The organism is Duganella aquatilis (assembly GCF_009674565.1).
Taxonomy (GTDB): Bacteria; Pseudomonadota; Gammaproteobacteria; order Burkholderiales; family Burkholderiaceae_D; genus Rugamonas; species Rugamonas aquatilis.
Genome location: NZ_WKJL01000012.1, coordinates 115,344 through 173,014, shown reverse-complemented (window position 1 = coordinate 173,014; position 57,671 = coordinate 115,344). Strand labels below are relative to the sequence as shown.

General features: G+C 63.0%; 49 protein-coding genes (2 of these 49 cut by a window edge). 31 read left to right on the top strand and 18 right to left on the bottom strand.

Translation table 11 applies throughout. The features are described from left to right. The 5 genes from GJ698_RS17315 to GJ698_RS17295 form a co-directional block, all read left to right on the top strand. Positions 1-986: the 3' portion of a glycoside hydrolase family 5 protein gene (locus GJ698_RS17315; protein WP_154359107.1), read on the top strand. It extends 304 nt beyond the left edge of the window; only the last 986 of its 1,290 coding nucleotides appear in the window; the start codon falls outside the window, past its left edge; it ends in the stop codon at positions 984-986. 7 nt (positions 987-993) lie between these two features. Next, positions 994-2,334: a GH1 family beta-glucosidase gene (locus tag GJ698_RS17310; RefSeq protein ID WP_229260033.1), complete on the top strand. Its 1,341-nt coding sequence runs from the start codon at positions 994-996 to the stop codon at positions 2,332-2,334. Between the two features lie 21 nt (positions 2,335-2,355). Then, positions 2,356-4,881 carry a glycoside hydrolase family 3 protein gene (locus GJ698_RS17305; protein ID WP_154359105.1) on the top strand — a complete coding sequence of 842 codons (2,526 nt, stop codon included), beginning with the start codon at positions 2,356-2,358 and terminating at the stop codon, positions 4,879-4,881. Positions 4,882-4,901: 20 nt separating this feature from the next. Continuing rightward, on the top strand, positions 4,902-6,197 hold the full coding sequence (locus GJ698_RS17300) for a sugar MFS transporter (protein ID WP_154359104.1): 1,296 nt from the start codon (positions 4,902-4,904) through the stop codon (positions 6,195-6,197). 163 nt (positions 6,198-6,360) lie between these two features. Further along, the gene (locus GJ698_RS17295) at positions 6,361-7,929 is read left to right on the top strand and encodes an oleate hydratase (RefSeq protein WP_154359103.1); all 1,569 of its coding nucleotides are present in this window, start codon (positions 6,361-6,363) and stop codon (positions 7,927-7,929) included. A 9-nt stretch (positions 7,930-7,938) separates the two neighbouring features. Here GJ698_RS17295 and GJ698_RS17290 read toward each other — a convergent pair whose 3' ends face one another. The 3 genes from GJ698_RS17290 to GJ698_RS17280 form a co-directional block, all read right to left on the bottom strand. Continuing rightward, positions 7,939-8,211 (bottom strand): hypothetical protein, encoded by a 273-nt coding sequence (locus GJ698_RS17290; RefSeq protein WP_154359102.1) that lies wholly within the window; start codon positions 8,209-8,211, stop codon positions 7,939-7,941. A 115-nt stretch (positions 8,212-8,326) separates the two neighbouring features. Then, positions 8,327-8,794 (bottom strand): cyanophycin metabolism-associated DUF1854 family protein, encoded by a 468-nt coding sequence (locus GJ698_RS17285; protein WP_154359101.1) that lies wholly within the window; start codon positions 8,792-8,794, stop codon positions 8,327-8,329. A 5-nt stretch (positions 8,795-8,799) separates the two neighbouring features. Beyond that, positions 8,800-11,073, bottom strand: coding sequence for a cyanophycin metabolism-associated ABC transporter (locus GJ698_RS17280; RefSeq protein WP_154359100.1), 2,274 nt, complete (start codon positions 11,071-11,073; stop codon positions 8,800-8,802). Positions 11,074-11,278: 205 nt separating this feature from the next. Between GJ698_RS17280 and GJ698_RS17275 the strand changes: the two genes are divergently transcribed. The 4 genes from GJ698_RS17275 (at position 11,279) to GJ698_RS17260 (ending at position 18,877) form a co-directional block, all read left to right on the top strand. Then, positions 11,279-13,453 carry a cyanophycin synthetase gene (locus GJ698_RS17275; protein ID WP_154359099.1) on the top strand — a complete coding sequence of 725 codons (2,175 nt, stop codon included), beginning with the start codon at positions 11,279-11,281 and terminating at the stop codon, positions 13,451-13,453. A 27-nt stretch (positions 13,454-13,480) separates the two neighbouring features. After that, positions 13,481-16,051, top strand: coding sequence for a cyanophycin synthetase (cphA, locus tag GJ698_RS17270; RefSeq protein WP_154359098.1), 2,571 nt, complete (start codon positions 13,481-13,483; stop codon positions 16,049-16,051). Positions 16,052-16,248: 197 nt separating this feature from the next. After that, positions 16,249-17,712, top strand: coding sequence for a catalase (locus GJ698_RS17265; RefSeq protein WP_154359097.1), 1,464 nt, complete (start codon positions 16,249-16,251; stop codon positions 17,710-17,712). Between the two features lie 43 nt (positions 17,713-17,755). Then, positions 17,756-18,877, top strand: coding sequence for a patatin-like phospholipase family protein (locus GJ698_RS17260; RefSeq protein WP_229260032.1), 1,122 nt, complete (start codon positions 17,756-17,758; stop codon positions 18,875-18,877). On the opposite strand, the gene GJ698_RS17255 is transcribed toward GJ698_RS17260, so the two are convergent. Continuing rightward, positions 18,866-20,437, bottom strand: coding sequence for a T6SS phospholipase effector Tle1-like catalytic domain-containing protein (locus GJ698_RS17255; protein ID WP_154359096.1), 1,572 nt, complete (start codon positions 20,435-20,437; stop codon positions 18,866-18,868). The genes GJ698_RS17260 and GJ698_RS17255 overlap by 12 nt on opposite strands. Before the next feature lie 89 nt (positions 20,438-20,526). Here GJ698_RS17255 and scpC point away from each other — a divergent pair, with 89 nt between their 5' ends. From scpC to GJ698_RS17235, 4 genes are read left to right on the top strand one after another with little or no spacing between them, the layout of a single operon-like run. Next, positions 20,527-22,023, top strand: coding sequence for a succinyl-CoA:acetate CoA-transferase ScpC (gene scpC / locus GJ698_RS17250; RefSeq protein ID WP_154359095.1), 1,497 nt, complete (start codon positions 20,527-20,529; stop codon positions 22,021-22,023). A gap of 33 nt (positions 22,024-22,056) precedes the next feature. Continuing rightward, positions 22,057-23,184: a M14 family metallopeptidase gene (locus GJ698_RS17245; RefSeq protein ID WP_154359094.1), complete on the top strand. Its 1,128-nt coding sequence runs from the start codon at positions 22,057-22,059 to the stop codon at positions 23,182-23,184. A gap of 2 nt (positions 23,185-23,186) precedes the next feature. Continuing rightward, positions 23,187-23,651: a CYTH domain-containing protein gene (locus GJ698_RS17240; RefSeq protein ID WP_154359093.1), complete on the top strand. Its 465-nt coding sequence runs from the start codon at positions 23,187-23,189 to the stop codon at positions 23,649-23,651. 28 nt (positions 23,652-23,679) lie between these two features. Continuing rightward, positions 23,680-23,991: a hypothetical protein gene (locus tag GJ698_RS17235; RefSeq protein WP_154359092.1), complete on the top strand. Its 312-nt coding sequence runs from the start codon at positions 23,680-23,682 to the stop codon at positions 23,989-23,991. A gap of 24 nt (positions 23,992-24,015) precedes the next feature. On the opposite strand, the gene GJ698_RS17230 is transcribed toward GJ698_RS17235, so the two are convergent. Together GJ698_RS17230 and GJ698_RS17225 are read right to left on the bottom strand one after the other, a co-directional pair. Beyond that, positions 24,016-25,278 carry a DUF2863 family protein gene (locus tag GJ698_RS17230; RefSeq protein ID WP_154359091.1) on the bottom strand — a complete coding sequence of 421 codons (1,263 nt, stop codon included), beginning with the start codon at positions 25,276-25,278 and terminating at the stop codon, positions 24,016-24,018. A gap of 69 nt (positions 25,279-25,347) precedes the next feature. Further along, the gene (locus GJ698_RS17225) at positions 25,348-26,211 is read right to left on the bottom strand and encodes a LysR family transcriptional regulator (protein ID WP_154359090.1); all 864 of its coding nucleotides are present in this window, start codon (positions 26,209-26,211) and stop codon (positions 25,348-25,350) included. A 101-nt stretch (positions 26,212-26,312) separates the two neighbouring features. On the opposite strand from GJ698_RS17225, the gene GJ698_RS17220 reads away from it, so the two are divergent. Beyond that, the gene (locus tag GJ698_RS17220; RefSeq protein ID WP_166454891.1) at positions 26,313-28,079 is read left to right on the top strand and encodes a M61 family metallopeptidase; all 1,767 of its coding nucleotides are present in this window, start codon (positions 26,313-26,315) and stop codon (positions 28,077-28,079) included. A gap of 45 nt (positions 28,080-28,124) precedes the next feature. On the opposite strand, the gene acnA is transcribed toward GJ698_RS17220, so the two are convergent. From acnA to GJ698_RS17200, 4 genes are all read right to left on the bottom strand, one after another. Beyond that, positions 28,125-30,833 carry an aconitate hydratase AcnA gene (gene acnA / locus GJ698_RS17215; protein ID WP_154359088.1) on the bottom strand — a complete coding sequence of 903 codons (2,709 nt, stop codon included), beginning with the start codon at positions 30,831-30,833 and terminating at the stop codon, positions 28,125-28,127. Between the two features lie 66 nt (positions 30,834-30,899). Further along, complete coding sequence (locus GJ698_RS17210) at positions 30,900-31,412, bottom strand: hypothetical protein (RefSeq protein ID WP_154359087.1); 513 nt, start codon at positions 31,410-31,412, stop codon at positions 30,900-30,902. Then, a complete protein-coding gene (locus tag GJ698_RS17205) occupies positions 31,412-32,416 on the bottom strand; it encodes an HpcH/HpaI aldolase/citrate lyase family protein (protein ID WP_154359086.1) in 1,005 nt (334 codons plus the stop codon). The genes GJ698_RS17210 and GJ698_RS17205 overlap by 1 nt, the downstream gene beginning before the upstream one ends. Positions 32,417-32,515: 99 nt before the next feature. Then, the gene (locus GJ698_RS17200; protein ID WP_154359085.1) at positions 32,516-33,505 is read right to left on the bottom strand and encodes a malate dehydrogenase; all 990 of its coding nucleotides are present in this window, start codon (positions 33,503-33,505) and stop codon (positions 32,516-32,518) included. A 237-nt stretch (positions 33,506-33,742) separates the two neighbouring features. On the opposite strand from GJ698_RS17200, the gene GJ698_RS17195 reads away from it, so the two are divergent. From GJ698_RS17195 to GJ698_RS17160, 8 genes are all read left to right on the top strand, one after another. Further along, positions 33,743-34,540, top strand: a complete 798-nt coding sequence (locus tag GJ698_RS17195; protein WP_154359084.1) for a GntR family transcriptional regulator — start codon at positions 33,743-33,745, stop codon at positions 34,538-34,540. Positions 34,541-34,734: 194 nt separating this feature from the next. After that, positions 34,735-35,157 (top strand): succinate dehydrogenase, cytochrome b556 subunit, encoded by a 423-nt coding sequence (gene sdhC / locus GJ698_RS17190; protein WP_154359083.1) that lies wholly within the window; start codon positions 34,735-34,737, stop codon positions 35,155-35,157. A 1-nt stretch (position 35,158) separates the two neighbouring features. Next, positions 35,159-35,527, top strand: a complete 369-nt coding sequence (sdhD, locus tag GJ698_RS17185) for a succinate dehydrogenase, hydrophobic membrane anchor protein (protein ID WP_154359082.1) — start codon at positions 35,159-35,161, stop codon at positions 35,525-35,527. Between the two features lie 2 nt (positions 35,528-35,529). Continuing rightward, a complete protein-coding gene (gene sdhA, locus GJ698_RS17180; RefSeq protein WP_371865357.1) occupies positions 35,530-37,308 on the top strand; it encodes a succinate dehydrogenase flavoprotein subunit in 1,779 nt (592 codons plus the stop codon). Positions 37,309-37,319: 11 nt separating this feature from the next. Then, on the top strand, positions 37,320-38,030 hold the full coding sequence (locus GJ698_RS17175) for a succinate dehydrogenase iron-sulfur subunit (RefSeq protein WP_154359081.1): 711 nt from the start codon (positions 37,320-37,322) through the stop codon (positions 38,028-38,030). A 56-nt stretch (positions 38,031-38,086) separates the two neighbouring features. Continuing rightward, positions 38,087-38,368 carry an FAD assembly factor SdhE gene (locus GJ698_RS17170; RefSeq protein WP_154359080.1) on the top strand — a complete coding sequence of 94 codons (282 nt, stop codon included), beginning with the start codon at positions 38,087-38,089 and terminating at the stop codon, positions 38,366-38,368. A 51-nt stretch (positions 38,369-38,419) separates the two neighbouring features. Beyond that, entirely contained in the window at positions 38,420-39,721 is a 1,302-nt protein-coding gene (gene gltA / locus GJ698_RS17165; protein ID WP_154359079.1) for a citrate synthase, read from the top strand. 121 nt (positions 39,722-39,842) lie between these two features. Next, positions 39,843-40,169, top strand: a complete 327-nt coding sequence (locus GJ698_RS17160) for a polysaccharide deacetylase family protein (protein WP_154359078.1) — start codon at positions 39,843-39,845, stop codon at positions 40,167-40,169. 491 nt (positions 40,170-40,660) lie between these two features. Here the strand turns inward: GJ698_RS17160 and GJ698_RS17155 are convergent, their stop codons facing one another. From GJ698_RS17155 to GJ698_RS17130, 6 genes are all read right to left on the bottom strand, one after another. Then, positions 40,661-41,173 carry a hypothetical protein gene (locus GJ698_RS17155; RefSeq protein ID WP_154359077.1) on the bottom strand — a complete coding sequence of 171 codons (513 nt, stop codon included), beginning with the start codon at positions 41,171-41,173 and terminating at the stop codon, positions 40,661-40,663. 20 nt (positions 41,174-41,193) lie between these two features. Beyond that, on the bottom strand, positions 41,194-41,529 hold the full coding sequence (locus GJ698_RS17150; RefSeq protein WP_154359076.1) for a PilZ domain-containing protein: 336 nt from the start codon (positions 41,527-41,529) through the stop codon (positions 41,194-41,196). 33 nt (positions 41,530-41,562) lie between these two features. Beyond that, positions 41,563-41,973 carry a hypothetical protein gene (locus tag GJ698_RS17145; protein ID WP_154359075.1) on the bottom strand — a complete coding sequence of 137 codons (411 nt, stop codon included), beginning with the start codon at positions 41,971-41,973 and terminating at the stop codon, positions 41,563-41,565. Positions 41,974-42,018: 45 nt separating this feature from the next. Beyond that, on the bottom strand, positions 42,019-42,399 hold the full coding sequence (locus GJ698_RS17140; protein WP_154359074.1) for a BlaI/MecI/CopY family transcriptional regulator: 381 nt from the start codon (positions 42,397-42,399) through the stop codon (positions 42,019-42,021). Between the two features lie 18 nt (positions 42,400-42,417). After that, positions 42,418-43,704: a leucine-rich repeat-containing protein kinase family protein gene (locus tag GJ698_RS17135; RefSeq protein ID WP_154359073.1), complete on the bottom strand. Its 1,287-nt coding sequence runs from the start codon at positions 43,702-43,704 to the stop codon at positions 42,418-42,420. Positions 43,705-43,778: 74 nt separating this feature from the next. After that, positions 43,779-44,615: an MBL fold metallo-hydrolase gene (locus tag GJ698_RS17130; protein WP_154359072.1), complete on the bottom strand. Its 837-nt coding sequence runs from the start codon at positions 44,613-44,615 to the stop codon at positions 43,779-43,781. 101 nt (positions 44,616-44,716) lie between these two features. Between GJ698_RS17130 and GJ698_RS17125 the strand changes: the two genes are divergently transcribed. The 7 genes from GJ698_RS17125 to GJ698_RS17095 all read left to right on the top strand — a co-directional run bounded on the left by GJ698_RS17125 (position 44,717) and on the right by GJ698_RS17095 (position 53,671). Continuing rightward, a complete protein-coding gene (locus GJ698_RS17125) occupies positions 44,717-45,622 on the top strand; it encodes a LysR family transcriptional regulator (RefSeq protein ID WP_154359071.1) in 906 nt (301 codons plus the stop codon). A 214-nt stretch (positions 45,623-45,836) separates the two neighbouring features. Beyond that, positions 45,837-48,692 carry a 2-oxoglutarate dehydrogenase E1 component gene (locus tag GJ698_RS17120; protein ID WP_154359070.1) on the top strand — a complete coding sequence of 952 codons (2,856 nt, stop codon included), beginning with the start codon at positions 45,837-45,839 and terminating at the stop codon, positions 48,690-48,692. 72 nt (positions 48,693-48,764) lie between these two features. After that, a complete protein-coding gene (odhB, locus tag GJ698_RS17115; RefSeq protein WP_154359069.1) occupies positions 48,765-50,018 on the top strand; it encodes a 2-oxoglutarate dehydrogenase complex dihydrolipoyllysine-residue succinyltransferase in 1,254 nt (417 codons plus the stop codon). A 55-nt stretch (positions 50,019-50,073) separates the two neighbouring features. Further along, a complete protein-coding gene (locus GJ698_RS17110; protein WP_154359068.1) occupies positions 50,074-50,397 on the top strand; it encodes a PspC domain-containing protein in 324 nt (107 codons plus the stop codon). 3 nt (positions 50,398-50,400) lie between these two features. Next, a complete protein-coding gene (gene lpdA, locus GJ698_RS17105; protein ID WP_154359067.1) occupies positions 50,401-51,831 on the top strand; it encodes a dihydrolipoyl dehydrogenase in 1,431 nt (476 codons plus the stop codon). A 69-nt stretch (positions 51,832-51,900) separates the two neighbouring features. After that, positions 51,901-52,998 carry a cell division protein ZapE gene (zapE, locus tag GJ698_RS17100; protein ID WP_154359066.1) on the top strand — a complete coding sequence of 366 codons (1,098 nt, stop codon included), beginning with the start codon at positions 51,901-51,903 and terminating at the stop codon, positions 52,996-52,998. A gap of 16 nt (positions 52,999-53,014) precedes the next feature. After that, positions 53,015-53,671 carry a hypothetical protein gene (locus GJ698_RS17095; protein ID WP_154359065.1) on the top strand — a complete coding sequence of 219 codons (657 nt, stop codon included), beginning with the start codon at positions 53,015-53,017 and terminating at the stop codon, positions 53,669-53,671. On the opposite strand, the gene GJ698_RS17090 is transcribed toward GJ698_RS17095, so the two are convergent. Then, on the bottom strand, positions 53,672-54,475 hold the full coding sequence (locus GJ698_RS17090) for a PP2C family protein-serine/threonine phosphatase (protein ID WP_154359064.1): 804 nt from the start codon (positions 54,473-54,475) through the stop codon (positions 53,672-53,674). 116 nt (positions 54,476-54,591) lie between these two features. Here GJ698_RS17090 and GJ698_RS17085 point away from each other — a divergent pair, with 116 nt between their 5' ends. Next, the gene (locus GJ698_RS17085; RefSeq protein ID WP_008450659.1) at positions 54,592-54,792 is read left to right on the top strand and encodes a YdcH family protein; all 201 of its coding nucleotides are present in this window, start codon (positions 54,592-54,594) and stop codon (positions 54,790-54,792) included. Between the two features lie 28 nt (positions 54,793-54,820). Beyond that, positions 54,821-56,869, top strand: coding sequence for a DNA repair helicase YoaA (gene yoaA / locus GJ698_RS17080; protein WP_371865356.1), 2,049 nt, complete (start codon positions 54,821-54,823; stop codon positions 56,867-56,869). A gap of 77 nt (positions 56,870-56,946) precedes the next feature. On the opposite strand, the gene GJ698_RS17075 is transcribed toward yoaA, so the two are convergent. Further along, a protein-coding gene (locus tag GJ698_RS17075; protein WP_154359063.1) for an NADPH:quinone oxidoreductase family protein crosses the window boundary here: on the bottom strand, positions 56,947-57,671 show its 3' portion. It continues 253 nt past the right edge of the window; 725 of the gene's 978 nt are visible here — the last part of the coding sequence; its start codon lies off the right edge, out of view; it ends in the stop codon at positions 56,947-56,949.

Below are 57,671 nucleotides of genomic sequence, written 5' to 3'. Positions count from 1 at the left end.
TCAAGGAGCGCGACTGGGACATGCTGCCCAAGCTGAATCTGAACCTGGTGCGCCTGCCGTTCATCTACAGCGTGGTGGAGGACGAGAAGAATCCGCGCCACCTGCGCGCCGACGCCTGGAAGTACCTGGACAACGCCGTCGACCAGGCCGAGAAGCGCGGCGTGTATGTGGTCTTCGATCTGCACGGCGCCGTCGGCAGCCAGGGCTGGGAACACCATAGCGGCTGCGCCGGCCGCAACAAATACTGGGACACGCCGGAATACCAGGAGCGCACCATCTGGCTGTGGCAGCAGATCGCCGCGCGCTACAAGGACCGCGGCGCGGTGGCCGGCTACAGCATCCTCAACGAACCATGGGGCACCACGCCGGAGAACCTGGCGCTGGTCATGGCCACGCTGTACAAGGCGATCCGCGAGGTGGACCCGAACCACGTCATCATCCTGCCCGGCCACAGCAAGGGCATCGACGCCTACGGCAAACCGTCCGAGCACGGCATGAGCAACGTCGCCTTCGAGATGCATCCGTATCCGGGCCACTTCGGCTGGGGCAAGCCGGGACTGGCCGTACACAAGGACTGGCTGCAATGCACGGGCAAAGGTGACAACGTTTGCAAATGGAAGACCAAGCTCGATGCGCTCGATACCGCCTTCTTCGTCGGCGAGTTCCAGCCGTGGGCCTTCATGGGCGCCGAGAACGGCGGCCAGGTCACCCGCGTCACCTACGACACCTATGTCGCCAACGGCTGGGCCAGCACCGCCTGGGCCTACAAGCTGGTGACCAACAAGGGCGGTCAGGGCAAGGGCACCTGGGGTCTGGTCACCAACGCGCCCGGCGCCAGGATTCCCAAACTCGATTTCAACCAGGCCTCGCTTGCCGAGATTGAAAACCTTTTCCGCCTGTTTGGCAGCGTGCCGTATCAACCGCAGCAAACCGCCATCAAGTGGATGAACGCTCCTGTTCCACCTACTCCTTTCGCTAAAAAATAATATGACCATGATTAAGCGTACCGACTTCGCCAGCGACTTCCTGTGGGGCGTCTCCACCTCGGCTTACCAGATTGAAGGCGCGGCCGATGCCGATGGCCGCGTGCCATCGATCTGGGACACCTTCAGCGCCACGCCGGGCAAGATCCGCGACGGCTCCACCGGCGCCGTGGCCTGCGACCATTACCACCGCTGGGAAGAGGATCTGGACCTGGCCCAGTCCATGGGCCTCAACTCCTACCGCTTCTCGATCGCGTGGACGCGCATCTTCAACGGCGTGGACGCGGCGCCGAATCCGAAAGGCCTTGAGTTCTACTCGAAACTGGTGGACGGCATGCTGGCGCGCGGCCTGCAACCATGGTGCACGCTGTACCACTGGGACTTGCCGCAGTACCTGGAAGACCAGGGCGGCTGGAACAACCGCGCCACCATCGACGCTTACCTGCAATATGTGGACGTCATCACCAGACTGCTGGGTAGCCGCGTCAAGCACTGGATCACGCACAACGAGCCATGGTGCACGGCCATGCACGGCAACTGGGACGGCATGCACGCACCGGGCAACAAGAGCCTGCCGCTGGCGCTGCAGATCTGCCACAACGTACTGGTGTCGCACGGCCGCGCCGTGCCGCTGATCCGCGCCAATGTGCCGGGCGCGCAGATCGGCATCGCATTGAGCCTGCATCCGATCAAGGCCGGCAGCGACAGCGCGGCCGACCAGGCGGCGGTGTCGCGCCACGACGCGCTGCGCAACCGCTGGTTCCTGGACGTGCTGTATGGCCGCGGCTATCCGGCGGAAGCGCTGGCGCTGGTCGGCAAGGATGCGCCGGTGGTGGAACAGGGCGACATGGAAGCCATCGCCGCGCCGTGCGATTTCCTGGGCGTGAACTACTACTTCCCGGAAGTGGTGGTCGACGCGCCGGACGAGTATCCGCTGCGTACCCGCATCATCCATCCGCAGGACCGCCAGCGCACCGACTTCGGTTGGGAAGTGTCGCCGGAAGGCCTGGTCACGCTGCTGGAACGCGTGGCGCGCGACTATCCGACCGGCGATCTGTACGTGACCGAAAACGGCTCGTCCTACGATGACCACATCGATGCCGACGGCACGGTGACCGACACCGCACGCCGCGACTACCTGATCCGCCACCTGGCCGCGATGCGCGACGCGATTGCCGCCGGCGGCAAGATCAAGGGCTACTTCGCCTGGAGCCTGCTGGATAACTTCGAATGGGCGGAAGGCTATCTGCGCCGTTTCGGCCTGACCTATATCGACTACCCGACGCAGCGCCGCATCGTCAAGCAAAGCGGCCAATGGTACAGCGCCTTCGTGCGCGGCCAGAACTCATAATCACAACGGAGACAATACGTAATGAAGACCACGACCAATCACATCCTGCGCCGTGCCGTGCTGGCCGCCACCTTGGCCTTGGGGGCCAACGTCATCGCCGCCCCGGCCGCCAAGCCGCTGGCCGACTGGCCGCGCATCACCAGCGCCGTCAAGCAGGACAAGGCGATGGAAGCGCGCATCAAGCAGATCGTGGCGGGCATGACGCTGGCGCAGAAGATCGGCCAGATGACGCAACCTGAAATCAAATTCAGCACGCCGGAAGACATCCGCAAATACTACATCGGCTCCGTGCTGAACGGCGGCGGCAGCTGGCCGGAAGGGAACAAGCACGCCAGCGCGGCCGACTGGGTCAAGCTGGCCGACGCCTACTACGACGCCTCGATGAGCACCGACATGAAGGTGCAGATTCCGGTCATCTGGGGCATCGACGCCATGCACGGCAACTCGAATATGTACGGCGCCACGCTGTTCCCGCATAACATCGGCCTCGGCGCCGCCAACGATCCGAAACTGGTCGGCGAGATGGCCAGGTCGGTCGCCAAGGCGGTGCGCGCCACCGGCATCGACTGGGTGTTTGCGCCGACGCTGGCCGTGGTGCGCGATGACCGCTGGGGACGGACCTACGAGAGCTTCTCGGAAGATCCTGCCATCGTCAAATCGTATGCCGGCGTGTACGTCAAGGGCTTGCAGGGCGATCTGAAATCCGACAACACCGTGGTGGCCACCGCCAAGCACTTCGTTGGCGACGGCGGCACGGCGGAAGGCAAGGACCGCGGCGTCAACCAGTCCACCATGTCGGAGATGATCAACATCCACGCGCAGGGCTATTACCCGGCGTTGCAGGCCGGCGTGCAGACCGTGATGGCTTCCTTCAACAGCTGGAACGATGTCAAGGGCGGCAACGACCACGGCAAGATGCATGGCAGCCGTGAACTGCTGACCGTGGCGCTGAAAGAGAAAATGGGCTTCGATGGCCTGGTGGTCAGCGACTGGAACGCGATCACCGAAGTGCCGGGCTGCGCGGAAGACAGCTGCGCCGCTTCGATCAACGCCGGCGTCGACATGGTGATGGTGCCGGAGAAGTGGAAGACCTTCATCGCCAACACCATCGCGCAGGTGGAGAAGGGCGAGATTCCGATGTCGCGCATCGACGATGCCGTGACCCGCATCCTGCGCGTGAAACTGCGTGCCGGGCTGTTCGACAACAAGAAGCCTTCGCAGAACATTTACGCCGGCAAGCAGGAAGTGCTGCAGGACCGCGCGCTGGCGCGCCAGGCGGTGGGCGAGTCGCTGGTGCTGCTGAAGAATAACGGCGGCGTGCTGCCGCTGGCGCGCGGCAAGAAGATCCTGGTGGTCGGCAAGAGCGCCGACAACATGGCCAACCAGTCGGGCGGCTGGTCGCTGACCTGGCAGGGCACCGACAACAAGAACAGCGATTATCCGTACAGCGACACTATCCTGGCCGGCATCAAGGACGCCGCCGGCGATGCCAACGTCACCTTCAGCGAGAACGCGGCCGACGTCGATGTCAGCAAGTTCGATGCGGTGATCGCAGTGATCGGAGAAACGCCGTATGCCGAAGGCGATGGCGACATCGGCCCGGCCGGCACGCTGCGCCTGTCGGGCCGCCATCCGGAAGACCTGGCGGTGTTGCAGGCGGTATCGGGCAAGGGCAAGCCGGTGGTGACGCTGCTGGTGACCGGCCGTCCGCTGTACACCAACGACATCATCAACCTGTCGGACAGCGTGGTGGCCGCGTGGCTGCCGGGCACCGAGGGCAAGGGCGTGTCCGATGTCCTGTTCCGCAAGGCCAACGGCAAGGTGAATGCGGACTTCCGCGGCAAGCTGTCGTTCTCGTGGCCGAAGTCGGTCTGCCAGTCGCCGCTGAACGTGGGCGACGCCAACTACGATCCGCTGTTCAAATACGGCTACGGCCTGAACTACCGCAGCAAGGCCACCGTGCCGGCGCTGGATACCAGCTATCCGGAAGGCGGCTGCGGCAAATCGCTGGCGGTGCCGGTGTACAATCCGACCGACCGTTCGACCTACGGCTTGTACGTTAACAGCGGCGGCCAGCGTGTGGCGCTGGGCGCGGATCTGAACGCCGTGTTCAACCTGCCGACCGTCAAAGTGGAAACCGCGCAGATCAACACCCAGCAGGACGCCAAGCGTCTGACCTGGAGCGGCCCGGCCAAGCTGGAAGCGCAGGCGAAGAAGGCGATCAAGCTGCCGGCCTATGCGAGTACTGACGGCGCGCTGCAATTTGATGCTATCGTGTCGGCTGCGCCGCAGGGCAAAGTCCTGATCGGCATCGAAACGGTGGAACTGGATGCGGCTTCTGTCTTCCAGCAACTGGCGGGCAAGGGCAAGCAGACGGTGAAGATTCCGCTGTCCTGTTTCGCCGCCAAGGGCTTGCCGCTGGCGGTATTCAGCACGCCGTTCAGCGTGGCCGCCGATGCGCCGTTTGCCGCGACGTTCGCCAACATCCAGATCGTTGGCGGCGCCGCCAAGGACAAGGATGCGCTGGCGTGCGGCGACTTCAAATAAAACGAGGAGAAAGTAAAAGTATGGAACACTATTCGCAAACTGCCCCGGCGGCATCCGGGCAGTCGCAGGCGGCGGGAAGTTATACCGGTCCGCTGGTCATCGTCACCATCCTGTTCTTCATGTGGGGTCTGCTGACGTCCCTGAACGACGTGCTGATTCCTCACCTGAAGGCGGTGTACACGCTGACCTATGTGCAGGCGATGCTGGTGCAGTTCTGCTTCTTCGGCGCGTACTTCATCGTGTCGCTGCCGGCGGGTATGCTGATCAGGAAAATCGGCTACCAGAACGGCGCCGTGGCCGGCCTGACGATTGCGGCTGCCGGCTGCGCGCTGTTCTATCCAGCGGCGACCAGCGGCTACACGCTGTTCCTGATCGCCTTCTTCGTGCTGGCGGGCGGCATCACCATCCTGCAGGTGGCGGCCAATCCTTACGTGGCGGTGCTGGGCGATGCGCGCACCGCGTCCAGCCGCCTGACGCTGACGCAGGCCTTCAACTCGCTGGGCACTACCGTGGCGCCGTTCCTGGGCGGGATGCTGATCCTGGCCGGCGGCGTGATGAGCGCGGCAGACCTGGCGCAACTTGGCCCGGACCAGCTGAAAGCCTACAACGCGGCGCAGGCATCGAGCGTGCAGGGGCCTTACCTGGCGCTGGCCGGCGCACTGCTGGTGCTGGCGATCCTGTTCGCGCTGGCGCGTCTGCCGAAGATTGTCGACGCGGAGCCGGAACCTGGCGCCGACGAAGGCGGTCTGCTGGATGTGCTCAAGCACCGTCACCTGGCGCTGGGCGCGGTGGCGATCTTCCTGTACGTGGGCGGTGAAGTCAGCATCGGCAGCTTCCTGATCAACTTCCTCGGCGAACCGCACGTGGCCGGCCTGTCGGCGGCGGATGCGGCGCACTACGTCGGCTACTACTGGTTCGGCGCGATGATCGGCCGCTTCGTTGGCTTCGTCGTGATGCAGAAGGTCAGCCCGGGCAAGGCGCTGGCGTTCAATGCGTCGGTGGTGATCCTGCTGGTGCTGACGGCGATCTTCAGCCATGGCGATGTGGCCAAGTGGTCGATCGTTGCGGTGGGCCTGTTCAACTCCATCATGTTCCCGACCATCTTCTCGATGGCGCTGAACAAACTGGGTCCGCTGACCGGCCAGGGTTCGGGCGTGCTGTGCATGGCGATCGTGGGCGGCGCACTGGTGCCGTTCGCGCAAGGCCTGCTGGCCGATACCATCAGCCTGCAATTGTCGTTCTTCGTGCCGGCCGCGTGCTATGTGTTCATCCTGTACTTTGGCGTGAAGTACGCCAATATGTACACGGTGAAGTAAGCGTCGCCTGCCTCAAAAAAAGCTCCGTTCGCGGAGCTTTTTTTGTTCTGTGGCGTTGCCTTTTAGGTAGGCGCTTCTAATCCCGGCTTTTTTGATTTAACGTACGGAACTGCGGTCCGCGACGGCCTAGACTCTTTGCATACATACCACTGCGAGGAGTCCCATGAATCATCCCATTAAAGCGTATCTGGTCGGCGGCGGCATTGGTTCGTTGGCGGCAGCGGCGTTCATGATCCGCGACGGCGGCGTGGCCGGCAGCGACATCACCATTTTCGAAGCGATGCCGCTGGCCGGCGGCAGTCTCGATGGCGGCGGCAATCCGGACAGCGGCTACACGTTGCGCGGCGGCCGCATGCTCACCACTGACAATTACGAGTGCACCTGGGATCTGTTCCAGAGCATTCCGTCGCTGGAGCATCCTGGCCGCACGGTGTACGACGAGACCATCGCCTTCAATGAGCTGCACAAGTCGCACTCGCGCGCGCGGCTGGTGGACCGCAACCGCTTCAAGGTCGATGTGACGTCGATGGGCTTCTCCATGCAGGATCGCATCGAGCTGGTGAAGCTGGAGGAGGCTGACGAGAAGGACCTCGACGACAGCGCCATCACCGACTGGCTGTCGCCGGAATTCTTCGAGACCAAATTCTGGTATATGTGGGCGACCACGTTTGCATTCCAGCCGTGGCATAGCGCGGTGGAATTCAAACGCTACCTGCGCCGCTTCATGATGGAGTTCTCGCGGATTGAAACCCTGGCCGGCGTCAAGCGCACTGTGTACAACCAGTACGATTCGCTGGTGCGTCCTTTGCAGCACTGGTTGCAGCAGCAGGGGGTAAAGGTGGTCTTCGATTGCAGGGTTGAGGATCTGGCGTTGAGCGAGGATGCCTCCACCGTCACCGCCATCCACTGCGTGCGCGAGGGTGTGGCGCAGGTGATCGCTGTCGGGCCGCAGGATCTGGTGTTCTTCCAGAATGGTTCGATGACCGATGCGTCCAGCTTTGGCAGCATGCACGGCGCGCCGCCCAAGCTGGACAAGCGTGACAGCCAGGGCTGGGCTTTGTGGGAGAAGCTGGCCAAGGGCCGGCCGCAGTTCGGCAATCCGGCGGCGTTCAACAGCAGTATTCCGGAGTCGTGGTGGGAGTCGTTCACCGTGACGCTGAAAGATCCTGCCTTCTTTGATCGCATGGAACGCTTCACCGGCAACGTGGCCGGCACCGGCGGGCTGGTGACGTTCAAGGACTCCAACTGGTTCATGTCGGTGGTGCTGGCGCATCAGCCGCACTTTGCCGGGCAGCCGGAGGGTGTGCAGGTGTTCTGGGGCTATGGCTTGCATCCGGACCGCATCGGCAATTTTGTCGCCAAGCCGATGGCCGAATGCACGGGCGAGGAGATCCTGCGCGAGTTGTGCGGGCATCTGAATTTCGACTACGAGGCAGTCATGTCGAACGCGAATTGCATCCCGTGCCGCATGCCCTACATCACCAGCATGTTCATGCCGCGCCAGCACAGCGACCGCCCGTTGCCGGTGCCGACAGGCTCGCGCAACCTGGCCATGGTCAGCCAGTTTGTCGAAGTGCCGGAGGATGTGGTGTTCACCGTCGAATACTCGGTGCGCGCGGCGCAGATGGCGGTTTACCAGCTGCTGAACGTCCAGCGCGAAGTACCGCCCGTCACCGCGCACGACGAATCGCTGAAAGTGAAGTTCGACGCGCTGCTGAAGGCCTTCAAATAATCACGATAGTCAGGCCAATACGCCCATGAGCTTTTGCATGGGCGTCAGTGGTATCAGCGCTTCCGGCTCGTCGATTTCCAGCATGACATCGTTGTATGCCACAGCTCGCAGTGGTTCGATTTCTTCTGCGTCGCTTTGCCTTGCTTCGTGCAACAAATGCTGGATGGTTTCGGCATCGAGATGATCAGCTTTAGCGATCAGCGCTGCGTATTTCCTTCCGTCGGCCTGAAAAGCTGCGATCCTCTCAGCTGGACGAATGGCAAAGTTCGCGATGCCAAACATCGCGAGAATGAGCGCACGATTCCATCATGCGGGAGCTTTTTGGGCTTGCTTTGCGGTGGATCAGGATGGGGAGGCGGCGCCATCGGCGGGTGGCCGATGGCGCGGCGAGGCGCGCTTACAGGAAGCGGTCGATGATTTTCTTGCTGTGCTTGTCCAGCGCGCGCAGGTCGCGGATCAGGTAGTGGATGCCGTGGATGTCGGAGATCAGCAGCGTGTCGATGGTCAGGCGGCGGATGTCTTCTTCGCCGCGCAGCACGAACTCGGTGTCGCCGCGATCGGTCGCCACGTTCCACGTGCATGGCGTGGCGTAGCTGGTCACGCTGTTGATGCGCGAGATCTCGGGCATGAATTCGCGCCCGCTCAATTCCTCGCTCACCAGCGCGCCGATGGCCGGCGGCAGGTCGGCGATTCGGTCGATCCACGCCACCTCCTTGCCGTCGCCGTTGAGCAGCGAGATGCCGTCCTCCGGCGCCTGCACCGGAAACGCGCGCACCGGCGAAACGCCTTCGTGCACCTCGCCCTCGGTGGTGGTCAGCACCAAACGGCCGAAGGGATTGCGGATCAGTTCAAATGTCGTCGTCATGGGTCTTATTCCTTGCTCGCGCTGTCGTCGAGGTCCGTGTCCACATTGCGGGCCTGCGCCTGGTACAGGCGGTAGTAGGCGCCTTCGCGCGCCATCAGTTCATCGTGCGGACCGTCTTCCACCACCACGCCGCGATCCAGCACCACCAGGCGGTCGGCCTTCTGCAAGGTCGACAGACGGTGGGCGATGGCGATGGTGGTGCGGCCCTGCACCAGGTTGTCCAGCGCGCGCTGAATTTCTTTTTCGGTTTCCGAGTCGACCGAGGCGGTGGCTTCGTCGAGGATCAGGATCTTCGGATCGATCAGCAGCGCGCGCGCAATCGAAATGCGCTGGCGCTCGCCGCCGGACAGGCCCTGGCCGCGCTCACCGACCATCGAGTCGTAACCCTGCGGCAGGCGCAGGATGAATTCGTGCGCGTGCGCGGCGCGCGCGGCGGCGATGATCTGCGCGCGCGTCGCGTCCGGTTTGCCGTAGGCCAGATTCTCGGCAATGGTGCCGAAGAACAGGAACGGTTCCTGCAGCACCAGGCCGATGTTGCGACGATAGTCCGACACCGCGAACGAGCGGATGTCGACGCCATCGAGCATGATCGCGCCTTCCGCCACATCGTAGAAGCGGCAGATCAGGTTGACCAGCGTCGATTTGCCGGAGCCCGAGTGACCCACCAGGCCCACCATCTGCCCGGCCTTGATCTCCAGGTCGATGCCGCGATTGACCGCGCGGTTCCCGTAGCGGAAGCCCACTTCGCGCAAGGTGATATTGCCTTCCACCTTTTCCAGCTTGACCGGGTTGGCCGGCTCCGGCACCGACGACACGTGGTCGAGAATGTCGAAGATACGCTTGGCGGCCGACGCCGATTTCTGCGTCACCGACACGATGCGGCTCATCGAATCCAGGCGGCCGTAGAAGCGGCTGGCGTACGCCACGAACGACGACAGCACACCCACCGTGATATTGCCCTTGGAGACCTGGTAGATGCCGAACACCCAGATCACCAGCAACCCCAGCTCCGTCAGGAACGACACGGTCGGCGAGAACAGCGACCACACTTTATTGAGCTTGTCGTTGACGGCCAGATTGTGCTTGTTGGCGGTGCGGAAGCGGTTGGCCTCGCGCGCTTCCTGCGCAAAGGCCTTCACCACGCGGATGCCGGGAATGGTATCGGCCAGCACGTTGGTCACTTCGCCCCACACGCGGTCGATCTTTTCGAAGCCGGTGCGCAGGCGGTCGCGCACCAGGTGGATCATCCAGGCGATGAACGGCAGCGGCGCCAGCGTGCAGATGGCCAGCCACGGATCGAGGTTGAACAGGATCACGCCGGTCATGATGATCATCAGGCAGTCGGACAGGAAGTCCAGCAGGTGCAGCGACAGGAACACGCAGATGCGGTCGCTCTCGGAACCGATGCGCGACATCAGGTCGCCGGTACGCTTGCCGCTGAAGTATTCCAGCGACAGCTGCAGCAAATGCTCATAGGTGGTGGTGCGCAGGTCGGCGCCGATGCGTTCCGATGCCAGCGCCAGCACATAGGTCTTGCCCCAGCCGAAAATCCAGGCCAGGATCGAGGCGCCCACCAGGCCGGCCATGTACAGCACCACCAGCATCGGATCGACCGCCTTGCCGTTCTGGTACGGGATCAGCACATTGTCCATCAGCGGGATGGTCAGGTAGGGCGGAATCAGGTGGGCGCCGGTGGACAGCAGCATGAAGGTGAAGCCGAGCGCCAGCTGCCATTTGTACGGCTTGGCGAAGCGCCACAGGCGGAACAGCGTCCAGGTCGACGGCGGCGTGTAGACCACCTTGGTGCAGACCGGGCATTCTTCCTGGTCCGGCTCCATCGGCGCCTTGCAGCTGGGGCAGACGTTTTTATCGTCGACCACCACCGGTTCGCCGCTGGCGTGGCTGTCGAGGTGGGCGTCGAACTGCTCGACCAGGCGGATCGCCGCCAGATTCTGGCCCAGCGTGAAGCGCCAGGCGCCCAGGCGGCCTTGCTTATTGATTAACTCCAGGTGGCCGACGCCGGCGTGGTCATGGTGTTTCAGTGTCAGATCGGGCGCGAACGGCCACGATTCCCAGCCTTCCGCGCCCGGCGCGCGCGCCAGCACCCGGCCGGTGGTGACCAGCACTACACCCTTGGAAAAACGAAGTTGCTGATCCAGGTCAACCTCCAAGGCACTTACAACGTTTTCCCCTTGGGAAAGTTGTGCCTGTATCTCAGAACGCCAGCGTTCAGGCAGATCACCCGTACTGGAGTGAGTGGAAAGTTGTTCGGTCGTCATCGTGCGGCGTACTCCGGAGGGGAAAAGGCTGATATTACGGATTATTTACGGTATTCTGTCAGTGATTAAACATTTGACAGAGAACAATAAAATAGAATGTTTTGCGTTGACGGCAAGTATACCGTACAGCAGCAGGGCAAGGGTACAGGGTTTACAATACGGCGCGGGCTGGCTCAGCCGATAACAAAGTTACAAGAATCAATACATGACTAAGAAGAAAGACATTGAAGTTCTCCGCGTCACGCATTTGCGCGGACCCAACATCTGGACCTATCGCCCGGTCATCGAGGCGTGGCTGGATATCGGCGAGCTGGAGAACTTTCCATCGAATTTGTTGCCCGGATTGTATGAGCGCCTGACAGCCATCCTGCCAGGCCTGATCGTGCACCGTTGCGGCGTGGGCGAGCACGGCGGCTTCCTGGAGCGCCTGCGCGACGGCACTTATGCCGGCCACATCCTGGAACACGTGGTCCTGGAACTGCAAAACCTGGCCGGCATGAAAACCGGCTTCGGCAAGACCCGCGAAATCGGCGAGAACACCGGCCTGTACAAGATGGCCTTCCGCACCCGCCAGGAAGAAGTCGGCCGCGCCGCGCTGGCCGCCGGCCGCGACCTGCTGATGGCGATGATCGAAGACCGTCCGTACGACCTGGCCGCCACCGTCGCCAGCCTGACCGACCTGGTCGAGAGCCTGTGCCTGGGCCCGAGCACCGGCAACATCGTCGATGCCGCCGGCGTGCGCAAGATTCCATTCATCCGCCTGACCGACGGCAACCTGGTGCAGCTGGGCCACGGCGCCGCGCAGCGCCGCATCTGGACCGCTGAAACCGAGCACACCTCGGCCATCGCCGAAGGCATCGCCAGCGACAAGGATCTGACCAAGACGCTGATCTCGTCCTGCGGCGTGCCGGTGCCGGAAGGCCAGCTGGTCACCAGCGCCGCCGAGGCATGGGAAGCGGCCGAGGACATCGGCCTGCCGGTCGTGCTGAAACCATACGACGGCAACCATGGCCGCGGCGTCTCGCTCAACCTGTCCACCGAAGCCGATGTCGCCGCCGCGTATGAACTGGCCGCCAAGGAAGGCGACAGCAGCAGCGTGATCGTCGAACGCTTCATCGTCGGCGACGAACACCGCCTGCTGGTGGTGGGCCGCCGCGTGGTGGCTGCCGCCGCCGGCGAATCGCTGTGGGTCACCGGCGACGGCAAATCGACCGTGCTGGAACTCTGCAACACCCAGATCAACACCGATCCGCGCCGTGGCGAGACCGAGGAATTCCCACTGGGCCTGGTCAAGCCGGACGAATCGGGCGAGATCGTGCTGGAACTGAAGCGCCAGAACCTGACCCACGCGTCGGTGCCGGCCGAAGGCCAGAAAGTGCTGATCCAGCCGAACGGCAACGTCGCCATCGACGTCACCGACAAGGTGCACCCGCAGGTGGCCGCGATGGCTGCGCTGGCGGCGCGCGTGGTCGGCCTGGACATCGCCGGCATCGACCTGGTGTGCTCCGACATTTCGCGTCCGCTGGAAGAGCAGGGCGGCGCCATCATCGAAGTCAACGCCAGCCCTGGCTTGCTGGCGCACCTGAAGCCGGCCGTGGGCGAACCGCGCAACGTTGGCGAAGCGATCGTCGACCACCTGTTCGGCGACGCCACCGGCCGCATGCCGATCGTCGGCATCACCGGCAAGCACGGCACGACCATGACCGCGCGCCTGGTGGCCTGGCTGCTGCAAATCAGCGGCAAGAAAACCGGCCTGACCTGCGCCGACGGCCTGTTCGTCAACGGCCGCCTGCTGCCGCGCGACGGTTTCAGCGACTGGGAAACCGGCGAGCGCCTGCTGCTGAACAAAAACGTCGAAGCCGGTGTGTTTGAAAACGACGCGCGCATGATCCTGTCCGAAGGCCTGGCCTACGACAAGTGCACGGTCGGCGTGGTGACCGATGTCAGCGATTTCGCGTCGCTGAGCGAGTTCCACATCGACAGCGACAACAAGCTGTATAACGTGCTGCGCACCCAGGTCGACGTGGTGCTGCCAAGCGGCGCGGCGGTGCTCAACGCCGCCGATCCGCAAGTGGTGGAGATGGCCGACCTGTGCGACGGCGAAGTGATTTTCTATGGCGTGGACGAGCACCTGGCCGCCATCGCCGCGCACCGCCAGGACGGCAAGCGCGTGGTGTTCGAACGCAAGGACGGCGCCCGCAACAACATCGTCATGGCGATCGGCCACGAAGAAGTGGGCACGCTGCCGCTGTCGCCGCTGGTGCCGCCGGAAGCCGTGCTGGCCGCGATTGCCGCCGGCTGGGCGCTGGGCCTGACGCCGGACCTGATCGGCGCCGGCCTGCGTACCTGGGAAGCGTCGCCGAAACGCGTTCACCACTGATACATCATTGAGAGAATAAGAAGAGTTATGGAAGTCATACGCACCCGCGCCCTTCGCGGCCCGAACCTTTGGAGCCACCACACTGCGGTGGAAGTCATCGTCTCGTGCCCGCCGGAAGAGCAATCGATCGCGACGCTGCCGAACTTCGAGCAGCGCCTGCATGCGCGCTTCCCTGCCGTTGGCGCCCTGCATCCCACCGGCACCTCGGACGCCGTGCCGCTGGCGCGCGTGCTGGAAGTGGCGGCACTGAGCCTGCAGGCGCAAGCCGGCTGCCCGGTCACCTTCAGCCGCACCCACGCCACGCTGGAGCAGGGCATCTACCAGACCGTGGTGGAATACACCGAGGAAGCCGTCGGCCGCCGCGCCGTGGAACTGGCCGAAGCGCTGATCGTGTCGGTGCTGGCCGATACCGCCTTCGACCTGGAAGCCGCGCTGACCGAATTGCGCGACCTGGACGAAGACGTGCGCCTGGGCCCAAGCACCGGCGCCATCGTCAACGCCGCCGTGGTGCGCGACATTCCGTTCCGCCGCCTGACCGAAGGCTCGATGGTGATGTTCGGCTGGGGTTCGAAACAGCGCCGCATCCAGGCCGCTGAAATGGACACCACCGGCGCCATCGGCGAGACCATCGCCCAGGACAAGGAACTGACCAAGAAGCTGCTGCACGCCGCCGGCGTGCCGGTGCCTATCGGCCGCTCGGTGGAAGACGAAGCCGACGCCTGGAAGGCCGCGCAGGAAATCGGCCTGCCGGTGGTGGTCAAGCCGAAGGACGGCAACCAGGGCAAGGGCGTCACGGTCAACATCATGACCAAGGAGCACCTGGAAGCGGCCTTCCGCACCGCCAAGGAATTCCGCGACGACGTCATGGTCGAGCGCTACCTGCCGGGCCACGATTACCGCCTGCTCGTCATCGGCAACAAGCTGATTGCAGCCGCGCGCCGCGATCCGCCGCTGGTGATCGGCGACGGCACGCACACCGTGCGTGAACTGGTCGACATCGTCAACGCCGATCCGCGCCGCGGTTCGGGCCATTCGACCTCGCTGACCAAGATCCGTTTCGACGACATCGCCATCGCGCGCCTGGCGCTGCAAGATCTGAACGCGGACTCGGTGCCGGCCAAGGGCCAGCGTGTCATCCTGCGCAACAACGCCAACCTGTCGACCGGCGGCACCGCCACCGACGTCACCGACGACGTGCATCCGGAAGTGGCGGCGCGCGCGGTGGAAGCGGCGCAGATGATCGGCCTCGATCTGTGCGGCGTGGACGTGGTCTGCGACAACGTGCTGGAACCGATTGAGAATCAACGCGGCGGCGTGGTGGAAGTCAACGCCGCGCCGGGCCTGCGCATGCACATCGCGCCTTCGTTCGGCAAAGGCCGCGCGGTGGGCGAGGCCATCGTCAACACCATGTTTGCGCCGGGCGAGAACGGCCGCATTCCGGTGGTGGCGGTGACCGGCACCAACGGCAAGACCACCACCGTGCGCCTGATCGCGCACCTGCTAACCGCCAGCGGCCTGCGCACCGGCATGACCAACACCGACGGCGTCTACATCGAAGGCCGCCAGACCGACAGCGGCGACTGCAGCGGTCCGCGCAGCGCGCGCAACGTGCTGCTGCATCCGGACGTGGACGCGGCGGTGTTCGAGACCGCGCGCGGCGGCATCCTGCGCGAAGGCCTGGCCTTCGACCGCTGCCAGGTGGCGGTGGTGACCAACATCGGCATGGGCGACCACCTGGGCCTGAACTACATCACCACCGTGGAAGACCTGGCGGTGTTGAAGCGCGTGATCGTGCAGAACGTGTCGGAGAGCGGCTTCGCGGTGCTGAACGCGGTCGATCCTATCGTCGCCGGCATGGCGGCCAATTGCCGCGGCAAGGTGATCTTCTTCGGCGCCGACCGCTCGCATCCTGTCATCGCCACGCACCTGGCGCAGGGCTGCCGCACCGTGTACGTGGAAGATGGCCATATCGTCGCGGCCGAAGGCCGTGAGCAGAACCGCATTCCGCTGTCGGCCGTGCCGATCACCCGCAACGGCGCCATCGGCTTCCAGGTTGAGAACGTGATGGCGTCGGTGGCGGCGGCGTGGGGCGTGGGCATCAGCTGGGACGCGATCCGCCTGGGCCTGAAAACCTTCGCCAACGATTCCGACAATGCGCCGGGCCGCTTCAACGTGTTCGACTACAAGGGCGCGACGCTGATCGCCGACTACGGCCATAATCCGGACGCCATCCTGGCGCTGGTGAAGGCGGTGGAAACCATGCCGGCCAAGCGCCGCGTGGTGGTGATCTCGGGCGCCGGCGACCGCCGCGACCAGGACATCACGCAGCAGACCGAAATCCTCGGCCGCGCGTTTGACGATGTGCTGTTGTACGAGGATGCCTGCCAGCGTGGCCGCGTGGATGGTGAAGTGGTGGCGTTGCTGCGCTCCGGCTTGTCCGGCGCGCCGCGTACTTCGCATATCGAAGAAATCTACGGCGAGTTCAAGGCCATCGATACCGCCCTGGCGCGTTTGCAGGAAGGCGATCTTTGCCTGATCCTGATCGATCAGGTGGAAGACGCGCTGGCGCACATCGCCAAGCGCATCAAGGAAGCCTGAACCCGCACACCGCTGCGGCCAGGGTCTGTCCCCGCATGGGGACAGACCCTTTCGTTTTGGGGGAAGGGATGCTTGGCGAATCACCGGCCTTACCCCGTATTGCGAATATCTATCGAAGCTATAGATATTTATAGTTTTTATTTATGGATCGTCGTGGTTAGAATAGCTTCACGCTATCAACAACGAGGAGCCATAGTATGAGCCAGCCACCTATCACCACCGCGTCCGGCATTCCAGTCGCCGACAACCAGAACTCCGTCACCGCCGGCCCACGCGGCCCGGTGCTGCTGCAGGACTTCCACCTGATCGAGAAGCTGCAGCACTTTAACCGCGAACGTATCCCTGAGCGCGTGGTGCACGCCAAAGGCTCGGGCGCATATGGCACTTTCACCGTTACCCACGACATCACCCAATTCACCAAGGCCAAGCTGTTCAGCGAAGTCGGCAAGCAGACCGAGACCTTCCTGCGCTTCTCCACCGTCGGCGGCGAAAAGGGCAGCGCCGACACCGAACGCGATCCACGCGGCTTCGCCGTGCGCTTCTACACCGAAGAGGGCAACTGGGACCTGGTCGGCAACAACACGCCGGTGTTCTTCCTCAAGGACGGCATCAAGTTCCCGGACTTCATCCACACGCAGAAGCGCGACCCGCAGACCAACCTGAAATCGCCGACCATGATGTTCGACTTCTGGAGCAAGACGCCGGAAAGCCTGCACCAGGTCACCACGCTGTTCTCCAGCCGCGGCACGCCGGACGGCTACCGCCACATGCACGGCTTCGGCAGCCACACCTACAGCCTGATTAACGTCGACGGCGAACGTGTCTACGTCAAGTGGCACTTCCTGACGCAGCAGGGCATCAAGAACCTGTCCGCCGACGAAGCCGTGCGCATCGCCGGCACCGATCCGGACTACTCGCAGCGCGACCTGTTCAACGCCATCGCCAGCGGCGACTTCCCGCGCTGGGACGTCAAGGTGCAAGTCGCCACCGAGGCCGAGCTGGCCGCATGGGAAGCGCGCACCGGCTGGAATCCGTTCGATCTGACCAAGGTCTGGCCGCACAAGGACTTCCCGTTCCTGCCGGTGGGCGTGCTGGAGCTGAACCGCAATCCGGTCAACTACCACGCGGAAGTGGAGCAGGCGGCGCTGTCGCCATCGCACGTGGTGCCGGGCCTGGGCTACTCGCCGGACAAGATGCTGCAGGCGCGCCTGTTCGCCTACCACGACGCGCAGCTGTACCGCGTCGGCACCAACCACCAGCACCTGCCGGTGAACGCGCCGCGCTGCCCGTTCCACAACCAGCAGCGCGACGGTGGCATGGCGATCGCCAACGGCGGCGCGGCGCAGAACTACCAGCCGGTCGACGCCAGCGGCAGCAATCCGCAGGGCCTGGGCAATGGCGAACCGGCGCTGGCGCTGCAAGGCGCGGCGGCCCGCTACGATGCGCGCGGCACCGAGGATGACTACACCCAGGCAGGTGATCTGTTCCGCCTGATGCCGGCCGATGAGCAGCAAAACCTGTTCAACAACCTTGCCGGTCCCTTGAGCCAGGTCAGCGCCGAGATCATCGCGCGCCAGCTGGGCCACTTCGACCAGGCCGATCCGGCCTACGGCGCAGGCGTGCGCGCGGCATTGAAGGCACGCGGCGTGAACCTGGCGTAAATCGCTTACAATCTCCATGTTGCAGTGCATCGTGGAGATCGTTTTGAAGCGTAAGCCCGATAGTTTGCCTTCCTCCGCCTTGCCGGGCCAGGTTGTCCTGGTCCTGCAGGGCGGCGGCGCCTTGGGCGCCTACCAGCTCGGCGTGTACCAGGCCATGCACGAAGCCGGCATCGAACCGGATTGGGTGATCGGCACTTCCATCGGCGCCATCAACGGCGCCATCATCGCCGGCAATCCGCCGGAGCAGCGGCTGGACCGGCTGCGCGAATTCTGGCACCGCATGGAGCGCAATTCCTTCGGTTTTTCCACCATGCCGCGCGCCATCGCCAACGCCATCACGGTGGGGCAGGGCATTCCCGCCTTTTTCGAACCGAACCTGTCTTCGTGGTGGAACCCGGAGGCGCGGGTGGGCGTCGAGCATGCCTCCTTTTACCAGACCACGCCCTTGCGCAGCACGCTGGAGGCGCTGGTCGATTTCGACTATCTCAATCGCAAGCAGATGCGGCTGACCGTCGGCGCGGTGAATGCGCGCAGCGGCGCGATGCGTTACTTCGACAGCCGCGATGAGCAACTGTGCGTCGAGCACGTGATGGCGTCCGGTGCGCTGCCGCCGGCCTTTCCCGCCGTGCGCATCGACGGCCAGCCTTACTGGGACGGCGGCATTTATTCCAACACGCCGATCGAAGCGGTGCTCGACGACGAGCCGCGCCGCAGTTCGGTGATCTTCTCGGTGCAGGTGTGGAACCCGGACGGCAGCGAGCCGGAAAGCGTGCTCGATGTGCTGGACAAGCACAAGGAGATCCAGTACGCCAGCCGCGCCAGCAACATCGAGCAGCAGCGCCGGCTGCACCGGCTGCGCCACGTGATCCGCGAGATGAGCAAGCACCTGTCGGCGAAGGAAGCCGCCTTGCCCGAGGTACGCGAACTGGCCTCGTGGGGCTGCGGCACCGACATGCACGTGGTGTCGCTGCGCGCGCCGCGCATCGGCAACGAGGACCATACCAAGGACATCGACTTCAGCGCGGCCGGCATCCGCGCCCGCTGGCAGGCCGGCTATGACGATACGCAGCGCTTCATCGCGCTGCGTCCGTGGGACGCGCCGATCGATCCCATCGAGGGCATCGCGATCCACGAGCTGCCCGCCGATGCGGCGTCAAATCCCTGACTCGTCCAGCTCCCTGACCTTGAAGGTGCCGGCCTCAATGATGAAGGAGCGCATTTTGCCCCGCAGTTCGCCATTGGCGTTGACGCCGCAGCTGCGTTCGTGAGACGTCTGCCTTGCGCCCGCGCGGTGTTGCGGGAACGATGCCACGATGACGTCGTTGACGAAGACGATGGTCTCCTCTTCATCCTCGTGCGTCAGGAAGCTGTACGACAGGACTGCCGCCTGGTTTTCCGGCAACCGGTCCCAGATCTGGCTGTTCAGCAGCAGGGTGCTGCCCCCTTCCTGGTAGGGCGGCAGGAAGTTATAGCGCAGCAGGCGCACACCGTCCTTGTCGCTGAAGCTGAACGACGCGCTGTCGATATATTCCCGCTGGTTCCAGTCCAGCACTGACAGCTTGCCGCCTTCGCGTCGCACCACCAGGTTCAGCGGCACCAGCTGCTGCGAATAGCTTTGCATATTGACGCCGCGCTCGGCGTTGGCGAGCGACATCGCGATGAGCCTGCTGTCGATTTCACCGCTGCGTTCCATGGACGGATTGGGATACTGCTTGCTAATCATTTGCCGTTCCGTGAAGCCGCTGGAATTGGGGGGCGCGACACCGGTAACCCGCTCCAGCAAGCCGCGCGAGTCATGCTTCCCCGCGAGCAAGGCTTCGTCGGTGCCGTCCCAGCAATTCTGGCGTATCAGTCCCATTTGATACAGCAGCTGCTCGGTGAGCTGTTGATACAGCATGCCGATCCCCTTGCCATACGCGCGCCCGACATCGGAATGCGAGCCTGGCAGCACAATCCGGTTGACGCGCGGTGGCGCGATGGGGCCGCCAAGGTGATACACGCGGGTCGTGATGTCGGGCTCTTCGTCGATGACCGGTTTGAACAGATAGCGCGACTCGTCGCGCGCGACGAAGTGCACCATGTAATCCACCGAGGTGGGCAGGGTGAGATCCAGCTTGTCGAGCTGGCCGGTCGAAACGGTGTCAAAAAGAATCGCGTAGAAATAGACCTTATGCCGCAGTTGCGCGTCCTGGTCGGCCGCCGCCGTGAGCAGGTTCATGAAGTGCCGGGCGATTGCCGCGCCACGGCTGAAGCCCGTCACGACAATGCGGATTTCTCCGTCGGGATGCAAGGACATCCATTGCCGGGACTGGGCCAGGGCCTGTTCGCTGGCCAGCTGCGCAATGTCGGCGCTGCTATAACCGAACATGCCATCGAGCAGATTGCGGTAATGCGGATTCTGCATTCCCGGCCCCGGAAAATATTGTCCGCCCAGCCTGGTCATCATGTCGGCAACGATGGTCGGCTTTTCATCGGAGGGAATTCTTTCCCGGTCGTTCATGGTGCCATCAAAGCCGATGATCAATTGATGCACCGGACGGCCGTCGACAGGATGGCGGATGAACGGCACGTCGGATTGAACCGTTGCAAAGGCGTGCTGGATCAGTTCCCTGTCGTTGGCGCTGATGGGGACTGCCTTGCTGCCGGAGACCAGCGCGCAGCCGTTCAGCAAGGCTGTCAGCAACAGTAGGGAAAAACATTTGTAGAGTATTTCAATTTTTATCATGAGAAAAACGAATGGAAAATGGGAATTTAATTCATAGGATGACAGTTTTTCTGATTCTATACTGAAACAAAAGAATGAGGAGAACGACCATGTATGAAGACCGCATCCGCCGTCCGGCACTGATGAACAAGCTGATGAGCGCCGACCAGGCCGCCCTGTTATTCAAGGACGGCATGACTGTCGGCATGAGCGGCTTTACCCGCGCCGGCGACGCCAAGGCGCTGCCCGCCGCGCTGGTGGAACGCGCGCGCCAGGGCACGCCGCTGCAACTGACCCTGCTGACCGGCGCCTCGCTCGGCAACGAGAGCGACGGCCTGATGGCCAACGCCGGCGTGGTGGCGCGCCGCATGCCGTTCCAGGCCGACGCCGCGCTGCGCCGCAAGATCAATTCCGGCGAGGTGATGTTCATCGACCAGCATTTGTCGGAGACCGCCGAGCAGCTGCGCTCCGGCGACCTGAAGGCGGTCGATATCGCCGTGATCGAGGCGGTGGCGATTACCGCAGATGGCGGCATCATTCCCACCATGTCGGTCGGGAACAGCGCCAGTTTCGTGCAGCAGGCCCACAAGGTGATCGTCGAGATCAACCTCAGCGCGCCGCTGGCGCTGGAAGGCTTCCACGATATCTATGTGCCGGCCGCGCGCCCGCATCGCGAGCCGATTCCCCTGCTGACGCCAGCGCAGCGCATCGGCCAGCCGACCATCCGCCTGCACCCGGACCGCATCGCCGCCATCGTCATCACCGACAGCCCGGACAGCCCGTCCAACGCGCTGCCGCCGGACGACGAGACCGACGCCATCGCGCGCCACGTCATCACCTTCCTCGAAGGCGAGGTGAAAGCAGGGCGCATGGATACCTCGCTGCTGCCGCTGCAGGCCGGCATCGGCACCATCGCCAACGCGGTGCTGCATGGGCTGGTCGATTCGCCGTTCCGCAACATGACCATGTTCTCCGAGGTGCTGCAGGACAGCGCGATCGAGCTGCTCGATTCCGGCCACCTGGCGATGGCGTCGGCGTCGTCGATCACGCTGTCGGCGGCCATGCACCAGAAATTCCTCGACAATATCGAGCAGTACCGCGAACGCATCGTGCTGCGGCCGCAGGAGATCAGCAACCATCCGGAGATCGTGCGCCGCCTCGGCATCATCGCGCTGAACACGGCGCTGGAGTTCGACATCTACGGCAACGTCAATTCGACCCACGTCGGCGGCACGCACATGATGAACGGCATCGGCGGCTCGGGCGACTTCGCGCGCAACGGCCAGCTGTCGGTCTTCGTCAGCAAGTCGGTGGCCAAGGACGGCGCGATTTCCAGCGTGGTGCCGTTTGCGGCCCACGTCGACCACACCGAGCACGACGTCGATGTGCTGGTGACGGAATGGGGCCTGGCCGACCTGCGGGGCCTGGCGCCGCGCGAACGCGCGCCGCGCATCATCGAGAACTGCGCCCACCCGGACTACCGTCCGCAGCTGCGCGCCTATTTCGAGGAAGCGCTGCTCGGTGGCGGCCAGACCCCGCATGTTCTGGAGAAGGCCTTGTCTTGGCACGCCCGCTATAAACGCGAAGGGAGCATGCTGGTAAAATAATGGGCATTCGCGTTCACTTAGTATTGGATCAACATGACCATTAAAATCAGCCAGAACTTCGATTCGGGCGCCATTGAAGTGCTGCGCGCCGACAGCGCCGCCACCATCGAACTGAATCTGCGCAAGGATTCGCACGCCGACATTCATCAATGGTTCCACTTCCGCGTGCAGGGCGCGCGCGGCCAGAAGCTGACCATGCGCTTCCTGAACGCCGGCCAGGCCACCTACGCCAAGGGTTACGAGAACTACCAGGCGGTGGCCAGCTACGACAGCGAAAACTGGTTCCGCGTGCCGACCCGTTTCGATGGCGCGGTCATGACCATCGACCATACGCCGGACACCGACAGCATCTACTACGCTTACTTCGAGCCGTATTCGTTCGAGCGCCATCTGCGCCTGCTGGGCGAAGTGGGCGAGCATCCGCTGGCCCGCGTGCATGACCTGGGCAGCACGGTCGATGGCCGCGACATGAACGTGGTCGTCATCGGCAAGCCGGAAGCGGAAAAGAAAATCTGGTTCATCGCGCGCCAGCACCCGGGCGAGTCGATGGCCGAGTGGTTCATCGAAGGCCTGATCGATTCGCTGCTGGACGACGCCAATCCGATCGCCCGCAAGCTGCTGCAGCGCTGCGTGTTCTACATCGTGCCGAACATGAATCCGGACGGTTCGGTGCGCGGCAACCTGCGCACCAACGCGGCCGGCGCCAACCTGAATCGCGAGTGGATGACGCCTTCGGTCGAACGCAGCCCGGAAGTGCTGTATGTGAAGCAGAAGATGCACGAAACCGGCATCGACATGTTCTTCGACATTCACGGCGACGAGGCGCTGCCGTACAACTTCGTGGCCGGTAACGAGATGCTGGAGAACTTCAGCGACGAGCGCCGCGCCAAGCAGCAGGCCTTCATCGACCGCTACAAGAATGCCTCGCCGGACTTCCAGGACAAGGTAGGCTATGCGGCCAGCAAGTACAAGGAAGACATGCTGACGCTGGCCTCCAAGTACGTCGGCCACCACTTCGGCTGCCTGGCGCTGACGCTGGAAATGCCGTTCAAGGACAATGCCGATCTGCCTGATCCGCACGTGGGCTGGAACGGTGCGCGCAGCGCTGCCTTGGGCGCGGCGATCCTGCAGCCTATCCTGCTGTCGCTGAACGATTACTGATCATGGGCGTTGAGATCGAGCGCAAGTTCCTGCTGCGCGGCGATGGCTGGATGAGCCTTGGCGAGCCGGTGTTTTTTCGCCAGGGTTATCTGTCGTCGCACAAGGAGCGTGTGGTGCGTGTGCGCATCGAGGGCGAGCGGGCGGTGATGACGATCAAGGGTGCCAACAAAGGCGCCACGCGTGGCGAATGGGAGTACGAGATTCCTGTCGCCGACGCGGTGCAGCTGCTCGATGGTTTGTGCGAGCAGCCGCTGATCGAGAAGTATCGCCGCCGCATTACTTTTGCCGGCAATGTGTGGGAAGTGGATGAGTTCCTCGGCGCGAACGCCGGGCTGGTGGTGGCGGAGATTGAATTGCAGTCGGAAGACCAGCAGTTCGACAAGCCGGACTGGATCGGCGAGGAAGTCACCGACGATCTGCGCTACCTCAACTCGAACTTGATTAAAAAGCCGTTCTCCACTTGGTAGGCCGTTCGTTTTGTCCTAAGCTACAGGGATGGACAGCGAGGTTTCAGCGCTCAAGGCGCATATAGACGCGATCGTGCCGGCGCTAGCGACGAAGGCCGACATTGAGATTCTGCGTGCCGAAATGCACAAAATGTCGGCGGAGGGTTATCGCTGGATGGTGGCGTCGATGATCGGCATGTTTCTCGGCTTTGGCGGGCTGTACTTTGCGGCAAACAATGCAACAAGGCCGCAACAGCCGTCGGCCCCGGTTGTCGTGCAAGCACCGCAGACGCAGCCCATACAGCCGGCGCAAACCACACAGCCGATCGTGATTTATCTGACGCCGCCGGCGTCCAAATAAAAAGCCCCGCGAGGGGCTTTTGTTTTAATGGAAGTGCTCGGTGCCGCTTGGTGCGTCCTCGGGCATTTCGGCGTGGGCCAGCTCGCCCTGCGGATCGGCGAAAAGCGGCGCGCCACAGTCGTCGCAGAACTCGACCACGTAACGCTCGTTGTGCTTCTTGATCTGCGTGACGCCCGCCTGGTTCAGGTGCGAGATGATGTCTTCCACCGGCGTCATCGGCTTCTGCTGCAGGTTGCCTGCGCTTGGCCCTTCCGGCGGCGTGCCTTCCTCATCTTCCTGGCCGTACAGCGGCCACACTACACCGTAGATCACATCCGACGACGAACGCTGCGTGAAGGCGACGCGGTACTCGTCCACCTGGCCGTCGGCGTTCTCCTCGCCGAAGCCGGCGATCACCGCGCGCAGTTCCGACGCTTCCACATCCAGTGTGTGCGTCAGATAGTGCACGGCGGCGCGGATCGACACCGGGCGTATCAGCTTGTCCGCCTCGCGGCAGGCCATGTAATAGGCTTCCGGCAGCAGCAGTTCGACGCCGCAGCCCGGCAGCAGGCGGTTGACGGTCGGCGTGACCTGCGCGCGCCATTGCTCCAGCGCGGCGCTGCGTTCGGCGGCAAAGCTGGACTGGAATTCCGGCATCTGCCAGCGGAACAGCGGCGCGCCGGTCGGCGCCACCACGGCCGCCAGCAGATAGCGCGTATCGGCCAGGAACGGCGCGGTTTCCGGCACCTTGGTGTCGGCCTTCAGCAGGCTGCCCTTGACGGCGGCTTGCGCCAGCTTGTGGACTTTGCCGTAGGTCTCGGCGTGGCTGCGCGGCAACTGGTCGATCGAGAACAGCGTCGGCGAGATCGCCACCTGCGTGCCGTCGGCCAGCATGTGGGCCGAGAAGTGCGCCGACAGCGTCTGCAGGATGTCGGACGGGATCGGGCCGGAGGCGATCGCAAAGCGGGTCCAGGCCAGGATGGGCGCGGCCACCAGCAGCACGTCGAACGACTTGCTGACGCCGTCGGCCGTCTCGATGGTGAAGGTGCTCGACTCGCTCACCGCTTCCACACCATCCATCAGGATGTCGTAGGCGTTCAGATCTTCCTTGAACAGCGCGTTGAGGGTGGCGTCGATGGTTTCCTGGTGACCGGTTTTCAGCAGTTTCTGGAGCTGCGCATCGAGAGAGTGCTCCCAGGCCCGCTCTTCGATACGGCTGGCCGCTTGCCCGACAGCCTGGGCGTAGGTGGCGAGGCGCTGGCTCTCGGCAGACAATTTTTGGGATGAAGCTTTAGATGGACGACGCATAGCGCAATAAGAGTCTCAGGTAAAAGTAAAAAAACGGATCAGTCAGGCAGATCATAACCCTTATGAACCCTATTGTAGTTGATTCGCGCGCTTGGCATACATCTCACGCAGACAGGCCGTCATCGCCAGGGTGGCGGGGGCGTCGCCGGCCAGCAGCGTGATGGCGTACGGCGGCAGCGGCGGCAGGCCGCTGTCCGGGCCGAGGATGTCCAGTGTGGCCGGCACGGTGGACGCCAGCCAGGCGCTGACCGCCAGATCCGCCTGGACAGTGGCGGTGGTGGCCTCCATGCTGGCGTAGTCGATCACGGTGCGCGCGGCGATGCCAGCCTGGCGCAGGGCGGCGTCCACCGGCTGGCGGAACACGCAGGTGTCCGATACCAGGCACACCGGCAGCGGCCGCCGGCGCCAGGCCTGGCCTCCCGCCGCGCCCACCCACACCGGCTGTTCCAGCGACAGCCGCCCGTCGCTGCTGGCGCTGGCCGGCTCTTCGACCAGCGCCAGATCGACCTTGCGCGCTTCCCACGCGCGCCGCAGCTCGTAGGAGGAGCCGGGCACCAGCGTGACATCGACGTCCGGATGGCGTCGCGCGAAGTCGTGCAGCATCGGCGGCAGATGCGTGCCCACCAGGTCGTGCGGCACGCCCAGCCGCACGCGGCCCGACAGCGCCGGTACATCCAGCGCGGCGAGGATGTTGTCATTGAGGTCGACCAGTTGGCGCGCGCTGGCCAGCAGCCGCTCGCCGGCCGGCGTTAGGCGCGCGCCGAGCTGGTCGCGTTCCATCAACAGCAGGCTGGTGGCTGTTTCCAGTCGCTTGATGCGCTGGCTGACGGCGCCCTGCGTCATGTGCAGGCGGCTGGCGGCGATGGTCATGCTGCCGCAGTCGGCCACCGCGATCAGGGTGCGCAACAGGCCGACGTCGAGGTTCCTGGACATGATGGTATTAGCGTTGTTAATGGCATGCATTATACATATTCGATATGCACCGCTCACGCGCCGGCCTAAGCTGCCCGGATCTTCACTCTTGGAAAGTCGATATGTTCGATCCCGTCGGTTTGGCCGCCATTACCATGATGGTGGATCTGCGCGATGCGCCGCACAAGCTGTATCACGCCGTCGAGCTGATTCCCGTCGCGCCGGGACCGCTGACGCTGGCCTATCCGCAGTGGCTGCCCAGCGAGCATGCGCCGGGGCCGGTGGAGAACCATGTCGGGCTGACCATCAGCGGAGACGGGCAGGCAATACCGTGGACGCGCGATCCTTACGATGCCTACCTCTATCACCTGACAGTGCCCCAAGGCGTGAGCGCGATCCGCATCCAGTCCGACTTCATCACCACCGACAGTGGTAGCGCGCGCGGCGGCGTGGCCAGCGCCGATCTGGCGGCGCTGAGCTGGAACAGCATGCTGCTGTATCCCTACACCGGTCCGCAGACGCAGGCCGGCGCCATCATGGTCAAGCCCGGCGTGACGCTGCCGGCGGGCTGGCGCTATGCCACCTCGCTGCCGCAGGAGGATGGCGTGTTCAAGCCGGTATCGCTGGAACAGCTGGTCGATTCACCGCTGATTGCTGGTCGCAATTTCCGCGAAGTCGAAGTTGCGCCGCATCACTATCTGGACATGGTGGCAGACACTCCGGAAGACCTGGCGGTCAGCGATGCGCAGATCGGCCAATTGCGGCAGCTGGTGGGGCAATCCGGCTATCTGTTTCGCAGCCGGCATTACGGTGATTTCCGTTTCCTCATGACGCTGTCGGACAAGGTCAGCGGGCTGGCGGTCGATCATCACGAGTCGCTGGATAGCCGCCGCCCGGCGAAATTCATGGTCGATGCCGACATGCGCGCGTTGTACGGCAATTTCCTGCCGCACGATTTCGTCCACAGCTGGAACGGCAAGTACCGGCGGCCGGCAGGGCTGACCGCGCCCAACTTCCAGCAGGCCGTCGACACCAGCGGCTTGTGGGTATACGAAGGGCTGACTGACTATCTGGGCGGCGTGCTGACCGCGCGCGCCGGAATCTGGACGCGGGAGCAGTACCTGGCCTCGCTGGCCGAAACCGCGGCACGCTACAGCCATCGACCGGGCCGTGCGTGGCGCGACCTGCAGGACACCGCGACCATGGCGATGACCTTGTGGCAGAAGGGCGACGGCGCCTACGGCAGCCTGCGCCGCGACGGCTTCGATTTCTATGGCGAAGGCGCGCTGGTGTGGCTGGACGTGGACGTCACCATCCGCCAGCTGACCGCCGGCCACAAGTCGCTGGACGACTTTGTCGCGCTGTTCCACGGCGCCGGCGGCGATACGTCAGCCAAGGTGCTGCCATACAGCTTCGACGATCTGGTGGCAGCGCTGAACACCGTGGCGCCGCACGACTGGCGCGGCTTCCTGCAAACTCGTCTGCACGCGCTGGGGCCGGACGCGCCGCTGGGCGGCGTCACGGGCGGCGGCTACCGGCTGGTGTACCGCCCCACCTCCGCGCGCAAGGCCTCCGGGCTGCTGTATTCGCTCGGCATGGAAGTAGGGCAGGGCGGCGTGGTGGCCGACCTGCTGCCAGACAGCGCCGCCTGGCGCGCAGGCCTCGCGCCAGGCATGAAGATCGATCAGGTCAATGGCGTGGCCTACACCACAGCCGCGCTGCGCCAGGCGATACGCGACGCGCAGCGCACCACAACGCCGGTCGCACTGACGGTCGCCGGCGCCGCCATGACGCTGGACTACCACGACGGCGAACGCTTCCCCGTCCTGGAGCGCATCCCCGGCTCGCCCGACTTGCTGGGCGATATCCTCAAACCACGCAACCAATAAAAAACGCCGGGCGAACCCGGCGTTTTTTTACTCAGCGCTTAGAGATCAAGCAGCCAGCAGTTGACGCAGAACGAACGGCAGGATGCCGCCGTGCTTGTAGTAGTCCACTTCGATCGGGGTATCGATACGCAGCAGCACGGTCACTTCCTGGCTGGTGCCGTCGGCACGGTGGATCACCAGGGTGGCCAGCTGTTGCGGCTTGATTTCGCCGTCCAGGCCTTTCAGGTCGTAGGTCTCTTTGCCGGTGATGCCCAGCGTTTCGACCGAGTCGGTGCCGATGAATTGCAGCGGCAGCACGCCCATGCCCACCAGGTTCGAGCGGTGGATACGTTCGAACGAACGCACGATCACAGCCTTCACGCCCAGCAGCTGGGTGCCTTTCGCAGCCCAGTCACGCGACGAGCCGGTGCCGTACTCTTCGCCGCCGAACACCATGGTCGGGGTGCCGGCCGCCACGTATTTCATGGCCGCGTCGTAGATCGACAGCTGTTCGCCCGATGGCTGGTGAATGGTGATGCCGCCTTCGACTGCGGAACCGTCGGCTTTCGGCGGGATCATCTTGTTCTTGATACGCACGTTGGCGAAGGTGCCGCGCATCATGATCTCGTGGTTGCCGCGGCGCGAGCCGTAGGAGTTGAAGTCGGCTTTCAGCACGCCGTTGGCCAGCAGCCATTTACCGGCTGGACCGTCTTCCTTGATCGAGCCGGCCGGCGAGATGTGGTCGGTGGTGATCGAGTCGCCAAACACGCCCAGCGCGCGCGCGCCGGAGATGTTCGGGTTGGTCTCTTTCGGGGTCATCTCGAAGCCGTCGAAGAACGGTGGTTCGGCGATGTAGGTCGACGCCGGCCAGTTGTACACCTGGCCTTCGGTGGTCGACACGTGTTCCCACAGCTTGCCTGGATTGCCCTTGACGTCGGCGTAGTTCGATTTGAACACTTTCGAGTTCATCGCGAACTTCATCAGCTTGGCGATCTCTTTCGAGGTCGGCCAGATGTCGCCCAGGTACACGTCCTTGCCGTTCTTGCCCTTGCCGACTGGCTGGGTCATCAGGTCGACGGTCATGTTGCCGGCGATGGCGTAGGCCACCACCAGCGGTGGCGAGGCCAGGAAGTTGGAACGGATGTTCGGGTGAATCCGCGCTTCGAAGTTACGGTTACCGGACAGCACGGCCGAAGCGACGATGTCGTTCGAGGTGATGGCGGCGTTCAGTTCCGGGGTCAGGTCGCCGGCGTTACCGATGCAGGTGGTGCAGCCGTAAGCGGTGACGCCGAAGCCCAGTTGCTCCAGGTAAGGCAGCAGGCCGGCGGCGGTCAGGTACTCGGTGACCACGCGGGAGCCAGGCGCCAGCGACGATTTGATGTGCGGCGCGACGGTCAGGCCGGCTTCCACGGCTTTCTTGGCCAGCAGGCCGGCGGCCAGCAGCACGCTCGGGTTCGAGGTGTTGGTGCACGAGGTGATCGCAGCGATCAGCACGTCGCCGTTTTTCACGTTCACGCCGTTGGTGGTGGTGTAGGTCTGGTTCAGGTCTTCCGGCTTTTTGTTGAAGCCGTTTTCCGAGGTCGGTTTCGAGAACAGTTCGGTGAAGTTGTTTTTCACGTTGCCGATTTCGATACGGTCCTGTGGACGCTTAGGACCGGCCAGCGATGGGGTCACGGTCGACAGGTCCAGTTCCAGCACGCGGGTGAAGTCGATGTCGCCGGCTTTCGGGATGCCGTACATGCCTTGCGCCTTGAAGTAGGCGGCAAAGGCGTCGATTTCCGCCTTGGTGCGGCCGGTGCCTTCGAAGTATTCGATGGTGGCGTCGTCGACCGGGAAGAAGCCCATGGTGGCGCCGTATTCCGGCGCCATGTTGGCGATGGTGGCGCGGTCGGTGACCGACAGGGTCTCGGTGCCTTCGCCGAAGAACTCGACGAACTTGCCCACGACCTTGGCTTTACGCAGCATTTCGGTGATGGTCAGCACCAGGTCGGTCGCGGTGCAGCCTTCGCGCAGCACGCCGGTCAGGTTGACGCCGATCACGTCCGGGGTCAGGAAGTAGACTGGCTGGCCCAGCATGCCGGCTTCCGCCTCGATGCCGCCCACGCCCCAGCCGACCACGCCGATGCCGTTGATCATGGTGGTGTGCGAGTCGGTGCCGACCAGCGAGTCAGGGTAGTAGACGCCGTTGCTGTCCTTGTGGACGCCGCGCGCCAGATATTCCAGGTTGACCTGGTGGACGATGCCGAAGCCTGGCGGCACCACGCCGAAGGTGTCGAAGGCTTGCATGCCCCATTTCATGAACTGGTAGCGCTCGTTGTTGCGCGAGAATTCCAGCTTCATGTTCAGGTCCAGCGCTTTCGGCTCGCGGAAGTGGTCGATGGTGACCGAGTGGTCGACCACCAGGTCGACCGGCACCAGCGGCTCGATCTTCTTGGCGTTGACGCCCATCTTGTAGGCGACGTTGCGCATCGCGGCCAGGTCGGCCAGCAGCGGCACGCCGGTGAAGTCCTGCAGCACCACGCGGGCGACGACGAACGGGATCTCGTCGGTGCGGTCGGCGGTTGGCGCCCAGCTGGCGACCTGCTTGACGTGTTCTTCGGTGACTTTCTTGCCGTCGACGTTACGCAGGACGGATTCCAGCACCACGCGGATCGATACCGGCAGGCGGGAGATTTTGGCGCCCAGGCTCTTTTCCAGTGCAGGCAGCGAGTAGAACTTCGCCTTCTTGCCCGAAATGTTGAATTCCTTAAGCGTGTTCAGAGTGTTGCGTGACATGACCTCTCCTTCGTGATGGGTATCGTCTATTATTAAAGTGAAACGTGGTGCTGGTTTTGGAACAGTTTATTGAATCGAGATCTTGGCGCCGGTCGGTTCGCTGGTGGCGGTGGTGACCGGCTTTTGCTGCTCGGCGTTGCGGCATTCGTTGGCCAGCTGGCGGTTCTGCTTGGAGTCCAGCAGCATGCCCTTGGCCGGAATGCCGATCCAGATCAGGCCGTACATCTTGTTTTCAAAGCGGTTGGCGCCGGTGGTGGTGCCGACGCGGGTCAGGCGGTGCAGGCGCTTCTTCCAGCGCAGCGCGATGTGTTGGTCGTCGCCGGCGTTCTGGTAGATCGAGATCTTGTTGCCCAGTTCGCAGTCGAAGTCGGTGACGGCCGAGTCGGTGACGACCGGCTCGTCCTCTTCCTCGTTCGGCGCTTTCGGCTCGGCCGGCTTGGCGGCTTTCTTGGTGCTTTTGGCGGCGGCCTTCTTCACGGTTTTCTTGGCTGGCACATCGCCTTCGGCGTGGGCGCCGGCGGCCAGGGTCAGGGAGGCCAGCGCGAGGCTGCAGGCCATGAGTAATTTGGAGATGGACATCAGTGTGCTTCCTGTGGGAGATCGGTTGGGGAGCCGTTGAACAGCGGGGCCACGGATTCCGGCAGACTCAGGCCGGCCAGTTTGGCGCGCTGTAAAACGGTCCAATAATATCGGTAGCTCGCGCGGTCGTGCAAGCGGCCATTCTGGGCGATCGGCCCCCATTGCACGGCTGCGGCTTCGTGCAGGATGGCGGCCGCCTCGCTCACTTCGGACAGGCGCGGCGTAAACGTCTTGATGATCGGCTTGATCTGGTTCGGGTGGATGCTCCACATGCGCGTGTAGCCGAATTCGGCGGCGGCGCGCTGGGCATCGTTGGCGGCCAGCGCCGTATCCTTGATTTCTGTGGTCACGTTGTGCGACGGCACCTTGCCGTGCGCGTGGCAGGCGGCGGCGATTTCCAGCTTGGCGCGGGTCACCAGCGGGTGCGTGAACTGGCCCGGCGTGCGCATCGCAGCGCCGGGAATCGCACCGTAGTGGGCCGAGACGAAGTCCATGATGCCGAACGACAGGCACTGCACCTGGGGCAGGGCGGCGATGGCGTAGGCGTCGCGCAGCGCGCCGTGGGTTTCGATCAGCACGTGCACCGGCAGGTCCTTGCGGCCGGCCTTGGCGGCGTGGGTGGTGATCAGCTTGATGGCGCGCGCCACCTCGTCGACGCTGTTCACCTTCGGCAGCACCAGGTAGGCCAGGCGCTGGGCGGCGGCGCAGATGATCTCGACGTCGCTGGCGAAGAACGGGCTGTGCACGTCGTGCACGCGGGCGCCGATGCGGTTGAACTGGTTGGCGTCGGAATTGAGCAGCTCGACCACCAGGCGCGCGTGCGCCTGTTCGTTGCCGGCGCTGGCGCCGTCTTCGCAATCGAGGGTGATGTCGAACAGCGGGCCAAGTTCTTGTTGCAAGGCGATCGATTTACGCATCAGCTTTTCGGAGCCGGCGTAGTGGTCGCACGCTGGCAGGAGCAGCGGCTGGCGATTACCCTGGAATAAAACCTCGGATGGATGCATGCAAACAGAATCAGGAGGAACGGGAGCCGCGCTGCTCTCGGCAGCGCGGCGGGTGCGGCGGATCGGTGGTTTAACCGGTTCCACGTGCGGCAGCGAAGATTACGGCAGCAGGTGCTTGACGCCTTCGCGCTCTTCGGTCAGTTCTTTCAGGGTCAGGTTGATGCGCTCTTGCGAGAAGGCGTCGATTTCCAGGCCTTGAACGATTTTGTATTCGCCGTTTTCGGTGGTGACCGGGAAGCCGAACATGATGCCTTCCGGGATGCCGTACGAACCGTCCGATGGTACGCCCATGGTGGTCCACTTGCCGGCGGTGCCCAGGTGCCAGTCGTGCACGTGGTCGATGGCGGCGTTGGCGGCCGAGGCAGCCGACGACAGGCCGCGCGCTTCGATGATGGCGGCGCCGCGTTTGCCCACGGTTGGCAGGAACACGTTGGCGTTCCATTCCTGGTCGTTGATCAGGTCCTTGACGTTTTTGCCGTTGACGGTAGCGAAGCGGTAGTCGGCGTACATGGTCGGCGAGTGGTTGCCCCACACGGTCAGCTTCTCGATGTCTTTCACGGCGGTGCCGGTTTTGGCAGCCACTTGCGACAGCGCGCGGTTGTGGTCCAGGCGCAGCATGGCGGTGAAGTTCTTCGCCGGCAGCGATGGCGCCGATTTCATGGCGATGTAGGCGTTGGTGTTGGCTGGGTTGCCGACCACCAGTACTTTGACGTTGCGCGAAGCGACGGCGTCCAGGGCCTTGCCTTGGGCGGTGAAGATCTGGGCATTGGCTTCCAGCAGGTCTTTACGCTCCATGCCTGGGCCGCGTGGACGGGCGCCCACCAGCACGGCGTAGTCGACATCCTTGAACGCGGTCAGCGGATCGGAGTGGGCGGTCATCTCGGCCAGCAGCGGGAACGCGCAGTCGTCGATTTCCATCATGACGCCCTTCAGGGCCTTTTGCGCTTTTTCGTCGGCGATTTCCAGCAGTTGCAGAATGACTGGTTGATCTTTGCCGAGCATGTCGCCGTTGGCGATGCGGAACAGCAGAGCGTAACCGATTTGGCCGGCAGCGCCGGTAACAGCAACACGCAGTGGGGTTTTAGCCATGATGAATCTCCAAAGTGGGAAGTGAATCGTTCTTGAAGCTGGACCGGCGGCCGGTCCGGGAAAACGTAATCATACTGCAAAATTCAACGCTTATAATCATGTATCGGTAAGCGTTGGCTCGGGAGTGTAGGCGCGTCGCCACTATCTGTCAATCCTATCTTATGTCTTATATAAGACAGATAAGTTATTGATGGTTTTTCTGGACGGCACTGGTCTTTTGTGGTGAAATCTTGGCCTATGAGTTCCGTGCCGCCAAATTCGAATAACAATCCCGCTGCCGCCTCCGCCGGCAGCGCGGCCGGTGCGTCGACAAATTCGTCTCCCACCTTCTCCCCGCTGTACCAGCAAATCAAGGCCCTGATCACCAAAAGCCTGCAGTCCGGCGAATGGAAGCCGGGCGAAATGATCCCCAGCGAAGTCGAACTGGCCAACCGCTTCAAGGTCAGCCAGGGCACCGTGCGCAAGGCGATCGACGAGCTGGCGGCCGAAAACCTGGTGATGCGCAAGCAGGGCAAGGGCACTTTCGTGTCGACCCACCATGAAGAACGCGCCCAGTTCCGCTTCCTGCGCCTGATGCCCGACGAGGGCGTGCCGCATCCGGGCGTCAGCCAGTTCATCGAAGTCAAGCGCATGCGCGCGCCGGCCGACGTGGCGCGCCTGCTCGACCTGAAGTCCGGCGACGCCGTCATCTTCATCAAGCGGGTCCAGCATTTCGATGGCGTGCCCACCATTGTGGAGGAGATGTGGCTGCCGGGGATAGCCTTCAAAGGTCTGACCGCCGAGCGGCTGGAAGAATACAAGGGGCCGATGTACGGCCTGTTCGAATCCGAATTCGGCACGCGCATGATCCGTGCCACCGAAAAAATCCGCGCCGTCTGCGCCGCCGAGAGCGACGCCGCGCTGCTGAACATCGCCGTCAACACGCCGCTGCTGGCGTCGGAGCGGGTCTCGTTTACCTATGGCGACAAGCCGGTCGAGCTGCGCCGCGGCCTGTACCTGACCGAGCGCCATCACTACCACAACGAGTTGAATTGAAGGAGACAGGGCGCGCGTCATACGCCCGTAGCATTGTTGCGCTGATAATACGTTGAGCTACAGAAAGTAGCCGCCAGCTGGTGTTGCCGACCACTATTTTTATTCTATGTAACAATAGATATTGGTTGTTAGAGTGGAATCGGCGAAAATCGCAGTCTCACCAAATTTTTGTTTTAGCCTGAGGAGGTCTTGTTATGTCAGAAGCCGTAAGGGAAGCCCCTAAAAAAGAACGGCCGAAGTTCACCAACATTCATGTTACTGAACTGTCCAACTACCGCATGCCACTGGCTGCCATCGTGTCCATCCTGCACCGCATCTCCGGTGTCCTGATGTTCGTGCTGCTGCCGTTCGTGCTGTATCTCTTGCAGAATAGTCTGCGTTCCGAGATCTCTTTCGCGTATTACGAAGGTTTCGTGACCTACCCGCTGGTCAAGCTGATCATCCTGGCCCTGGTCTGGGGTTTCTTCCACCACTTCTGCGCCGGCGTACGCCACCTGGTGATGGACCTGCACATCGGCCTGGACAAGGATTCGGCGCGCAAGTCGTCCGCCACCGTGCTGGTCATCAGCCTGGTCCTGACCGCGCTGGTCGCACTGAAACTGTTTGGAGTATTCTGAGATGGCCACTAACAACAATATCGGTCCTAAACGCCGCGTCGTAGGCGCCCACTACGGCATGCGCGACTGGCTGGCGCAACGCGTCACCGCCGTGCTGATGGTGCTGTACACCGCGACCCTGCTGATCGCCTTCCTCACCGGTCAGAACTTCACCTATGAAGGCTGGGCCGGCCTGTTCGCCCAGCAGTGGTTCAAACTGGTCAGCGCCGTGACGCTGATCGGCCTGTTCTACCACGCCTGGGTTGGCATGCGTGACGTCTGGATGGACTACGTGAAACCCGTTGGCCTCCGCCTCACCCTGCAAATGGCCACCGTCGCCTGGCTGATCGGCTGCGCCGTGTGGTCGATTCAAATTATCTGGAGTGTGTAATCGTGGCAGCTATTAAATCTGGAATTCCAACCCGCCGCTTTGACGCGGTCATCGTCGGCGCCGGCGGCTCCGGCATGCGCGCATCGCTGCAACTGGCCGAAGCCGGCCTGAACGTCGCGGTGCTCTCCAAAGTCTTCCCGACCCGCTCGCACACCGTGGCGGCGCAGGGCGGCATCGGCGCCTCGCTGGGCAATATGGCCGAAGACAACTGGTTCTGGCACATGTTCGACACCGTCAAGGGCGGCGACTACCTGGGCGACCAGGATGCGATCGAATTCATGTGCCGCGAAGCACCGAAGGTCGTCTACGAGCTGGAACACTTCGGCATGCCGTTCGACCGCAACCCGGACGGCACCATCTACCAGCGTCCGTTCGGCGGCCACACCGCCAACTTCGGTGAAAAAGCCGTGCAGCGCGCCTGCGCCGCGGCGGACCGTACCGGCCACGCCCTGCTGCACACGCTGTACCAGCGCAACGTTCGCGCCCGCACCCACTTCTTCGTCGAATGGATGGCGCTGGACCTGATCCGCGACGCCGAAGGCGACGTGGTCGGCGTGGTCGCGCTGGAAATGGAAACCGGCGAAACCATGATCCTGGAAGCCAAGACCACCATCTTCGCCACCGGCGGCGCCGGCCGTATCTTCGCCGCGTCCACCAACGCCTTCATCAACACCGGCGACGGCATGGGCATGGCGGCACGCGCCGGCCTGCCGCTGCAGGACATGGAGTTCTGGCAGTTCCACCCGACCGGCGTGGCCGGCGCCGGCGTCCTGATTACCGAGGGCGTGCGCGGCGAGGGCGGTATCCTGATCAACTCCGAAGGCGAACGCTTCATGGAGCGCTATGCGCCGACGCTGAAGGATCTGGCGCCGCGCGACTTCGTGTCGCGTTCGATGGACCAGGAGATCAAGGAAGGCCGCGGCTGCGGTCCGAACAAGGACCACGTGATGCTGGACCTGCGCCACATCGGCAAGGACACCATCGAGAAGCGCCTGCCGTCGATTCTGGAAATCGGCCACAAGTTCGCCAACGTCGACGCCACCAAGGAACCAATCCCGGTCGTGCCGACGATTCACTACCAGATGGGCGGTATTCCGACCAACATCCACGGCCAGGTCGTCACCCCGGGCGCCGACGGTTCGCAGAAGATCGTCAACGGCCTGTACGCGATCGGCGAATGCGCCTGCGTGTCGGTGCACGGCGCCAACCGCCTGGGCACCAACTCGCTGCTGGACCTGGTGGTGTTCGGCCGCGCGGCCGGCAACCACGTGGTGGCGTCGAACCTGAAGCAGAAGGAAAACAAACCGCTGCCGAAGGATGCCGCTGACTTCGCGCTGAACCGCCTGAACAAGCTGGAAACCTCGACCGGCACCGAAAAAGTGCAGGGCGTCGCCAACGACATCCGCGCCACGATGCAGAAATACTGCGGCGTGTTCCGTACCGACGAGATGCTGAACAAGGGCGTCGAAGAGATCATGAAGCTGGACGAGCGCCGCAAGCACGTCTCGTTCAAGGACAAGTCGAAAGTGTTCAACACCGCCCGCGTCGAAGCGCTGGAACTGGACAACCTGATCGAAACCGCGAAAGCCACCATCACCTCGGCGGCGGCCCGCAAGGAATCGCGCGGCGCCCACGCCCACGACGATTACCCGCACCGCGACGACGACAACTGGATGAAGCACACGCTGTGGTTCTCGGAAGGCAACCGCCTGGATTACAAGGCAGTCGTGACCAAGCCGCTGACGGTTGATACCTTCAAACCGAAACCACGTACTTTCTAAGGCTATATAACATGGCACGCACTCTTAAACTGAAAATTTACCGTTACGATCCGGACCAGGACGCCAAACCGTACATGCAGGACGTCACTGTCGAGTTGAAAGACACCGACAAGATGCTGCTGGACGCGCTGCAGCGCATCAAGTCGGACGTGGATGACTCGCTGGCCCTGCGCCGCTCGTGCCGCGAAGGCGTGTGCGGTTCCGACGCGATGAACATCAACGGCAAGAACGGCCTGGCCTGCACCACCAACCTGAACGAGCTGACCGAGCCTATCGTGCTGCGTCCGCTGCCAGGCCTGCCGGTGATCCGCGACCTGATCGTCGACATGACCCAGTTCTTCAAGCAGTACGACTCGGTCAAGCCTTACCTGATCAACGATTCGATCCGTCCTGAAAAGGAACGCCTGCAGTCGCCGGCGGAACGCGAAGAGCTCGACGGCCTGTACGAGTGCATCCTGTGCGCGTGCTGCTCGACCTCGTGCCCGTCGTTCTGGTGGAATCCGGACAAGTTCGTCGGTCCTGCCGGCCTGCTGCAAGCCTACCGCTTCATCGCCGACTCGCGCGACGAAGCCACCGGCGCGCGTCTGGACAACCTGGAAGACCCGTACCGCCTGTTCCGTTGCCACTCGATCATGAACTGCGTCGATGTCTGCCCTAAGGGTCTGAACCCGAACAAGGCGATCGGCAAAATCAAAGAGCTGATGGTACGCCGCGCAATTTAACGCGCACACGGGCGGCGACAACAGCGCCGCCCGTTTTTGTGTAAAGTAGCAAAACTATGATTGAAACGAATCATTCCGCGCATCAGTCCGACCCAGCCAACCGTGCCCGCCTGCGCTGGCGCTCGCGCCGGGGTCTGCTGGAAAACGACATCATCCTCACCCGTTTTCTGGATGCGCATGAAACCGAATTGACCGACGAGGAAGTGGACGCATTCACGCGGCTCCTCGACTTGTCGGACAATGCCCTGATGGATCTGGTACTGGCCCGTAAAGAGCCGGAAGGCGAGACCGACCTGCCGCACGTGCATGCGTTGTTGCAGCGATTGCGCCTGGCGTAGTACACACCCAGTTTCTTTTATTTGCATCATCTCTCCAAGAAGGAAGAGTCCATGAATATCTCTGATAACAAAGCCACTCTCTCGTTCTCCGATGGCAGCCCATCGGTCGAATTCCCGATCTACAAAGGCACCGTCGGTCCAGACGTGGTCGACATCCGTAAACTGTACGGCGCGACCGGCAAGTTCACCTACGACCCGGGCTTCATGTCGACCGCATCGTGCAATTCGTCGATCACCTACATCGACGGCGACAAGGGCGAGCTGCAGTACCGCGGCTACCCGATCGAACAGCTGGCCGTCAACGCCGACTTCATGGAATCGTGCTACCTGCTGCTGAACGGCGAACTGCCGAACGCGCAACAGAAAAAAGAATTCGTCGAGACCGTCGGCAAGCACACCATGGTGCACGAGCAGATGCAATTCTTCTTCCGCGGTTTCCGTCGCGACGCGCACCCGATGTCGGTGCTGGTCGGCACCGTCGGCGCGCTGGCCTCGTTCTACCACGATTCGCTGGACATCAATGACGCTGAACAGCGCGAGATCTCCGCGATCCGCCTGATCGCCAAGATGCCAACCCTGGTGGCGATGGCCTACAAGTACTCGATCGGCCAGCCGTTCATGTACCCACGCAACGACCTGTCGTACTCGGCCAACTTCATGCGCATGATGTTCGGCAATCCATGCGAAGAGTACAAAGTCAACGACGTGCTGGTGCGCGCACTGGACCGCATCCTGCTGCTGCACGCGGACCACGAGCAAAATGCATCGACCTCGACCGTGCGTCTGGCCGGTTCGTCGGGCGCGAATCCGTTCGCCTGTATCGCTGCCGGTATCGCCTGCCTGTGGGGCCCTGCCCACGGCGGCGCCAACGAAGCGGCCCTGAACATGCTGAAGGAAATCGGCACTGTCGAGAACATTCCTGCCTTCATCGCCCAGGTGAAAGACAAGAACTCCGGCGTCAAGCTGATGGGCTTCGGTCACCGCGTCTACAAAAACTTCGACCCACGTGCGAAGCTGATGCGCGAAACCTGCTACGAAGTGCTGAACGAGCTGGGTCTGCAAGACGACCCGCTGTTCAAGCTGGCGATGGAACTGGAAAAGATTGCACTGAACGACGAATACTTCGTCTCGCGCAAGCTGTACCCGAACGTCGACTTCTACTCGGGCATCGTGCAATCGGCGCTGGGCATTCCAGTGTCGCTGTTCACCGGCATCTTTGCGATGGCGCGTACCATCGGCTGGATCGCCCAGTGGAACGAAATGATCGCCGATCCGGAGCAAAAAATCGGCCGTCCACGCCAACTGTTCGTCGGCGCCACCGTGCGCGACGTGCCACCGCTGGACAAGCGTTAATCGACGCTTAGGCGCAGCAAATAAAAAACGGGCTTCGGCCCGTTTTTTTTCGTCCATTGCCGGAACTTGCTGCCGGACCGGCAGTCCAAGCCTTATCCATAACCGTTATGGAGAGCAAGTGATGGACATTTCGCATATGGAGCCGAGGCTCTTGCGCTGTGGCCTGACGCCAGCGCAGATCAAAGAACTGTCAGACGCCGCAGCCAAGCTTCCGCTGGGCATGGAAGACGGCACACTATTCAGCATCCCCCGACTTCCAGGCCTCACGCTGGACGAATCCGAACTGCTGGTTGCCCGTCTTGTTGAGCGGCTGGCGTTGGAGCTAGGTCAGCCAGTTGAAGATCCCGGTCTGTATGACGACTTGGGATGTCCGACATTGGAGCAATTGGTAAAGAAGGCTCAACAACATGAGCAGCCGAACCGGGTGAGGATGCATGAGCGTGTTTGACGATGGACATTCTGTCTTTCCTGATCCGCAGACTTCTCGCGTCGGCAGGCGCGTTGAGCTCATTCGCTGGCCGGGTGAGCAACTTAGTATCGCATTTAATCCTGCTGGAGGAGCGCCGAAGGTCAGAACGTCTACGCAATGAAAGTACGGAAATACAGAATATCCACGCGTATGAAAAGCTGCTGGCACAGCATGCGCGGCTGATGCTCAATCTTGGGCACGACCCGACGGAGGTGCGTGCCGTGGTTTCTGCACTAATGCTCCGGCGCATCCGCGCCTACCTGGAACTACACGCGATACCTGAAGCAAACAAGGAGTCTGCTGAATCATCTTCAACCTCTGCCATGGTGCACTGTCGTCTTTATTTGGGAACTCGACCAAGCTCATTATTGCTAGCGTCCAGGTATGTTGAAGCTATCTCGGGAATCACATGCGGCATCTCAATTGGGACCATGTCGAAAGCGGCAATGCTGTCAACGCGACGAAAAATATCAGAGGAGCGAAAGCTGCCATCGGAAAGTCGCCGCACACGCGCCGAAGAACAATAGACACAGCAGGCCAGTAATCCACTCATCCAGGAAGAAAGCCATGGCGCCGCCAGCGCACACGAACAGGCAAGAAATGACCAGGAGTACCCTGAGTACCGGACGGCCAACAGAGCGGGAAATTGCTGCCATCGCCGTGCGCCGTTGCTCTGGAGTCGGACGGGGCGGCTTTTCCGTCGTTGGCAGGCCTAACGAAAACAACCAGAATAAAACGTAATTAAGCAGCATGAAGGTCACACAGAAGATGACCAGATCCTGCATGGTGTCAGCAATCAAAGGGAGGAACCAGAGCCCGCCGAGGGCCGCGCCGTAGAGCGCGAGTTGAATCCAGGCGCGAGCAGCACGCTGCTGTGCCGACAGCAAATAGCACGGGCCACGAGCGCCCCATGGTCGAAAGACGTACCGCCCGTCCGGCAGTTGGGGTGAAAAGGTGAGTGCGACAAATTCCAGGATCTTCATAGGTGCGCGGCAGTGACTTGCTAGCCTTGGCTTTCCTGCAGAAGCTGATGGAAGACGGCGCGGCTGTCGTCGTCGATGCGGAGGAATTGGACGCCGGTCTTGAAGCCGAGTTCGGCGTCGGGATCACTGTAGACCACCTGGCCCATGGCCAGCACCTTGTGGTCGGTGTCGCCCAGCTGCACCTTGAAGGATACCGCGCAGTATTGCGCCAGCCGGATCTGGCTCTCCGTCTGCAGGCTGATGCCGCCGTGCGACAGGTCCAGCGTATGGACTTCATGGCGCGTTTCGTCGGTCATCGTCAATGTGGCGGGATGGCTGACGGTCTGGCGGCGGTTGGTGCGGGCTTTGTGCGTCATGGCGCTACATGAAGTTGGCTTGGAAAAAGATTATCACATTCTCCGGTTGCGGTGGTCCGGTCTTAGCACCAGCGCCCACCAGGCCAGCACGCCCAAGGTCAGTTGCGGCAGGTTGTACAGGAACTTGTCCAGCGTGACGTCGCGCCGCTGCGGCCATGCGCTATTGGCGGTTTCAGCGATGATATTGGTGTGATAAAAGCACGCCGCCAGCAAAAACAGCGCGGCGACGCCCCAGATCGCTGGCAGGCTGGTGATGCGATGGCGCAACAGCGCGGCGATCGGGTACACCAGCACACAGCAGAACACGTAGGCAAACAGATTGGCCGGCAGGTCGCCGAGGCTGAAGTGCGGCAGCAGGACAGGCACGGCGCAGATCGCGACCGCCAGCATAACGGCCAGGACGGGATGGGCTTGTTCAGGCCAGGAGTTGAAGCGGTTGTTCATGATGTGGCGCGCAGTGGAAAGAGCGCCATTGTAACGGCCGCCGGATTACTTTTCCTGATCCAGCAAGGCCTGGATTTCTTCGCGTTCTTTTTTGCTGACGTGGCCGCCGCGCAGAGCGGCCAGGACCAGGGCTTTGCCGGAACCGGCGAAGGCTTTCTGGATCAGGTCTTTCAGCAGGTTGGTCTGGACCGAGTCCTGTTCCTGCACCGGCGAGTAGACGTGGGCGCGCTGACTTTCGTCGCGGTTCAGCAGGCCCTTGGTGTGCATGATTTGCAGTACGCGCAGCACGGTGGCGTAGTTGGCGTCGGGACGCGTTTCCAGTGCCGCTTCGTGCACTTGCCGCGCCGTGGCGGGGCCGAGCGCGAACAGCAGGCGCAGCATCTCCAGTTCGGCGGCGGTCGGTTTGGGCAGGTTCGGGGTACTCATGGATGTAGAATAAAATATCTAGAATGGATTGTCTAGCTGTTCTTTGATCGCGGCGAAGCGCGGGCCGCCTTGCTGGCAGGCGGCTTGCAATTGACGCAATGCCGGCGGCGCGTTGTCGCAGCGGTCCAGCAGTTCTTCCAGCAGGTTGCCGAAGGCGCGCACTTCCAGCGTTTGCAGCGCGACGGCTTGCGGGCCGGCCGGATCGTAGAACGAGGCGGCGCCGAAGTCGCCCAGCAGGGTGTGGCCGTGATCGTCGTGCAGGATGTTGTGGCCGTAGAGGTCGCCATGCATGATGCCGTGGCCGTGCAGCTGCGCGGCGGCCGAGGCGATGCCGCGCGCGATCGACAGCGCGGTCGGCAGGTCGAAGCGTTTGCTGGCGTCGTAGATGTCGCGGGTGCAGCTGTTCAGGCTGGGTGGGCCGGCCAGGTTGTGGAATTCGGGCGGAATCAGCGACATGACCAGGCCGTGAGCGTCCTCGGGATGGTCTTCGACGTGGCCGAGCACCGGAATCAGGTTCGGATGCGCGCCGGCGCCGAGGCAGGCCGCCATTTCGCTCAGCGGCGAGCCGTCGCTGGTCATGGCGCCTTTAAACAGTTTGACGGCGACCGGCGTCGCTGCGTCATCGTGCTGCCAGTCGGCGCGGTAGATGACGCCGGAGGCGCCTTCCCCGAGCTTGTCGCGCAGCGCCAGAACCGGCCAGCTTATCGCGGTGGATGGCGTGTGGGCCAGCGCGTCTTCGCGCTGCTCGCTGAATGGATTGCCGGCGTAGGCCAGCCAGGTCAGGCGCGGCAGCGACGGCAGCCAGTCCGGCAGCGCGCCCAGCTGGTTGCTGGCGATGCGCAGCAGTTCCAGCTTGTGCAGCTGCGCCATGGAGGCGGGTAGGGCGCGCAGGCGGTTCCCGGCCAGCATCAGCTTTTGCAGTTGCGGACGCCCGCCCAGCGCGGCCGGCAGTTCTTCGATCTCGTTATCGGTCAGTACCAGCCAGCGCAGCGCAGCAGGCAGCGAAGCGGCCGGCACGTGACGGATGCGGTTGGCCTTGAAGCCAACCATGGTCAGCGCCGGGCATGCGCCCAGCGCCGCCGGCAGTTCGGTGAACTGATTGTCCGAGCAGAAGATGATGCGCAGCTTGTGCAGCCGGTACAGATCATCCGGCAGCGACGACAGCGCATTGCCGGTAAGGTCGAGGATTTCCAGGCTGTCGGCCAGCGTATAGATTTCACGCGGGAATTCGGTAAGGCCGCAGCGGAAGGTCAGGCGCTGAGCGCCGGCCAGCGCGCCGCTGCGCAACTGCTCCAGGGTATGCATGGGATGTAGCGGTAGAGAACGACGGCGCAGTGTATCACTTCGCCGCCGCGGCCACGCTTACATTGCCACCTGTATCACCACTTCATTTCACCCTTGGCCACCATGGCGCTGATGTCCAGCGCGCTTTCCAGGCCGGCGTTTGGATAGAGCTCTTTCATTCGTGCGATCAGCGCGGCCGAGTTGGCGGCCTTGGCGGTTTCGGCTTCAAACTTGACCAGGTAGTCGCGGGTGTAGTTCACCGATTCCGGCGTCAGCGGCAGGCCCGGCGTGAAGTGTCCGGGAACCACGGTGGCCGGCTTCAGCGCCGCGATGCGGTCCAGCGTCGACAGCCATTGCTTGCGCGATGCCGGCGTCTGCGAGTCGGCGGTCCATACGTGCAGGCCGTTGAACACGGCCACGCCGCCCACCACCGCCTTGATTGATGGCACCCAGACGTAGTCCTTGTCGATGTCCAGCTTCTGGCCTTCCAGCGTGATGGTCTTGCCTTTCAGCGGCTGTGGCACGATGACTTCGTGCGGCGCGTTGTCCTTCAGGATCGGGCCCCAGTAGGCGATCTTGGCGGCTTTCTTGCGCTCGATGCCGGCGATCACCTGCGGCTGGGCGACGATCTTCGCGTCCGGGAAGGCGGCGTGGATCACGTCCAGGCCGAAGTAGTAGTCCGGGTCGTCGTGGCTGATGTAGACGGTGGTCAGGTGCTTGCCGCTGGCGCGGATGCGCTCGGCCAGCTTGAGCGCCTCGCCGCGCGAGAACTGGGCGTCGATCAGCACCGCGTCCTTGTCGCCGCTGACGATCACCGACGCCACCGGGAAGATGGCCGCTTCGCCGGGATTGAAGACATCCAGTTTGAGCGGCGCGGCCTGGGCGGCGAACGAGGCGGTCAGGGCGGCGGTCAACAAGGCTTGTTTGAACATGGTCACTCCAGATAAGTAAGAATGACGCCATCTTAAATTTCTCGATCCGATAGAAAAATACGGTAATCTGGCTTTGTTAATTGCATAAATCGGACGAATCAATGGATCGCATTACCGCCGCGCGGGTGTTTGTCAGCATTGCCGAACGCGGCAGCATGATCGCCGCCGCCGAAGCGCTGGACATGTCGCGCGCCATGGTCACCCGCTATCTGGCCGAGATGGAGGAGTGGGCCGGCGCCCGCCTGCTGCACCGGAGCACCCGGCGCCTGAGCCTGACCGACGCCGGCGACGTCACGCTGGCACGCTGCCGCCGAATGCTGGAGGTGGCCGACGACATGGCGGTGGCGCTTGGCGACGACGCCGACACGCCCAAGGGCCTGCTGCGCATCACCTGCTCGCAGGCGCTGGCGCAGGCCGAACTGCTGGACGCGGTCAGCGAATTCCTGCAGCGCTACCCGCGCACGGCGGTCGATCTGCAGATGAGCAACCGGACCGTCAACCTGATCGAGGAGCGCATCGACCTGGCGCTGCGCGTCACCAACACGCTGGAGCCGAACCTGATCGCGCGCCAGCTGGGCGTGTGCGACTCGGTGGTCTGCGCCGCGCCGGACTACCTGCAGCAGCACGGCACGCCGCGGCAGCCGCAGGACTTGGCCGGCCATAACTGCCTGACCTACACCTATTTCGGCAAAAGCCTGTGGCAATTCACGGATGCCCAGGGCGCGGCCCTGTCGGTGCCGGTCAGCGGCAATCTGTCGGCCAACGAGGACTTCATCCTGCTGAAGGCGGCCGAGCAGGGCGGCGGCATCGCGCTGCAACCGCTGTACAGCGCCGCGCCGCTGATCGCCGCCGGCAAGCTGATAGCGTTGCTTCCTGGATACACTCCCTTAAGTATGGGGATCTACGGGATTTATACCTCGCGCCAGCACCTGCCGCCGGCGCTGCGCGCCATGCTGGACATATTGCTAACCCGCTTCCAAAGCAAGCAGCGGCGCGGCTTAAGTTAAGATTAACGGCGAAAGATTTAGCCAGACTTTGTCGCACAAATCATTGTTGGGATACAATACCGGTGCTATGCTGAAGGACCTGTTTTAGGTAAGACCCGAACAAAAGCCCTTCCCCCACAACTTGATGTGCAATCCGCTAACCGGTCAGGCCGTGTCGCGGAAGGTTAGACTAACCCGCTAATTCCTCGCGAAACGCGAAGAAAGGTGAGCAAGAATGATGCAACAATATACGTCCAACTCCTACCTGTTTGGTGGGAACGCCCCGTACGTTGAAGAACTGTACGAAGCGTATCTGAACAACCCAGGCTCGGTGCCAGACAACTGGCGCGCCTACTTCGACGCCATGCAACATGTGCCGGCCGTCGATGGTTCCAACAAACCGGACGTCGCCCACGCCTCCGTGATCGCCTCCTTCGCCGAACGCGCGAAAGCCGGACCGATCCGCACCGTTACCGCCTCGGCCGACGCCGAAATGGGCCGCAAGCGCGTCGCCGTCACGCAGCTGATCGCCGCCTACCGCTATCTGGGTTCGCGCTGGGCCAATCTGGACCCGCTGCAACGCCAGGAGCGTCCAAGCATTCCCGAGCTGGAGCCTAGCTTCTACGGCTTCACCGATGCCGACATGGACACCGTGTTCAACGTCAGCAATACCTACTTTGGTCCAGAGACCGCGACCCTTCGCGACCTGATCAACTTCCTGCGCGACACCTACACCCGTTCGATCGGCGCAGAGTACATGTACATTTCCGATCCGGCCGAAAAACGCTGGCTGCAGGAGCGCCTGGAGTCGATCCGCTCGACCGCGAACTTCACCCCGGAAAAGAAAAAACACATCCTGGAGCGTCTGACCGCTGCCGAAGGCCTGGAGCGCTACCTCCACACCAAGTACGTCGGCCAGAAGCGCTTCTCGCTGGAAGGCGGCGAAACCTTCATCGCCTCGATCGACGAAATCATCCAGCGCGCCGGTGAAAAAGGCGTGCAGGAGATCGTTATCGGCATGGCCCACCGCGGCCGTCTGAACGTGCTGGTCAACACCCTGGGCAAGGCGCCCAAAGACCTGTTCGAAGAATTCGAAGGCAAGCACGGCGACGACCTGCCGGCTGGCGACGTCAAATACCACCAGGGCTTCTCGTCGGACATCTCGACCGTTGGCGGTCCGGTCCACCTGTCGCTGGCGTTCAACCCATCGCACCTGGAAATCGTCAACCCGGTGGTTGAAGGTTCGGTCAAGGCCCGTATGGATCGCCGCGGCGACCACGGCGGCAAGCAAGTGCTGCCTATCCTGGTGCACGGCGACGCGGCATTCGCCGGCCAGGGCGTTGTGATGGAAACCCTGAACCTGGCGCAGACCCGTGGCTACGGCACCGGCGGCACGGTGCACATCGTCATCAACAACCAGATCGGTTTCACCACCTCCGACCCACGCGACGCCCGTTCGACCATCTACTGCTCGGACGTCGTCAAGATGATCGAAGCACCGGTGCTGCACGTGAACGCCGACGATCCTGAAGCCACCGTGCTGGCATCGCAAATCGCGATGGACTACCGCACCGAGTTCGGCAAGGACATCGTGGTCGACATCATCTGCTTCCGCAAACTGGGCCACAACGAGCAGGACACCCCAGCACTGACCCAGCCGCTGATGTACAAGAAAATCGGCCAGCACCCAGGCACCCGCAAGCTGTACGCGGACAAGCTGGTGGCGCAGACCGTGATTCCAGCCGACGGCGGCGAACAGATGCAAACCGCTTACCGCGACGCCATGGACGCCGGCAAGCACACCGTCGATCCAGTCATCTCCAACTTCAAGAACAAGTACGCGGTCGACTGGCTGCCGTTCCTGAACAAGAAATGGACCGACGCCGCCGACACCGCCGTGCCGCTGACCGAACTGAAACGTCTGGCCGCGCGCATCACCACCGTGCCGGAAGGCTTCAAGGTGCACTCGCTGGTTGAAAAAGTGCTGGGCGACCGCGCCGCCATGGGCCGCGGCGAGATCAACCTGGACTGGGGCATGGGCGAACACCTGGGCTTCGCATCGCTGGTATCGTCGGGCTACGCCATCCGCCTGACCGGCCAGGATGCCGGCCGCGGCACCTTCACCCACCGTCACGCCGTGCTGCACGATCAGAACCGCGAGCGTTGGGATGCCGGCACCTACGTGCCGCTGCAAAACATCGCGGAAGGCCAGGCGCCATTCACCGTGATCGACTCGGTGCTGTCGGAAGAGGCGGTACTGGGCTTCGAATACGGCTACTCGACCGCCGAACCGAACACCCTGACCATCTGGGAAGCCCAGTTCGGCGACTTCGTCAACGGCGCCCAGGTTGTGATCGACCAATTCATCAGCTCCGGCGAAGTGAAGTGGGGCCGCGCCTCGGGCCTGGTGATGCTGCTGCCGCACGGCTACGAAGGCCAGGGGCCGGAGCACTCGTCGGCACGTCCGGAGCGTTTCCTGCAGCTGTGCGCAGACAACAACATGCAAGTGGTGCAGCCGACCACCGCGTCGCAGATCTTCCACGTGCTGCGTCGTCAGATGGTGCGTCAGTTCCGCAAGCCGCTGGTGGTCATGACGCCGAAATCGCTGCTGCGTAACAAGGACGCCGGTTCGCCGCTGTCGGAACTGGCCAAAGGCGCGTTCCAAACCGTGATCGGTGAAGTCGACGAGAAAATCGACGCCAAAAAAGTCAAACGCGTGATCGCCTGCTCGGGCAAGGTCTACTACGACCTGGTCAACGCGCGCAAAACCCGCGGCCAGACCGATACCGCCATCGTGCGTATCGAGCAGCTGTATCCGTTCCCGCACAAGGCTTTCGCTGCCGAACTGAAAAAGTTCCCGGCACTGGCCGAAGTGGTGTGGGCGCAGGACGAGCCGCAGAATCAGGGCCCATGGTTCCAGATTCAGCACAACATCTTCGAGAGCCTGGAAGCTGGCCAACGTCTGGCGTACGCCGGCCGTCCAGCCTCGGCATCGCCAGCCGTCGGTTACTACGACAAGCACTACGCTCAACAGAAAGAGCTGCTGGAAACCGCCTTCTCGAAGCTGAAGGGCTTCATCCTCACCAAGTAATCACACAATGAACGGAGCGCCGTCCTGCTACGCGGGGCGGCGCCGCAAAAACAAAATATACGGAGTTTTACAATGGCAAAAATCGAAGTCAAAGTTCCTCAGCTGTCGGAATCGGTCGCAGAAGCAACCATGCTGACCTGGCATAAAAAAGTCGGCGACACCATCACCCGCGACGAAAACCTGATCGACATCGAAACTGACAAAGTGGTTCTGGAACTGCCAGCACCAGCCGCTGGTACCCTGGTGGAAATCATCAAGGGCGACGGCAGCACCGTGGTGGCTGACGAAGTGATCGCAATCATCGATACCGAAGGTGGCGCCGCTGTTGCCGCTCCTGCCGCCGCTGCTGCCGCGCCAGCTCCAGCCGCCGCTGCACCAGCCGCCGCACCAGCTGCCGCAACCGGTGGTTCGAAAGGCGACGTGGCGATGCCTGCCGCCGCCAAGATCCTGTCGGAAAAAGGCCTGAGCGCTGGTGATGTCGCCGGTTCGGGCAAGGACGGCCGCGTGACCAAGGGCGACGCCCTGGCCGCCGGCGCCAAAGCACCAGCCGTTGCGCCACTGGCCGCGCCAGTCGCCAAGCCAGCCCTGGCACAGGTTTCGGCGCCAGCCGCCGCCAACCTGGGCGACCGTCCGGAAGAGCGCGTACCGATGAGCCGCCTGCGCGCCCGTATCGCCGAGCGTCTGATCCAGTCGCAATCGACCAACGCCATCCTGACCACGTTCAATGAAGTGAACATGGCGCCGGTCATGGAACTGCGCAACAAGTACAAAGACAAGTTCGAGAAAGAGCACGGCGTCAAGCTGGGCTTCATGTCGTTCTTCGTCAAGGCCGCTGTTGCCGCGCTGAAGAAATACCCGATCATCAACGCTTCGGTTGACGGCAACGACATCGTCTACCACGGCTACTTCGACATCGGTATCGCGGTCGGTTCGCCACGTGGCCTGGTGGTGCCTATCCTGCGCAACGCCGACCAGATGTCGATCGCTGAAATCGAGAAGAAAATCGGCGAATTCGGCGCCAAAGCCAAGGAAGGCAAGCTGACCCTGGACGACCTGACCGGCGGCACCTTCTCGATCTCGAACGGCGGCACCTTCGGCTCCATGCTGTCGACCCCGATCATCAACCCGCCACAATCGGCGATCCTGGGCGTGCACGCGACCAAGGACCGCGCCGTGGTGGAAAACGGCCAGATCGTTATTCGTCCGATGAACTACCTGGCGATGTCCTACGACCACCGCATCATCGACGGCCGCGAAGCCGTGCTGGGCCTGGTGGCCATGAAGGAAGCGCTGGAAGATCCTGCACGTCTGCTGCTGGACCTGTAATTCTCGCGCGACCCCCGGTCCGTGCGGGCCGGGGGAATTCTCAAGAGGATCATGAATGAGCGTTGCGGAAGAAATCAAACGTTTGCATGAGCTGCACCAGGCGGGCGCGCTGTCGGACGAAGAGTTCGCGGCCGCCAAGGCCCGTCTGCTGAACAATGGTCCGGTCCCCGGCGACGGCGCCGACCTGTGGCGCCTGCGCCGCTCGCGCACCGACCGCTGGCTCGGCGGCGTCTGCGGCGGCCTGGCCCGCGTCAGCGGCGTCGAGTCGTGGATCTGGCGCCTGTTGTTCGTGCTGTTCGTCTGCACCTTTGGTTTCGGTCTCGCCATCTACATTCTGCTGTGGATCTTCGTTCCAGAAGACGAATTGATTGGAAATTAAAAAATGAGTAAACAATTTGACGTAGTAGTTATCGGCGCCGGTCCTGGCGGTTACATTGCCGCCATCCGCGCTGCACAGCTGGGTTTCTCGGTTGCTTGCGTGGACGCGTGGGAAAATGAAAAGGGCGGCCCGGCGCCAGGCGGCACCTGCACCAACGTCGGCTGCATCCCGTCGAAAGCGCTGCTGCAATCGTCGGAACACTACGAGCACGCCGGCCACGCGTTCAAGGACCACGGCATCGACGTCGCCGGCCTGTCGCTGAACCTGCCGCAAATGATCAAGCGCAAGGACACCGTTGTGAAGCAAAACAACGACGGCATCCTGTTCCTGTTCAAGAAAAACAAGGTGACCTTCTTCCACGGTCGCGCCTCGTTCGCTGGCGCCGCCACCGCTGAAGGCTACCCGCTGACGATCTCGGCGCCTGCCAACGAGACCATCAACGCCAAGCAAGTCATCGTCGCCACCGGTTCCAACGCCCGTGCATTGCCAGGCGCGGAATTCGACGAGAAACTGATCCTGTCGAACACCGGCGCGCTGACCATCGGCGACGTGCCAAAGCAGCTGGGCGTGATCGGCGCCGGCGTCATCGGCCTGGAAATGGGTTCGGTATGGCGTCGTCTGGGTGCTGAAGTGACCGTGCTGGAAGGTCTGCCGACCTTCCTGGGCGCCGTCGACGAGCAGATCGCCAAGGAAGCCAACAAGCTGTTCACCAAGCAGGGCCTGAAGATCAACCTGGGCGTCAAGATCAACAAGGTCACCAAGGGTGACAACAACGTTACCGTTGAATTCGACAACGCCAAGGGCGAAGCCAACACCGCCGTGTTCGACAAGCTGATCGTCTCGATCGGCCGCACCCCGAACACCGACGGCCTGGCCGCCGACAAAGTCGGCCTGGCGCTGGACGAGCGCGGCTTCGTGGCCGTCGACGGCGACTGCAAAACCAACCTGCCAGGCGTATGGGCGATCGGCGACGTGGTACGCGGCCCGATGCTGGCGCACAAGGCGGAAGAAGAAGGCGTTGCCGTGGCCGAGCGTATCGCCGGCCAGCACGGTCACACCAACTTCAACACCATTCCTTGGGTGATCTACACCTCGCCGGAAATCGCCTGGGTCGGCAAAACCGAGCAGACCCTGAAGGCCGAAGGCGTGGCGTACAAAGCCGGCACCTTCCCATTCCTGGCGAACGGCCGCGCACGCGCGCTGGGCGACACCTCGGGCATGGTCAAGTTCCTGGCGGACGCCAACACCGACGAAATCCTGGGCGTGCACATCATCGGCCCTATGGCGTCGGAGCTGATCTCGGAAGCAGTGGTAGCGATGGAGTTCAAGGCTTCGGCTGAAGACATCGCGCGTATCTGCCACGCTCACCCATCGCTGTCGGAAGCCACCAAAGAGGCAGCACTGGCGATCGACAAGCGCACGCTGAACTTCTAAGCTGGATTTGTAGTAGCTAGCAGGGCGGGCCAGCATGGCCCGCCGTTTTTATTTGCGCAGATTGAAACCATGAACGTCGAAGAGTACTACCACCACGCGCTGGCCCAGCGCGACTACAAGGCTGATGAGGCGCAGCAGCGCGCGATCACCCGTTTGCAGCAGTGCTACGACGAGTGGCTGGCCTACAAGGGCCAGCGCTCCAGCACCTTCAAGCGCCTGATCAACCGCCCGGCCGTGCCGAAGGGCGTGTACATGTGGGGCGGCGTCGGTCGTGGCAAGTCCTTCCTGATGGACAGCTTCTACTCGGTGGTGCCGCTGGTGCGCAAGACGCGCCTGCACTTCCACGAATTCATGCGCGACGTGCACCGTCAACTGGACGAGCTGCGCGGCGTGGCCGACCCGCTGGACGAAGTGGCCAAGCGCGTCGCCAAGAAATACCGGCTGATCTGCTTCGACGAGTTCCACATCTCGGACGTGGCCGACGCCATGATCATGTACAACCTGCTGAAGGCGCTGTTCGACAACGGCGTATCCTTCATCATGACCTCCAACTACGATCCGAACCTGCTGTATCCGGACGGCCTGCACCGCGATCGCATCCTGCCCACCATCGCGCTGCTGTACGAGAAGATGGACGTGATGAACATCGACGCCGGCATCGACTACCGCGGCCGCGCGCTGGAGCAGGTCGAGGCCTACTACACGCCGCTCAACGCACAAACCGACAAGGCGCTGCGCGACGCCTACGCCAGCGTGGCCGAAACCGCCGATGAAGATCCGGTGATCCGCATCGAGGCGCGCGAGATCCGCGCGCTGCGCCGCGCCGGCACCATCATCTGGTTCGACTTCAATACGCTGTGCGGCGGCCCGCGCTCGCAGAACGATTACCTGGAAATCGCCAGCCGCTTCCATACCGTGATATTGTCCGGGGTACCGATGATGTCCGCGGCCATGTCGTCCGAGGCGCGCCGTTTCACCTGGCTGATCGACGTGTTCTACGACCAGGGCGTGAAGCTGCTGATGTCGGCGGAGGTGCCGCCGGAGGAGCTGTACACCAACGGCGCCATGGCCAACGAATTCCACCGCACCGTGTCGCGTATCGTCGAGATGCAGTCGCGCGAATACATGGACCGCGAACAGCGCGCCGCAGCGGCATCGCTGTCGTAAGTCACAGGATCTGAAGATGAAAGCAATTATCACAGTAGCGGCCATGCTGGCGGCGGCTCTCACCGCCGCCCAGGCCCAGAACGTTCAAACGGTGCAGCAGGCCGACGCCGCGCTGGTCAAGGTGGCCCAGGACCGCGCCGCCATCAACGACGAATACGCCGCCAGCGAGCGCGAATGCTCGACCAAGTTCTTCGTCAATAACTGCCTGGACAAGGCCAAGGAAAAGCGCCGTGTGGCGCTGGCCGACGCGCGCGCGCGCGAAGTCGACGCCCAGCACTTCAAGCGTGTCGATTCGGTCGCCAGGCGCGACGCCGACCTGGCCGAACGCGCCCGCAAGGATGCCGACGAAGCCGAGCTGCGCGCCGCCCAGCCGCAGAAACCGGCCAAGACCGAGCACGAGGAGGCGAAGCCGCCATCGGGCGTGCGCGTCGCCGACCGCGAAGCGCAGCATGACGCCAAGGTCCAGCGCCAGGAGCGCGAGGACGCCGCCAACGCCGCCAAGCGCGCCGCCAATGTCGAGGCCTTCGAACGCAAGAAAGCCGAGTCCGAGCGCCGCCAGGCCGAAGTCGCGCGCAAGAAAGCGGAAAACGACGCCAAGGCCAAGCAGGCCGCCGAGCGCGCCGAAGCGGAAAAGAAAAAGGCTGCGGCCCAGCCGCAGGCGCCGGCCAAGTAATTACACGGCGCGGCGCATCTTCTCGACGGTGTAGGCGGGCGCCTGCGCCGGCGGCGCCACCAGTTTGATGATCGCCATCGAGCAGTTGTCCCCCTTGCCCTGGGCCCGTTCGGCGGCCTTGGCGATCAGCCGTTCGGCGGCCTGGCGCGGCGTGTTGCGCGCCACCGCCGCCGCCAGTTCTTCGGGACGGAACAACTGCCACAGTCCATCCGAGCACAGCATCAACGCATCGCCCGGCTGCAAGCCTTCCTGGGCGCCGACGGTGACGAACGGATCTTTCATGCGGTTGCCCAGCGCGTTGTTCAGCAGGCGCGAACCGCGGTGCCGCGCGGCCGCTTCCGGCGGCAGCTTGTCGTGCTGGATCAGATGGTCGACGTAGGCGGCGTCATTGGTGCGCATGGCGCAGCGCTCGCCGTTGAAATGGTAGATGCGGGCGTCGCCCACATGCGCCCACACGGCCTGCGCCTGCGGCGTCAGCACCAGCAGCGCCAGCGCGCTGTGCGGCTCGGCCACGGCGGCGATGGGATTCATGCGGATGACGTCGTGCGCCTCCTGGGCGATGCTGCGCAGCAGTTCCTGCAGGCGCGGCAGGTTGGGGGTGTCGCCGGCGCGGAATTCGTCCAGCAGGTGTTTCGCGGTGAGCAGCACCTGGTCGGGCGCGATGGGGCTTTGGTTGCCGTCGGCCAGCACCGCCAGCACATAGCCGGGTGCCTTGGCGGCGGTGAATAGGGCGACGCGGTCGTTTTGTTGCGGCCGGTTTCCGATGTGCTGGGCGGTCCCGGCTTCTATTTTGTAAGCGCTCATAAGATCATTTGTTGGCGTCCGACGCGCCGTAGATTAAACTATGCACCGTGTCGCAGTTTGTTTGCAATGCGTTTGAAGTATCCGTGTTGTTCCAGTGAAACTATTTGGCCGAGAATATGACTGATGTACAAGATATCCAGCGTCGATTGATCGAACTCGACGTCGAACACCGTGATCTGGACGCGGTCATCGACATGCTGACGCTGGACGGACACCACGATCAACTGCAATTGCGCCGCCTCAAGAAGCGCAAGCTGCAACTGAAAGACCATATCACTCTGCTGAAAATGCAATTAGTGCCGGACGTTCCGGCGTAAGCCGATTCCCGCCACACGCTAGTTTATTTTGACCGAACCTCTGCCACAGTCCGCCGCCGCGGCGTCCGATGCCATTCCCGCCGTGATCGGCGCCACGCCCGCCCAGCCCCCCGGCAAATACGATTCCGAGGTCGAGCGCCTGTTCGGCGCCGGCGGTCCGCTCGGGCCGGCGGTGGGCGATTTCCGCCCGCGCCGCTCGCAAACCGAAATGGCCAAGGCGATCGCCTCCGCCATCGCCAACCAGACCACCCTGATCGCCGAGGCCGGCACCGGCACGGGCAAGACCTTCGCCTACCTGGTGCCGGCGCTGCTGTGGGGCGGCAAGACCATCGTCTCGACCGGGACCAAGAACTTGCAGGACCAGCTGTTCCTGCGCGACATCCCGACCGTGCGCGCGGCCTTGCAGGCGCCGGTGTCGGTGGCGCTGCTGAAAGGGCGCTCGAACTACCTGTGCCACTACCACCTGGAACGCACCTTGCAGAACGGCCGCATGACCTCGCGCGATGACGTCGGCCACCTGCGCGAAATCTCGCGTTTCCTGAAAATGACCAAGACCGGCGACAAGGCCGAGCTGGCGCGCGTGCCGGAAAACGCGCTGATCTGGAACCTGGTGACCTCGACCCGCGACAACTGCATGGGCGCCGAGTGCCAGTACTACCAGGACTGCTTCATCATGAAGGCGCGCAAGGAAGCGCAGCAGGCCGATGTGGTGGTGGTCAACCACCACCTGTTCTTTGCCGACGTGGCGCTGAAGGATTCCGGCGTGGCCGAGCTGCTGCCGTCCGCCAACACCATCATCTTCGACGAGGCGCACCAGCTGCCGGATACCGCCACCCTGTTCTTCGGCGACACCTTCTCGACCTCGCAGGTGCTGGAGCTGTGCCGCGACGTGCTGGCTGAAGGCCTGTCGAATGCCCGCGACGGCGCCGACTGGGGCAAGGTGGTCACCGTGGTGGAGAAGGCCGCGCGCGACCTGCGCCTGACCTTCCCGCAAGACATCGTGCGCCTGTCGCTGCCGCAGATTGCGGCGTCGAGCGACTTCTTCCCGGCGCTGCAAAAGCTCAAGGACGAGCTGGACGGCATGATGGACGTGCTGGAAAAGCAGGCCGAACGGGCCGAAACGCTGGAGCAGTGCCGCCAGCGCGGCGTCGAGCTGGTCGGCCGCCTGGCGGCCTGGAAATTCGATCCGAAAGCCAAGGTCGCCAAGGGCGAGGAGGCGGTGTTCTGGGTCGAGGCCTATGCCTCGTCGCTGCAGCTGCACAAGACGCCGCTGTCGATCGCGCCGATCTTCAACGGCCAGCGCGAAGGCGTGCCGCGCAGCTGGATCTTCACCTCGGCGACGCTGGCGGTGAAGAACGACTTCAGCCACTTCTCCGAGCAGATGGGCCTGAGCGACGAACCGTCGATGACCTGGCCGAGTCCGTTCAACTACGAGGCACAGGGCTTGCTGTACGTGCCGACCGGCCTGCCGGACCCGAATTCCTTCGGCTACACGGATGCCGTGCTGGACCTGGCGCTGCCGGTGATCGAGGCGGCGGGCGGCAAAACTTTCCTTTTGTGCACGACTTTGCGCGCCGTGAAGCGCGCCGCCGAGCGCTTGCGCGACGAATTCGAGAAGCGCGGCCTGCCATATCCGCTGTTCGTGCAGGGCGACAAGGGCCGCACCGAGCTGCTGGACCAGTTCCGCAAGGCCGGCAATGGAGTGCTGATCGGCTCGCAAAGCTTCTGGGAAGGCGTCGACGTGCGCGGCGATGCGCTGTCCCTGGTGATTATCGACAAGCTGCCGTTCGCGCCGCCGGACGATCCGGTGCTGGCCGCGCGCATCGAAGTGATGGAAAAACAGGGCAAAAACGGCTTCATGCATCACACTTTGCCGGAAGCGATCATCAACCTGAAGCAGGGCGCCGGCCGCCTGATCCGCGACGAAGGCGACCGCGGCGTGCTGATGCTGTGCGATCCGCGCGTGATTTCCAAGCCATACGGCAAGCGGATCTGGCAAAGCCTGCCATCCTTCAAACGCACCCGCGAACAGGAAGTCGTGATCGAATTCTTCAAAAACAAGAATTCCGATCAGTAACTTCTGGTATCAAAATCCGGGGTCAGTTCTGCCATTGGTACATGAGCTCGTGTGCGATTGGCAGAACTGACCCCGGTTTATTGGGGCACCACCACCACCTTGCCGGTGACCTTGCGGGCTGCCATATCGTTCAGCGCCTGCGCCGCTTCTTCCAGTTTGTAGCGTCCCGAAATCAATGGCTTGATCTTGCCTTCCTGGAGCCATTGGAGGAGTTGCCGCATATTGCTCAAATTGCCTTTGGGATTGCGTTTGGTGAACTCGCCCCAGAACACGCCGACCAGCGAGGCGCCTTTCAGCAAGGTCAGGTTGAGCGGCAGTTTGGGAATCTCGCCGTTGGCGAAACCTACCACCAGGTAGCGTCCGCCCCAGGCGATCGAGCGGAACGCCGGCTCCGCATAGTCGCCGCCCACCGGGTCGTAAATCACGTCCGGTCCCTTGCCGCCGGTCGCCGCCTTGACCGCTTCGCGCAAATCTTCCTTGCTGTAGTTGATCAACACGTCGGCGCCATGCTGGCGGCATACTTCCAGCTTCTCATCGGTCGAAGCGCAAGCAATAATGCGGGCGCCAAGGGCTTTGCCTATCTCGATCGCCGCCAGCCCGACACCCCCTGCCGCGCCAAGAATTAGCATGTTCTCACCATTTTCTAGCTTGGCCCGGTCCACAATCGCGTGGTACGAGGTGCCGTAGGTGAGGGTGATGGCGGCTGCCATCTCGAAATTCATGCCGGGCGGCATCGGGATCAGGGCTTGTGCAGGCGCCAATAATTGTTGTCCGAAGCCACCGGTTGGGGTGAAGGCGATGA

Bases quoted from the DNA above. Each gene is read 5' to 3' on its own strand.
- GJ698_RS17310 (WP_229260033.1), top strand. From the start codon at position 994: ATGATTAAGCGTACCGACTTCGCCAGCGACTTCCTGTGGGGCGTCTCC.
- GJ698_RS17305 (WP_154359105.1), top strand. From the start codon at position 2,356: ATGAAGACCACGACCAATCACATCCTGCGCCGTGCCGTGCTGGCCGCC.
- GJ698_RS17300 (WP_154359104.1), top strand. From the start codon at position 4,902: ATGGAACACTATTCGCAAACTGCCCCGGCGGCATCCGGGCAGTCGCAG.
- GJ698_RS17295 (WP_154359103.1), top strand. From the start codon at position 6,361: ATGAATCATCCCATTAAAGCGTATCTGGTCGGCGGCGGCATTGGTTCG.
- GJ698_RS17290 (WP_154359102.1), bottom strand. From the start codon at position 8,211: ATGTTTGGCATCGCGAACTTTGCCATTCGTCCAGCTGAGAGGATCGCA.
- GJ698_RS17285 (WP_154359101.1), bottom strand. From the start codon at position 8,794: ATGACGACGACATTTGAACTGATCCGCAATCCCTTCGGCCGTTTGGTG.
- GJ698_RS17280 (WP_154359100.1), bottom strand. From the start codon at position 11,073: ATGACGACCGAACAACTTTCCACTCACTCCAGTACGGGTGATCTGCCT.
- GJ698_RS17275 (WP_154359099.1), top strand. From the start codon at position 11,279: ATGACTAAGAAGAAAGACATTGAAGTTCTCCGCGTCACGCATTTGCGC.
- cphA (WP_154359098.1), top strand. From the start codon at position 13,481: ATGGAAGTCATACGCACCCGCGCCCTTCGCGGCCCGAACCTTTGGAGC.
- GJ698_RS17265 (WP_154359097.1), top strand. From the start codon at position 16,249: ATGAGCCAGCCACCTATCACCACCGCGTCCGGCATTCCAGTCGCCGAC.
- GJ698_RS17255 (WP_154359096.1), bottom strand. From the start codon at position 20,437: ATGATAAAAATTGAAATACTCTACAAATGTTTTTCCCTACTGTTGCTG.
- scpC (WP_154359095.1), top strand. From the start codon at position 20,527: ATGTATGAAGACCGCATCCGCCGTCCGGCACTGATGAACAAGCTGATG.
- GJ698_RS17245 (WP_154359094.1), top strand. From the start codon at position 22,057: ATGACCATTAAAATCAGCCAGAACTTCGATTCGGGCGCCATTGAAGTG.
- GJ698_RS17240 (WP_154359093.1), top strand. From the start codon at position 23,187: ATGGGCGTTGAGATCGAGCGCAAGTTCCTGCTGCGCGGCGATGGCTGG.
- GJ698_RS17235 (WP_154359092.1), top strand. From the start codon at position 23,680: ATGGACAGCGAGGTTTCAGCGCTCAAGGCGCATATAGACGCGATCGTG.
- GJ698_RS17230 (WP_154359091.1), bottom strand. From the start codon at position 25,278: ATGCGTCGTCCATCTAAAGCTTCATCCCAAAAATTGTCTGCCGAGAGC.
- GJ698_RS17225 (WP_154359090.1), bottom strand. From the start codon at position 26,211: ATGTCCAGGAACCTCGACGTCGGCCTGTTGCGCACCCTGATCGCGGTG.
- GJ698_RS17220 (WP_166454891.1), top strand. From the start codon at position 26,313: ATGTTCGATCCCGTCGGTTTGGCCGCCATTACCATGATGGTGGATCTG.
- acnA (WP_154359088.1), bottom strand. From the start codon at position 30,833: ATGTCACGCAACACTCTGAACACGCTTAAGGAATTCAACATTTCGGGC.
- GJ698_RS17210 (WP_154359087.1), bottom strand. From the start codon at position 31,412: ATGTCCATCTCCAAATTACTCATGGCCTGCAGCCTCGCGCTGGCCTCC.
- GJ698_RS17205 (WP_154359086.1), bottom strand. From the start codon at position 32,416: ATGCATCCATCCGAGGTTTTATTCCAGGGTAATCGCCAGCCGCTGCTC.
- GJ698_RS17200 (WP_154359085.1), bottom strand. From the start codon at position 33,505: ATGGCTAAAACCCCACTGCGTGTTGCTGTTACCGGCGCTGCCGGCCAA.
- GJ698_RS17195 (WP_154359084.1), top strand. From the start codon at position 33,743: ATGAGTTCCGTGCCGCCAAATTCGAATAACAATCCCGCTGCCGCCTCC.
- sdhC (WP_154359083.1), top strand. From the start codon at position 34,735: ATGTCAGAAGCCGTAAGGGAAGCCCCTAAAAAAGAACGGCCGAAGTTC.
- sdhD (WP_154359082.1), top strand. From the start codon at position 35,159: ATGGCCACTAACAACAATATCGGTCCTAAACGCCGCGTCGTAGGCGCC.
- GJ698_RS17175 (WP_154359081.1), top strand. From the start codon at position 37,320: ATGGCACGCACTCTTAAACTGAAAATTTACCGTTACGATCCGGACCAG.
- GJ698_RS17170 (WP_154359080.1), top strand. From the start codon at position 38,087: ATGATTGAAACGAATCATTCCGCGCATCAGTCCGACCCAGCCAACCGT.
- gltA (WP_154359079.1), top strand. From the start codon at position 38,420: ATGAATATCTCTGATAACAAAGCCACTCTCTCGTTCTCCGATGGCAGC.
- GJ698_RS17160 (WP_154359078.1), top strand. From the start codon at position 39,843: ATGGACATTTCGCATATGGAGCCGAGGCTCTTGCGCTGTGGCCTGACG.
- GJ698_RS17155 (WP_154359077.1), bottom strand. From the start codon at position 41,173: ATGAAGATCCTGGAATTTGTCGCACTCACCTTTTCACCCCAACTGCCG.
- GJ698_RS17150 (WP_154359076.1), bottom strand. From the start codon at position 41,529: ATGACGCACAAAGCCCGCACCAACCGCCGCCAGACCGTCAGCCATCCC.
- GJ698_RS17145 (WP_154359075.1), bottom strand. From the start codon at position 41,973: ATGAACAACCGCTTCAACTCCTGGCCTGAACAAGCCCATCCCGTCCTG.
- GJ698_RS17140 (WP_154359074.1), bottom strand. From the start codon at position 42,399: ATGAGTACCCCGAACCTGCCCAAACCGACCGCCGCCGAACTGGAGATG.
- GJ698_RS17135 (WP_154359073.1), bottom strand. From the start codon at position 43,704: ATGCATACCCTGGAGCAGTTGCGCAGCGGCGCGCTGGCCGGCGCTCAG.
- GJ698_RS17130 (WP_154359072.1), bottom strand. From the start codon at position 44,615: ATGTTCAAACAAGCCTTGTTGACCGCCGCCCTGACCGCCTCGTTCGCC.
- GJ698_RS17125 (WP_154359071.1), top strand. From the start codon at position 44,717: ATGGATCGCATTACCGCCGCGCGGGTGTTTGTCAGCATTGCCGAACGC.
- GJ698_RS17120 (WP_154359070.1), top strand. From the start codon at position 45,837: ATGATGCAACAATATACGTCCAACTCCTACCTGTTTGGTGGGAACGCC.
- odhB (WP_154359069.1), top strand. From the start codon at position 48,765: ATGGCAAAAATCGAAGTCAAAGTTCCTCAGCTGTCGGAATCGGTCGCA.
- GJ698_RS17110 (WP_154359068.1), top strand. From the start codon at position 50,074: ATGAGCGTTGCGGAAGAAATCAAACGTTTGCATGAGCTGCACCAGGCG.
- lpdA (WP_154359067.1), top strand. From the start codon at position 50,401: ATGAGTAAACAATTTGACGTAGTAGTTATCGGCGCCGGTCCTGGCGGT.
- zapE (WP_154359066.1), top strand. From the start codon at position 51,901: ATGAACGTCGAAGAGTACTACCACCACGCGCTGGCCCAGCGCGACTAC.
- GJ698_RS17095 (WP_154359065.1), top strand. From the start codon at position 53,015: ATGAAAGCAATTATCACAGTAGCGGCCATGCTGGCGGCGGCTCTCACC.
- GJ698_RS17090 (WP_154359064.1), bottom strand. From the start codon at position 54,475: ATGAGCGCTTACAAAATAGAAGCCGGGACCGCCCAGCACATCGGAAAC.
- GJ698_RS17085 (WP_008450659.1), top strand. From the start codon at position 54,592: ATGACTGATGTACAAGATATCCAGCGTCGATTGATCGAACTCGACGTC.